The sequence below is a fragment of the Enterobacter cloacae complex sp. OE43NF genome, from assembly GCF_023544405.1.
GTDB lineage: Bacteria > Pseudomonadota > Gammaproteobacteria > Enterobacterales > Enterobacteriaceae > Enterobacter > Enterobacter cloacae.
Genome location: NZ_JAMJFW010000026.1, coordinates 1 through 56,392, shown reverse-complemented (window position 1 = coordinate 56,392; position 56,392 = coordinate 1). Strand labels below are relative to the sequence as shown.

The following is a 56,392-nucleotide window of genomic DNA, read 5'->3' as shown; positions in this document are numbered from 1 at the left end:
AAAGCGGTGGTCGTGCTCTGCGTGCTGATCGTCCAGTCACCGCGCTTTGTCAGCATCATTAAGGGGATCCGTGGCCATGATAAAACGTAATTTACCGTTAATGATCACGCTGGGCGTGTTTGTGCTGGGCTATCTCTACTGCCTGACCCAGTTCCCGGGGTTCGCCTCGATGCGTGTGATTTGTAACATACTGACGGACAACGCCTTTTTAGGCATCATCGCGGTCGGCATGACCTTTGTGATCCTCTCCGGGGGGATTGATCTCTCCGTCGGATCGGTGATCGCCTTTACCGGTGTGTTCCTTGCCAAAGCGATCGGTTTCTGGGGCATCTCGCCGCTGGTGGCGTTTCCGCTGGTGCTGGTGATGGGCTGTGCGTTTGGTGCCTTTATGGGGCTTCTGATTGACGCGCTCAAGATCCCGGCCTTTATCATTACGCTTGCCGGAATGTTCTTCCTGCGCGGCGTGAGTTATCTGGTGTCTGAGGAGTCGATCCCGATTAACCATCCGGTGTACGACACGCTCTCCAGCCTGGCGTGGAAAATCCCCGGCGGGGGCCGCCTGAGCGCGATGGGGCTGCTGATGCTGGGCGTGGTGGTCATTGGTATCTTCCTTGCCCATCGCACCCGGTTTGGTAATCAGGTCTACGCTATTGGCGGCAACGCGACCTCGGCCAACCTGATGGGGATCTCCACCCGTAGCACCACCATCCGCATCTATATGCTCTCCACCGGGCTGGCGACGCTGGCGGGGATTGTCTTCTCCATTTACACCCAGGCGGGTTACGCGCTGGCCGGGGTTGGCGTTGAACTGGATGCGATTGCCTCTGTGGTGATTGGCGGCACGCTGCTCAGCGGCGGGGTGGGGACGGTGCTGGGAACACTGTTTGGCGTGGCAATCCAGGGGCTGATCCAGACCTATATCAACTTTGACGGCACGCTCAGCTCCTGGTGGACGAAAATCGCCATCGGCATTTTACTGTTTATTTTTATTGCCCTGCAGCGCGGTCTGACGGTGCTCTGGGAGAACCGCCAGAGCTCGCCTGTTACCCGCGTGAACACATCAGTAACAGAGCGATAACATGCTGAATTTGCTTAAAGTCTAAACATTTTCCGGTAGCGGCCGATACTCTTTTTTTATGCCCAGAAATATCTCGCTACCGGAAATAACATCATGCTTAAAACGCTATCGATTCGTACCGGCTTGCTCTCTTTACTGGCCGTTATGACCCTTCTGCTGCTGATTGTCAGCGGCATTGGCATTTATGCCCTCACACAGAGTTCTTCGTCACTTCAGCGCATCAACCACCTTCAGGGTGAGCAGATGGTGCAGCTCAATTCTGGCTATACGATGATCCTTCGTGCGCGCAACGAGGCGGGCCAGGCTGTCAGAATGATGGAAATTGGTCTGCTGGACGATGCCGCGAAATCGGTGAAAAGCATTAATCAGGAGATCGCCCTGGCGCAAAAAACGCTGAAAGGCGTGATCGACGCAGGCGTGGCCGATCCCCAGGGACAGCAGTTGCTGGATAAGGTGGCGGCCAGTCTGGCGGCCTATAACCAACAGGGGATCAACCCAATGCTGAAAGCGCTGAACGAACAGAGCGCAGACAGCTATTACGATCTGCTGGAGAGTAAGCTCATTCCGGTAGCAAAGCAGTTTGATAACGATATGCAGGCGTTCCAGATGTGGAGCGACGCGCGCGGGAAAGCGGAAGTCAGCGCCGTGCAGTCGAGCAAAACGCGGGTTCTGATCCTGATCGTTGTCGCGGCGCTGCTGACGGCAGGCATCATTGTGCTGGCCTGGCTGGTGCTGCGCCACATGCTGCTCAAGCCGCTCTCGGCGTCGATTGCGCAGCTGGAAAACGTCGCCGCGGGGGATTTAACCCACACGCTGAATGCCCCGGCGAGCCAGGAGTTCAACCGTCTGAACGCCGCCATCGAAGGCATGCGCCAGTCGCTGATGCACTCGGTGCTGCGGGTCCGCGATGCCAGCTCGCAAATTGATACCGGCAGCCGCGAGCTGACGGCGGGAAACAGGGATCTTGCCGAGCGCACGGAGTCCACCGCGACCTCGCTGGAGCAGACCGCCGCCAGCATGGAAGAGATCACCGCCACGGTGAAACTCAACGCGGATAACGCCGAGCAGGCGCACCAGCTGGCGAAATCTGTCTCGGATACTGCCGATCACGGCAGCGAAATGGTCTGCTATGTGATTGAGAAAATGCGCGATATCTCCGGCAGTTCGGCGCGGATTGCCGACATTCTGAGCGTTATTGACGGTATTGCCTTCCAGACCAACATTCTGGCGCTGAACGCCTCCGTGGAAGCGGCGCGTGCGGGCGAGCAGGGGCGCGGTTTTGCCGTCGTTGCGGGCGAGGTGCGCAATCTTGCCAGCCGCAGCGCCGATGCGGCAAAAGAGATCCGTTCACTTATCAGCGACTCGCAGACCCACGTTAATGAGGGCAGCGAGCTGGCGCAGCAGGCGGGCGAAACGATGGATGAGATCGCAACCGAAGTGCTGCGCATGACCAAACTGATGCGCGAAATTGCTACCGCGTCTCAGGAACAGAGCCGCGGCATTGAACAGGTGAATATTGCGGTAAATCAGATGGATGAAACCGCGCAGCAGAATGCGGCGCTGGTACAGCAATCCTCTGCCGCGACGCGCTCGCTGGAAGAGCAGTCGCGCCAGCTGATGGAAGCCATGTCATCATTTAAACTGACGACGCAGAGTGTCGCATAATATTCCCCGACCCTGGTACATTCTGTACCAGGGTATTATTCTCGGACGAATTAATCGCGCTAATATTATCGTGAATATTACCGAGTAATATTTCCAGCTGGTGGGTTAAGGTTAACGCTTTTTCCGTCGGTTCAAGATATAACCCTTTACGGATAAATAGCGGTTCAGCAAAAAGCTGGCTAAAGCGCTTCAACGCCAGGCTCACGGCCGGGCGTGACATCTCCAGCCGGACAGAGGCCTTCGCCATGCTGCCGCAGCGGACCACTTCAATAAAGACAGGAATAAGATTCAAATCGATGCCGGTATTGGCACGGGAATAATTTTTCGTCACGGGTACGCTCCAGGAAATATCTGTCAAACTGTTATGGAAATAATGCAGGAGCGAATCTGAATATTAAAGCGCGTTTTTTATAAACACTTATACAGTAAATTATATAAATGTATTGGGGAGCCAGAGCGGCTCCCCGGGAGAGGGATTACGCGTCCGGATACTCACGGATAAAACGTTCAACGTCTTCAACCATATGGTTGTTGCCGACGAAGAAGGAACGACGCTGGTGCAGACTTTCTGGCACGATGTCCAGAATGCGCTCTTTACCATCGCTCGCCTTGCCGCCCGCCTGTTCCGCCAGGAACGCCATCGGGTTGCATTCATACAGCAGACGCAGCTTCCCGTCCGGGTGGCTGGCGGTGCTTGGGTAGAGGTAAATGCCGCCTTTCAGCAGGTTACGGTGGAAATCCGCAACCAGGGAACCGATATAGCGGGAGGTGTAAGGGCGCTGCGTCGCTTTATCTTCTTCCTGGCAGAATTTAATGTACTTCTTCACGCCAGTCGGGAACTTGATGTAGTTACCTTCGTTGATGGAGTAGGTGTTTCCCTTCTCCGGGAAGCGCATACGTTCCTGACACAGGCAGAATACGCCCAGCGACGGATCGTAAGTAAAGGCATGAACGCCACAGCCGGTGGTGTAGACCAGCATGGTGGAGGAGCCATACACGACATAACCGGCAGCAACCTGCTGACTGCCAGGCTGCAGGAAATCTTCTTCTGTCACCGGCGTGCCAACAGGCGTGACGCGGCGGTAGATGGAGAAAATGGTACCGACAGAAACGTTAACGTCGATGTTGGAGGAGCCGTCCAGCGGATCCATCAGAACAACGTATTTCGCGTGTTCACACCCTTCGAATACGACAATTTCATCTTCTTCTTCAGAGGCGATACCCGCAACGATGTCGCGCGCGCGCAGTGCAGCTTTCAGTTTTTCATTTGCGAACAGATCGAGTTTCTGCTGAACCTCGCCCTGAACGTTCTCGGCACCGCTGGCACCCAGGATATCGACCAGACCGGCCTTGTTGATATCACGGTGGATGATCTTAGCGCCCAGCTTTATTGCCGACAGCAAAGCAGTGAGTTCACCGGTAGCATGAGAGAACTCGTGCTGCTTTTCGACAATAAATTCACCTAACGTTTTCATAACACTTTCCCTGCATCTTTGTGAGTAGAGCGATTGTATGTTCACTAAAACGACTAATGCCCAACAATCTTAACAAATATTCAAATAGTAGCGCAGAGGTGAATCGCGCCAGCAATATACGGATTTACCTGAAATGCGTTTCACACCCGCTAACATGTGAGTAAAATGTGCGCCACATTGAAGAAGGATAGTGACGTATGCGCATTCATATATTGGGGATTTGTGGCACTTTCATGGGCGGACTGGCAATGCTGGCGCGCTCGCTGGGCCATGAAGTGACAGGTTCGGACGCCAATGTGTATCCGCCGATGAGCACGCTCCTGGAAAAACAGGGCATCTCTCTGATTCAGGGTTATGATGCCAGCCAGCTGGATCCCGCGCCGGATCTGGTGATCATTGGCAACGCCATGACGCGAGGTAATCCGTGCGTTGAGGCGGTACTGGAACGCAATATTCCGTTCATGTCTGGCCCACAGTGGCTGCATGATTTCGTCCTGCGCGACCGTTGGGTTGTTGCCGTGGCCGGTACGCACGGCAAAACCACCACCGCCGGTATGGCGACCTGGATCCTTGAAGCCTGTGGTTACAAGCCGGGCTTTGTGATCGGTGGTGTTCCGGGCAATTTCGACGTGTCTGCGCGTCTGGGGGAGAGCCCGTTCTTTGTGATCGAAGCCGATGAGTACGACTGTGCGTTCTTCGACAAGCGCTCCAAGTTTGTACACTACTGCCCGCGCACGCTGATCCTCAACAACCTTGAGTTCGATCATGCGGATATCTTTGACGATCTGAAAGCCATTCAGAAACAGTTCCACCACCTGGTGCGCATCGTTCCGGGTCAGGGCCGTATCATCCTGCCGGAGAACGACATCAATCTTAAGCAGACCATGGCGATGGGCTGCTGGAGCGAGCAAGAGCTGGTGGGTGAGCAGGGCCACTGGCAGGCGAAAAAACTCAACGTGGATGCCTCGGAGTGGGAAGTGTGGCTCGACGGCGAGAAAGTGGGTGAGGTGAAGTGGGGCCTGGTTGGCGAACACAACATGCACAACGGCCTGATGGCAATCGCTGCCGCACGCCATGTGGGTGTTCAGCCTGCGGATGCGGCGAATGCACTGGGTTCGTTTATCAATGCCCGTCGCCGTCTGGAGCTGCGCGGTGAAGCCCACGGCGTGACGGTGTATGACGATTTCGCGCACCACCCAACTGCTATTCTGGCGACGCTTGCAGCGTTACGCGGCAAGGTCGGCGGTACCGCGCGCATTCTGGCGGTGCTGGAGCCACGCTCTAACACCATGAAAATGGGCATCTGCAAAGACGATCTCGCGCCATCCTTAGGACGTGCCGACGAAGTCTTCCTGCTGCAGCCGCAGCATATTCCGTGGCAGGTAGCTGAAGTGGCCGATGCCTGCATTCAGCCTGCGCACTGGAGTGCGGATGTTGATGCTCTGGCGGATATGGTGGTGAAAGCCGCTCAGCCGGGTGACCATATTCTGGTGATGAGTAACGGCGGTTTTGGTGGGATCCATCAGAAGCTGCTGGACGGTCTGGCGAAAAAGGCTGAGGCCGCAGAGTAAAAAAAAGCCCGGTGGCGCTAGCGCTTACCGGGCCTACATTACTCTTCTCCCTCTCCCCTATGGGGAGAGGGCTGGGGTGAGGGGGGAACAGGCGGTTCGATATTACTCTTCGTTCTCAGACAGCTCGCGCAGATACTGGAAAATCAGACGCGCGGACTTCGGCGGCTTATTCCCTTCTTTCTCTTTCTTCGCGTTGCGGATCAATGAACGCAGCTGCTGGCGGTCGGCATCCGGCCACAGGTTCAATACTTCCGGTACCGCATCATCACCCTGTTCAATCAGACGGTCGCGGATCTGCTCCAGCTTGTGGAACAGCGCAACCTGCTGGTTGTGGCGGTTTTTCAGTTTATCCAGCGCCTGGCGGATCGGATCGACGTCGCGCTGACGCAGCATTTTACCGATAAGCTGAAGCTGGCGACGACGGCCTTCTTTTTTGATTTTCTGTGCCAGTTCAATGGCATCACGCAGATCCTGGTCGAGCGGGATCTTATCCAGCGCGTTTTTACCCAGTTCCACCATTTCTGCGCCAAGCTGTTTTAACTCTTCGGCGTCGCGTTTAATTTCACTTTTACTGACCCAGATGATCTCATCATCTTCGTCTTCGATGTCATCACCGGGAACGTCGTCGAGCCAGTCTTCGGGCTGCTTAGTCATGTCAGGCTCCTTAAAAAAAGAGGCTAATGTTACCAGTTAAGACGCGCACTGAAAAACGGTTCTCTGTTAGACTTCAGTTAACTCTCTCTTACAGTATGGCATTTGCGATGAAAGTAACCTCACAAGTTGAAGCGCAGCGTAAGATTCTGGAAGAAGCTGTCTCCACCGCGCTGACGCTCGCTTCAGGTAAATCAGATGGCGCCGAAGTGGCGGTCAGCAAAACCACCGGCATTAGCGTGAGCACCCGCTATGGCGAAGTGGAGAATGTAGAATTTAACAGCGATGGCGCACTGGGGATCACGGTGTATCACCAGAACCGCAAAGGCAGCGCGTCGTCTACCGATCTCAGCCCCGATGCCATTGCCCGTACCGTGCAGGCGGCGCTGGATATTGCGCGTTACACCTCACCGGATCCTTATGCAGGCGTTGCGGATAAAGATCTGCTGGCCTTTGATGCCCCGGATCTCGATCTTTTCCACCCGGCGGAAGTTACCCCGGACGAAGCCATTGAGCTGGCCGCACGTGCCGAACAGGCGTCTTTGCAGGCGGATAAACGCATCACCAATACCGAAGGCGGCAGCTTCAACAGCCACTACGGCATCAAAGTCTTCGGCAACTCGCATGGCATGCTGCAGGGCTACTGCTCAACCCGTCACTCGCTCTCAAGCTGCGTGATCGCCGAAGAAAACGGCGATATGGAGCGGGATTATGCTTACACCATCGGCCGCGCGCTGGGGGATTTACAGTCCCCTGAGTGGGTGGGCAAAGCGTGTGCTGAACGCACGCTGTCTCGCCTGTCACCGCGTAAGCTCTCCACCATGAAAGCCCCGGTCATTTTTGCCAATGAAGTAGCGACCGGCCTGTTTGGCCATCTGGTGGGCGCTATCGCGGGCGGCTCAGTTTACCGTAAATCGACCTTCCTGCTCGACTCGCTGGGCAAACAGATCCTGCCGGAATGGCTGACCATTGAAGAGCACCCGCACCTGCTTAAAGGGCTGGCCTCCACGCCGTTCGACAGCGAAGGCGTGCGCACGGAACGCCGCGATATCGTTAAAGACGGTATTCTGACCCAGTGGCTGCTGACCAACTACTCCGCGCGCAAGCTGGGGCTGAAAAGCACCGGACATGCGGGGGGCATCCATAACTGGCGCATTGCCGGACAGGGCCTGAACTTCGAGCAGATGCTGAAAGAGATGGGCACCGGCCTGGTGGTGACAGAACTGATGGGCCAGGGCGTGAGCGGCATTACCGGAGACTACTCTCGCGGTGCGGCAGGCTTCTGGGTCGAAAACGGCGAGATTCAGTATCCGGTGAGCGAAATTACCATCGCCGGCAACCTGAAGGACATGTGGCGCAATATCGTTACGGTCGGTAACGATATTGAAACACGTAGCAATATACAGTGTGGTTCTGTATTACTGCCGGAAATGAAAATTGCCGGCCAGTAATACCCGAAAAGCGTTTTAATAATAAAAAAGGAAGTGAGCAATGCGTAAACACCTGTTAGCGATCGTCGCGGCTTCAACGCTGGTTCTTGGCTCTTCTGCGTTTGCTGCCGATCTCGAAGACAACATGGACATCCTCAGTCAAAACCTGAAGGTCGTTCAGAAAACGGACAATGCGGCAGAAATGAAAAGCGCATTGACCAAAATGCGTGAAGCGGCGCTGGACGCGCAAAAAGCGACGCCGCCAAAGCTGGAAAGCAAAGCGGCAGACAGCGCAGAGATGAAGGACTATCGCCACGGCTTTGACGTGCTGGTCGGTCAGATTGACGGCGCGCTGAAACTCGCTAACGAAGGCAAAGTGAAGGAAGCCCAGGCGGCAGCCGACCAGTTTGTCGCGACGCGTAACACGTATCACAAAAAGTATCGTTAATTGGGTGCCTGAGCTGTACGTCCTTTCCCGTATGCGGGGGCGCAGTTAGCGCCCCCGCATCTTTGCTCCCTACTGGCCGGAGCGACACTCCATCCGCGCTGTCACTTCAAGCGAGCCGTTTCGAAAACGGATCTCGCACAGTGTTTTCCTCGTCACCAGCGTTAAGATGATTATTGTCAAAGCAATAATCATCAAAACCCGGATAATTGGGGATTGGCGTTTCATGGATGCCTCCTTGCTTTAAAGCGGGCGAGGTAGCGAACTCCACGGTCCGACGTGTCGTTTCGAGCCCCCGCCCTGATTTTTTATCAGGCGGGGCTTTCCACTTTCCGTCCCATGCCTGAGACGGTCAGTCTCAAGCACCCGCCGCCACTCTAGCGAATCCCCATAAGAAAACCTTATCCACGTCACATTTCTACGAGTCGGCTCGTAATCTTTTCCGCTTCGCTCTTCCCATATTTGCCGTCAGATAACGTGATATTCATCACGCAAATACAGCGATTTATCCAGATTCAGCCTATTTATGTGGCACAGATCACTGCTGCGGCTCGCCTTTCCACTTCGAAGTGGAAAACAACTCGCTACAAACCCGCCATCGCCAACGTTAGTTTTATTCCAGAGCCATTAACGGGGTAAGACCAGTGAGTAACGGAGCGGTAATGAACGACGTTGGGGATCAGGCGGAGCAAACAGAAAAGCTCGCGAACACCATGCTACAGCAGGTTTATGCCCTGCTGGCCCGGCACAACATCATCCCCAATGCAGTACAGGAACAGATGCTCACCTCCCATGTCCGCGCGATGGCGCACCGGTCCGTGACCGGCGAGCCGCTGCCGGAAGTGGAGGCAGAGCTGTTCGACGAAATTTCACCGGATTCAATGCGGCTCGCCCGTGAAGTGGTAGCGCAGTTTGGCAACCTTCCTGATGAAGAAGCCTGGCTGCTCTCCGTTCACTTTGAAGTCGCGAAAGACAACCTTTAAGGAGCAACACATGGAACAGATTACAGTCGTGATTGGCGATCGCCTGGGTAAAGGCCAGAAAGTGGCTGCCGGTGTGGAAAAAGCGGGTGGACGTGCGGTTGTCGTGCCGGGTATGGCGGCAGATATGAAACTCGGCGACGTCATGAAAGCGGAAAACGCCACCTTCGGCATCTCCTTCTGCGGCAGCGGCGGCGCGGGTGCCATCACGGCGCAAACCAAATATGGCTACAAAGCGAAATACGGCATGCGCTCCGTGGATGAGGGGGTGACCGCCATCAACGAAGGCTGCAACGTGCTGGGCTTTGGCTTTATGGATAAAGAAGAGCTGGGCGAGCGTCTGGTGCAGGCGTGGCAGAAGAAGCACGGCGCATAAGCATGAAAGAACAGTTCACAACCACGGTGAGAGTGAAGGGGAAGGGCGACGCCAAAGCGCGCGCCTTTGCCGACGCACTCAACCACGTTCAGGCCGCGGTGATGAAAGCCTCACCGCATATCTTACTGCGTATTGAGCCACAGGATGTGCAGGTCGTTCAGGCGCAAGAAGCGGTGCGTAAAGAAGCGTTTCTGTTCTTCTTTTTGCGCCGGGAAAGACGCACCTACAGCGTGGAGCTGGATGTGACCGTCAACGTGACCGCCATCAATCTCGACCAGGTGGATTTCGTCACGCAACGCTGATTATTCATAAAAGGGCAGACTGATGTTCTTAATTATATTAATAAAATCGCTCATCATTGGCGGCCTGGTAGGCGTCGGTGTTGGAGCCGGGGCTGCACGCATGTTTCATGCGCCTACCACTCAGGGTATGGGCGCGTTTCGTACGTTGGGGGAACTGAACTCCTGCGAAGGGGATCCGGCTTCTCACTTCTCCTTTGGGTTAGGCTTCTTCTTTAACGCCTGGGCCTCTTCCGTGGCCGCAGGTGCCTTCACACAGGACGTAGACCACCGCATCATCCCAAACTGGGGTGCTGCAGCCTTGATGATCAAAAACCGTAACGTCGGCGAAACGCTGCACGATCCCCGCAAGATGGCGATTGCCTGCGGCATCATCGGCATGATTGTTGTCACCTTCCTTAACCTCACTGCCTCGTCTGTTCCGGCCGCACTGCAGGTCACCGCCGTGAAGGTGCTGGTACCGGCGGCAAACCTGCTGGTGAACACCGTGATGCCGGTGATCTTCTGGCTGGCGGCCATCGACGCGGGTAAAAAATCCGGCTTCTGGGCCACCATCTTCGGCGGCGCGGCGCAGCTGATTATGGGTAACGCCGTACCGGGCCTGGTACTGGGGATCCTGATCGGTAAAGGCGTGGAAGAGAGCGGCTGGAACCACGTCACCAAAGTGATGATGGCGGCCATCGTTCTGCTCTTCGTGCTGAGCGGCTTCTTCCGCGGCTTCGACATGAAGATGATTGAATCCTTCCATCTGACCGTGCCGAACTGGCTCGACATGATCCACAACTCGCTCAGCGGTAAATAACAGGAGCCTCTACATGGAACAGAATAAAGGTTTTTGGTATGCCGACTGGTCGTTCCCGATCTTCGTTGGCCTGCTCTCCTCCGGCGTGTTTGCCGGGACGCACATGTACTACCTCTACGGCATCGGCGCGTTTAACGAAGTGGCCTTCGTGGCGATGCTGAAGGCGGGAATTGATACCGGTGTATACGGCGCAGTGGCGGCGTTCGGCGCAAGCTTCCTGTTCGCCCGTATTATCGAAGGATCGCTGGTAGGGATCCTCGACATCGGCGGGGCTATCCAGACCGGCGTGGGTCTGGGTGTGCCAGCACTGCTGCTGGGCGCGGGGATCATGTTCCCGGTGACCAACTTCATTGCCTCGCTGATTACCGGCCTGGTGATTGGTCTGGCGATCGGCTACGTCATCATCCTGGCGCGTAAGTTCACCATCAACCAGAGCAACTCCACCTACGGGGCGGACGTGATGATGGGCGCGGGCAATGCCTCCGGTCGTTTTCTGGGGCCGTTGATTATCCTCAGCGCCATGACCGCTTCTATTCCGATTGGCGTCGGTTCGCTGCTGGGCGCGCTGCTGTTCTACATCTGGCAGAAGCCGATCACCGGCGGTGCCATCCTTGGCGCCATGATTTTAGGCTGGTTGTTCCCGGTCGCCCTTTAATACCTGCGGGCGCGCTGGCGCCCGCCTTATCAGGAGAACCCCATGTTTGATTTACTCCTGCGCCGTGCGCGCCTTAGCGACGATACCCTGACCGATATCGCCATTCTGGACGGGAAAATTGCCGCAACAGGCGACATAGACGCTCCCGCCCGCAAAACGGTGGAGCTGAACGGTGACGTATTCGTCAGCGCAGGCTGGATCGACTCCCACGTCCACTGCTACCCGAATTCCCCTATTTACCACGACGAACCGGACAGCGTGGGTATTGCCACTGGCGTCACCACCGTGGTGGATGCGGGCAGTACCGGTGCCGACGACGTGGACGATTTCTACGAAATCACCCGCAAAGCCTCAACCGAGGTCTTTGCCCTGCTGAATATCTCCCGCGTGGGGCTGATTGCCCAGAACGAGCTGGCCAATATGGCGAATATTGATGCCGATGCCGTGAAGCAGGCGGTGAAACGGCATCCTGATTTTATCGTCGGGCTGAAAGCGCGCATGAGCAGCAGCGTGGTGGGTGAAAACGGTATTACGCCGCTGGAGCGCGCGAAAGCCATTCAGAAAGAGAACGGCGACCTGCCGCTGATGGTACACATCGGCAATAACCCGCCGAATCTGGATGAAATTGCCGAGCTGCTGAGCTCGGGCGACATCATTACCCACTGCTACAACGGCAAGCCAAACCGCATTCTGACGCCCTCCGGCGAGCTGCGCGCCTCCATTACCTCTGCCCTGAAACGCGGTGTGCGGCTGGACGTAGGCCACGGTACGGCGAGCTTCAGCTTTGAAGTGGCGAAACGCGCTATCGCGATGGGCATTCTGCCGCACACCATCAGCTCGGATATCTACTGCCGCAACCGCATCAACGGCCCGGTGGGCTCGCTTTCGAGCGTGATGTCGAAATTCCTCGCCATCGGCATGTCATTGCTGCAGGTGATTGACTGCGTCACCGCCAACGCCGCCGACGGCCTGCGCCTGACGCGCAAAGGGCGTATCGAACCCGGCCTCGACGCCGACCTGACGCTGTTCACCCTTAAACGTCAGCCGACGGTGCTGACGGATGCTGAAAACGACAGCCTGCAGGCTGAACACATTCTGGTGCCGCTTGCCGCGATCCGCGCGGGCAAGGGCTACATGACCGAACAAGGGAGCACGGAACATGCCTTCGATTTATGAGAAGTACCACTTAAAACAGGTTATCAACACCTCCGGCCGCATGACGGCGCTGGGTGTCTCCACGCCACGCCCGGAAGTGGTGCAGGCGGCGATGGACGGCATGAATCACTATTTCGAGATGAAAGATCTGGTCAATAAAACCGGGGAATACATCGCGAAGCTGCTGGACGTGGAAGGCGCGACGGTGGTCTCCTGCGCATCCGCGGGCATCGCCCAGTCCGTGGCGGCGGTGCTGGTGAAAGACAGCAACTGGCTGCTGGAAAACCTGCACGTTACCCAAATTGAGAACAACGAAATCGTGCTGCCGAAAGGCCACAATGTTAACTTTGGCGCGCCGGTGGGCACCATGGTGGCGCTGGGCGGCGGCAAGCTGGTGGAAGCGGGCTACGCTAATGAATGCTCAGCCGATCAGCTGGCGGCGGCCATCACCCCGCGCACCGCGGCAATCCTTTACATCAAATCGCACCACTGCGTGCAGAAAAGCATGCTCAGCGTTGAGCAGGCAGCGGTCGTGGCGCGCAAACACGATCTGCCCCTGATCGTCGATGCCGCAGCGGAAGAAGATCTGCATACCTATTACCGCTCCGGCGCCGATCTGGTGATCTACAGCGGCGCGAAAGCGATCGAAGGGCCCACCAGCGGCCTGGTGATCGGCAAGACCCAGTACGTTGAGTGGGTGAAGCGCCAGACGGCGGGCATTGGCCGCGCCATGAAGGTGGGTAAAGAGGGGATCCTCGGCCTGACCTGCGCCATCGAACACTACCTGACGGCGACTAAAGAGAGCGGGGCGGAGATGGTGGCGAAGATGACGCCGTTTATCGACGCGCTCAACACCCTGAATGGCGTTACCGCGCGCGTGGTCTGGGACAGCGCCGGTCGCGATATCGCGCGTACCGAGATTAAGTTTGACGAAGCCGTAACCGGCATCGGCACCGGCGAGCTGGTGAATGCCCTGAAGCAGGGGGAATACGCCATTTATTTCCGCGGCTACAAGGCCAACGAAGGGATTATCGAAGCGGACGTGCGCAGCGTGAACGCTGACCAGCTGAACATTGTGTACCGCCGCATAAGCGAAGTGTTAGGACAGGAGAAAAAGGCATGAAACTGACCCCCAATTTTTACCGTGACCGCGTCTGCCTGAACGTGCTGGCAGGCTCAAAAGCGAACGCCAGCGCCATTTACGAGGCGGCGGAAGGTCATGTGCTGGTGGGCGTGCTCTCCAAAAATTACCCGGACGTGGCCAGTGCGGTTGCTGATATGCGCGAGTACGCGGCGCTGATTGATAACGCGCTCTCGGTAGGCCTGGGGGCGGGTGACCCGAACCAGTCGGCGATGGTGAGCGAAATCTCCCGTCAGGTGCAGCCGCAGCACGTTAACCAGGTTTTCACCGGTGTAGCCACCAGCCGTGCGCTGCTGGGGCAGAATGAATCGGTGGTCAACGGTCTGGTCTCCCCGACCGGTACCGTCGGGATGGTAAAAATCTCCACCGGCCCGCTGAGCAGCGCGGCACCGGACGGCATTGTGCCGGTTGAAACGGCGATCGCCCTGCTGAAAGACTTTGGCGGCAGTTCAGTCAAATACTTCCCGATGGGCGGCCTGAAGTGCCGTGACGAATACCAGGCCGTGGCGGAAGCCTGCGCCCGTCACGACTTCTGGCTGGAGCCGACCGGGGGTATCGATCTGGAAAACTACGAGGCGATCCTGCAGATCGCCCTGGACGCGGGCGTGAGCAAAATCATTCCGCATATTTATAGTTCGATTATCGACAAAGCCAGCGGCGATACGCGTCCGGAAGATGTGCGTACGCTGCTTGCGATGACGAAGAAGCTGGTGAAGTAAAACAAAACCTTACCCCTCACCCCAGCCCTCTCCCCAAAGGGGAGAGGGTGTAATCGTCCCCTCTCCCCTTTGGGGAGAGGGTTAGGGTGAGGGGGGAACACACCGCATAACCCCAAAGGAGCCATCATGCACACCCGTACCCTGCTTGTCGCTTCACTCTCTTTACTGGCTAACGCCGCTATCGCCCAGCCGCAGTACGCCTGGGTGGGCACCTATAACCCCAACGGGGAAGGGCTGTACCGCTTTACCGTCGACCCGAACACCGGTGCGCTCGGCGATAAAACGCTGGTGAGTCAGCTGCCGAACGCCGCGCAGCTGGCCGTCTCGCACGATGGCAAAACGCTGTATCTGGCAAGCGAAGTGGAGCAGGGCGTGGTGCAGGCGCTGCGGATAGATGATAACGGCGAGCTGAGCGAGCTGAATCAGGTCTCCTCCGGCGGTGCGGGGCCGGTGTATCTTTCGCTCACGCCGAACGGTCAGCATCTGCTGGTGGCGAACTACGTAAGCGGATCGATCGCAGTGCTGCCGATCAAAGCCGATGGCAGCCTGGGTGACGCCACGGATCGGCACCAGGATCAGGGTGAGCCAGGCGCTGCGAAACCGGAGGCGGCAGCAGAAGGCAGTTTTGCCATCAGCGATCATAATGGCCCCCATGCGCACATGATCGCCGCCGATCCGAGCGGGAAATATGTGTTTTCCACCGATCTGGGGCTGGATCGCATCTATCAGTACCGCTTTGACGATCGAGCCGGCAAGCTGACGCCGAACGATCCGCCGTTTATCAGCGCCTCCTCAAAAGGGGCCGGGCCGCGGCACTTTGTCTTTACGCCGAAGGGGGATGCGCTGTGGCTGATTAACGAAGAGGCGTCTACGCTCACCCATTATACGCTGGACAGCAACGGCAGGCTGAAAGAGGGCAAAACGCTCTCCGCGCTGCCAGAAGGTTACAAAGGCACCAGTTTTGCGGCCGGACTGGCGCTGAGTGCAGATGGTAAACAGCTGTACGTGGCTAACCGTTTGCATAACAGCATCGGGCACTTTACCGTAACAGCGGAGGGCACGCTGACGCATCAGGACGATGTCTGGACGCGTGGCGACTACCCGCGCACCCTGACGCTCGATAAACAGGGGCGCTGGCTTTACGTCATGAACCAGCGCAGCGACAACATTACCCGTTTCCGCGTCGGTCAGGACGGCAAGCTAAGCTTTGAGTCAGACTACACCCCGGTCGGCAGCCCATCCCAGATGGTCATTTCACCCTGAGCAGTAAGAGGACAACGACGTGCGATTTCCGAACCAACGTTTAGCGCAACTTTTCGATCTGTTGCAAAACGAGACGCTGCCGCAGGACGAGCTGGCGCAGCGGCTGTCGGTCTCCACGCGAACCGTCCGGGCGGATATTTCCGCCCTGAACGCGCTGCTGGCAAGCCACGGCGCGCAGTTTATTCTCAGTCGCGGCAATGGCTACCAGCTCAAAATTGACGATGCGGTACGTTATCAGCAGCTACAGGCTTCCCATCCGCGCGCGCTGCGCATTCCCCGTACCGGGCCGGAGCGCGTGCATTATCTGGTGGTGCGTTTTCTCACCTCGGCGTTTTCACTCAAGCTGGAAGACCTGGCCGACGAGTGGTTCGTCAGCCGCGCCACGCTGCAGAGCGATATGGCGGAGGTGCGGGAGTGGTTCCACCGCTACAACCTGACGCTGGAAACGCGTCCACGCCATGGCATGAAGCTGTTTGGCAGTGAGATGGCGACCCGCGCCTGTCTGACCGATCTGCTCTGGGAACTGGCCCAGCAGGACAGCCTGAACCCGCTGGTGACCGACGTGGCGCTCAATGCCGGAGTAGCAGAGCAGATGGTGCCCGTACTGCACGAGGCGCTGACGCGGCATCACATCCGCCTGACCGACGAAGGCGAGCTGTTCCTGCGACTCTACTGCGCGGTGTCGGTGCGCCGCATCAGCGAGGGGTACCCGCTGCCGGAATTCCATGCCGAAGATGTGGAAGAGAACGTGCGTGACGCGGCGAAAGATATCGCGGTGACCATCCAGCAACTGGCGGGCAAAGCGCTTTCCCCTTCGGAAGAGAGCTGGCTGTGCGTGCATATCGCCGCGCGGCAGATCCAGGATATCGCGCCGAGTGCCATCAATGCGGATGACGACGAAGCGCTGGTCAACTACATCCTGCGCTATATCAACACCCACTATAACTACAACCTGCTCAGCGACGAGCAGCTGCATGCGGATCTGCTTACCCATATCAAAACCATGATCACCCGCGTGCGGTATCAAATCATGATCCCGAATCCGCTGCTGGATAACATCAAGCAGCACTATCCGATGGCGTGGGATATGACGCTGGCGGCAGTCTCAAGCTGGGGCAAATACACGCCGTATGTGATCAGCGAAAACGAGATTGGCTTCCTGGTGCTGCATATTGGCGTCGGGCTGGAGCGCCACTATAACATTGGCTACCAGCGCCAGCCGCGCGTGCTGCTGGTGTGCGATGCCGGTAATGCCATGGTACGCATGATTGAGGCGGTGCTGCAGCGCAAATACCCGCAGATTGAGGTCACACGCACGCTTACGCTTCGCGAGTACGAGCAGACGGAATCCATTAGCGAAGACTTTGTGATCTCGACTGCCCGCGTCAGTGAAAAGTCTAAGCCGGTGGTGATGATCGCCCCGTTCCCGACGGACTACCAGCTGGAGCAGATCGGCAAGCTGGTGCTGGTGGACAGAACCCGTCCGTGGATGCTGGATAAATACTTCGACGCTGCGCATTTCCGTATTCTCAACGCCCCAGTGGACCAGCAAACGCTGTTCCGCGAGCTCTGCGTCCAGCTTGAAGAAGAGGGCTTTGTGGGGGCTGAGTTCCTCGACTCGGTCGTTGAACGTGAAGCCATCGTCAGCACCATGCTCGGCGACGGCATCGCGCTGCCGCACTCCCTTGGCCTGCTGGCGCAGAAAACGGTGGTCTATACCGTGCTCGCCCCGCACGGCGTCCAGTGGGGCGACGAAACCGCCCACGTCATCTTCCTGCTCGCCATCAGCAAAAGCGAATACGAAGAGGCGATGGCGATCTACGATATTTTCGTCACCTTCCTGCGCGAACGTGCGATGTCACAGCTGTGTAGCTGCGGAGATTTTGCCGAGTTTAAGGCGGTGGCGATGGAGAGTTTGAGCCGGTTTTGAGAGGCGTTATCCAGAATTCGATGTAATGCGAATATAATGCTAAACTGCATTACACATTCGATTCTCCTGGAGGCATAATGGCTACGCTTAACGTCCGTCTGGATGACAAACTCAAAAACGAGGCTTATGCCGTGCTGGAAAAACTCAATATCACCCCAACAGAAGCCGTGCGACTCCTTTTTCAGTACGTTGCGGAGACGGGGCGCATGCCGGTGAAAACGGTCACGATTAGCGACAGCGAAGATGCGCTGATACAGACAGTCCGGGAGCGACTGGCTAATCCGCAAAAGGGAATTAAGGTTAGTCTGGATGACTTATGAACTGGAATTTGACCCGAGGGCGTTAAAAGAGTGGAGCAAGCTGGGGGAGACTGTAAAAAAGCAGTTCAGGAAGAAACTTGCCGGGGTGTTGGTAAACCCCCGGATCGAATCGGCCCGTCTGCATACCCTGCCTGATTGCTACAAAATAAAACTCAGATCCCAGGGTTACCGTTTGGTCTATCAGGTTCAGGACAACGTGGTAACGGTAGTTGTCATCGCCATTGGGAAAAGAGAGAAATTAACCGTGTATCACGATGCTAACAAACGGCTATAGCGTTCAGCGCAAATGATGCACAACCTGGTTACTGCTGCCGCGCCAGATAAGCGCCGGGTCTTTTAAATCCTGTACAAATTTGCCGTCGACCAGCACGTTAATCAGATCCACCACTTCCCTTTGCTGCGCGTTCAGCTCGTTCAGCTTATAGCCCGTCCAGACCCAGATATCTTTTCCTGCGCACTCGCGGCGAATGCGTTTCACCAGCTTCAGGATCTCCGGCACGTTTTGCGGGTGCAGCGGATCGCCGCCGGAGAGCGAAATCCCCTGGCGTTTGATGCGAGTGTCGTTGAGGTCGTTAATGATCCGGTCTTCCATCTCGGCAGTAAACGGCATGCCAGAATTGAGCCGCCAGGTGCTTTTGTTGTAGCAGCCAGGGCATTCGTGCACGCAGCCTGAGACAAAAAGAGTGCAGCGGGTGCCGGGGCCGTTAACGATGTCGACGGGGTAGTACTGGTGATATCGCATAGAAATGTCCAGAGAATGTATGCGCGCTGATGCCCTCACCCCGGCCCTCTCCCACGGGGAGAGGGGGAAGAGTTCCCTCTCCCTTGAGGGAGAGGGCTAGGGTGAGGGGGAGAACACGGAACTTACCCGATCTGCCCATTCCCTAAATGCTTCACGCGGCGTTTCACCTCTTCCTGCTTACCGGCGTTGAACGGACGCGCATCCGGGCTGCCAAGATAGCCGCACACGCGGCGGGTTACCGATACGCGGGCCGCATCGTGGTTGCCGCATTTCGGGCAGGTAAAGCCTTTACTGGTACACTCAAACTCGCCGGTAAAGCCGCACTCGTAGCACTCATCGATAGGCGTGTTGGTGCCGTAATACGGCACGTGCTGATAGCTGTAATCCCACACGTCTTCCAGCGCTTTAAGGTTGTGCTGGATGTTCGGGTATTCGCCGTAGCAGATAAAGCCGCCGCTGGCGATAGGGGGATAGGCCGCTTCAAAGTCAATTTTGTCGTACGGGTTAACCTTTTTCTCCACGTCCAGGTGGAAGCTGTTGGTGTAGTAACCTTTATCAGTCACCCCTTCCACAATACCGAACTCGGCGGTGTCCAGACGGCAGAAACGGTCACACAGGTTTTCGCTCGGCGTGCTGTACAGGCTAAAGCCGTAGCCGGTCTCTTCTTTCCACTGGTCAACGGCATCGCGCAGGCGCTGAACAATGGCGATGCCTTTCTCGCGCAGCGCGTCGCTGTCATACATATGCGTGTTGCCAAACAGGGCGTTGATGGTTTCGTGAATGCCGATATAGCCCAGCGAGATCGACGCACGACCGTTTTTGAAGATCTCAGACACATCGTCGTCCGCTTTCAGACGCACGCCGCAGGCCCCTTCCATATAGAGGATTGGCGCGACACGGGCTTTCACCCCTTCCAGACGGGCGATGCGGGTCATCAGCGCTTTACGCGCCAGCTGTAAACGCTCATCCAGCAGCGCCCAGAAGGTGTCTTCATTACCTTTGGCTTCCAGCGCGATGCGCGGCAGGTTCAGGCTGATCACGCCCAGGTTGTTGCGGCCGTCATGCACCTGCTCACCATTTTCGTCCTCATACACGCCGAGGAAGCTGCGACAGCCCATCGGGGTTTTAAACGAACCGGTGACTTTCACCACCTGGTCGTAGTTCAGAATGTCCGGATACATGCGCTTGCTCGCGCACTCCAGCGCCAGCTGTTTAATGTCGTAGTTCGGGTCACCAAACTTATGGTTCAGGCCGTCGCGGATGGCGAACACCAGTTTCGGGAACACCGCCGTTTTGCGGTTTTTGCCAAGACCGGAGATACGGTTACGCAGAATGGACTGCTGAATCAGGCGCGATTCCCAGCTGGTACCCAGACCAAAGCCGAACGTGACAAACGGCGTCTGACCATTCGCGGTATGCAGCGTGTTCACCTCGTACTCCAGCGACTGGAACGCGTCATAGCACTCTTTCTCGGTGCGGGAATGGGCGTAGCCGTCAGCATCGGGGATCTGCCACTCTTCCGCCGTTTTACGGTGCTTCTTAAAGCTTGCAGTAACAAACGGGGCCAGCACTTCATCAATGCGGTTAATGGTGGTGCCGCCGTAAATGTGGCTCGCGACCTGGGCGATAATCTGCGCCGTGACGGCCGTCGCCGTGGAGATAGACTTCGGCGGTTCAATCTCGGCGTTGCCCATTTTAAAACCGTGGGTCAGCATGCCTTTGAGGTCGATCAGCATGCAGTTAAACATCGGGAAGAACGGCGAGTAGTCGAGATCGTGGTAGTGGATCTCACCGCGCTCGTGCGCCGACACCACGTCACGCGGCAGCAGATGCTGACGGGCGTAGTGTTTAGCCACGATACCGGCCAGCAGGTCGCGCTGGGTCGGGATCACCTTGCTGTCTTTATTGGCGTTTTCATTGAGCAGGGCAGAGTTGGTCTGCTCGACCAGACCCCGGATTTCCTGATTCAGGCGGCCGCGCTTTTCACGCTGGACGTCGCGGTCGTGGCGGTACTCAATATAAGCGCGCGCTAACTGCTTGTAAGGACCAGACATCAGCTGGTTCTCAACCGCAGTCTGGATCTCGCTGATATCCACCTGGCTGCGTTCGTTCATCTGGCAGCTAACGACGTCTGCGACGGTGGCGCAGTAATCTGCGTCATCGACTCCCGCTGCTTTAGCTGCACGCAGAATGGCTTCCTGAATGCGCTCTGATTTAAACGGCACTTTACAGCCATCACGTTTCATCACATGCGGTGTCATGATCACTCCATTTTAAAAACAGGTTATCCACAGAGGTGGGGAAGCATGCACCGGGTGGATTATCAGCCAGCCCAATGACTTCCCGCGTTCCCGACCCTTGTTATCCACAATCCCGGAGAGCGGAGTCGCCGTGTTGTTGTTGGAATAGTAGACGATAAATACAAGATGTTGGGTCGGCCAGCATTTTAAGTGCTACATATAGTGATTTGCATCAAACATGTTTGCGATTTTTTTGATTCAGAACAAAGTAAAAAGACGAGAGTACAAACGGCGGGCGCTGGAGCGAATGTAAATCCGCAAAGGAAAAATCTGATTAATTATTCAACAAAAACAGTAAAGTAAGCCGGGCGCTGCTGTTACGCCCGGCGGGAGATTACGCCTGTAGCCACCAGACGGCTTCAAACGGACGTAGCGTGGCGGTATGTGGGGCCGGGTAGTTACGCATGACGGCCTGCCACTCACCGCTGAGAACGCCTGATTCCCATTCATGAGACTGATGGCTAAGGTTAGCCACCACCACCAGGGTTTGCCCCTGCCACTGGCGGCGATAACACCACAGGAACGGATGTTCCGGCAGCAGATCCTGATAATCGCCCCACGTCAGCACCGGCAGGGTTTTGCGCAGGCGAATCAGCGACTGGTAGGCATAAAACACCGAATCGGGATCGTCCAGCGCCGCGCGGGCGTTCACCGTCTCGTAGTTGTCGCAGACGCCAATCCACGGCTCACCTTCGGTAAAGCCCGCATTGTGCGAGGCATCCCACTGCATCGGCGTGCGTCCGTTATCGCGCGACTTACTCGCCAGAATCGCCAGGAGTTCGTTCGGATCGCGGCCGTTAGCTCGCAGTTCGGCGAACATGTTCAGGCTTTCCACGTCGCGGTAATCGGTGATGCGGCTGAAGTGCGGGTTGGTCATGCCAAGCTCTTCACCCTGATAGATATACGGCGTGCCCTGCATCCCGTGCAGCACCATGCCCAGCATCTTCGCCGCCGGTACGCGGTATTCGCCTTCATCGCCAAAGCGCGACACAATGCGCGGCTGATCGTGGTTACACCAGAACAGCGCGTTCCACGCTTTGTTATGCATCCCCTGCTGCCAGTGGTTGAAGAGGGTTTTCAGCGCCACGAAATCCGGTTTTGCCAGCGTCCATTTTTCGCCGCCGGGGTAATCCACCTTCAGATGATGGAAGTTAAAGGTCATCGACAGCTCGCGCCCGTCGAGAGACGCATACTGCTGGCAGTTCTCCAGCGAGGTGGAGGACATCTCGCCCACCGTCATCAGATTACGCGGCGTAAAGACGTCGCGGCTCATCTCCTGGAGATATTCATGAATGCGCGGCCCATCGGTGTAGAAGCGGCGACCGTCGCCAATATCGTCATTCGGGAAAGCCTGATCTTTCGAAATCAGATTAATCACATCCAGACGCAGGCCGTCCACGCCGCGATCGGCCCAGAACTCGCACACCTTTTTCAGTTCGGCGCGCACGGCCGGATTCTCCCAGTTGAGATCCGCCTGCTCCGGGGCGAAGAGGTGCAGATAATACTGCTCGCTCTCGGCGTGCCAGCGCCAGGCGTTGCCGCCGAATTTGGAGCGCCAGTTGTTGGGAAGCTGCTCCGGCGTGCCGTCGCGCCAGATATAAAACTGGCGGTACGGGCTGGCTTTATTCAGTGATTCACGGAACCAGGCGTGCTGGGTTGACGTGTGGTTAAACACCATATCCAGCACGATGCGAATGCCGCGTTCATGCGCCCGGGCGACCAGCTCGTCAAAGTCATCCAGCGTGCCGTACGCCGGGTCGATGGCGGTGTAATTCGCCACGTCGTAGCCGTTATCCACCTGCGGGGAGATGTAAAACGGCGTCAGCCAGATGGCGTCAATACCGAGGGTTTTCAGGTAGTCCAGCCGCTGCGTCACGCCGCGCAAATCGCCGGTGCCGCTGCCGGTCGTGTCCTGAAAACTTTTTGGGTAAATCTGATAGATGACTCCGTTCTGCCACCAGTGAGGAAGGGTATTCATAATGCGTTCCTGCAAATGCGAAGGGGCGCAACTGCGCCCCGAAAGATGAAGTTAAACAATCTGCAGCGCGCCCTGACGGAACTTACGCTGGTAAACCACGGTGGTGAGCGCCATAGGGACGATGATCGCGATGGCCATCGCCAGGGCAAACACCTGCCAGAAGGCGGGCTGAATGGAGAGAATACCCGGCAGGCCACCAACGCCGATGCCGTTTGCCATCACGCCGTTGAGACCACACACCAGACCCGCCAGACCCGAGCCGATCATGGCGCAGAGCATCGGGAAGCGGTATTTCAGGTTGATACCGTACATCGCCGGTTCGGTGACCCCGAGATACGCGGAGATGGCGGCCGGAACGGAAATTTCACGCTCGTTATGCTTACGGCTGACCAGAATAATGCCCGTTACGGCAGATGCCTGAGCGATGTTAGACAGCGCGATAATCGGCCAGACCGGCGTGCCGCCAAGGCTCTGGATCATCTGCATATCAATCGCCAGCGTGGTCTGGTGTACGCCGGTGATCACCAGCGGGGCGTACAGGAAGCCGAACAGCGCGGCACCAATCGGCGCGAAGCTGCCGGTCATCAGGTGACGGACGGCAAAGGCCACGCCGTCGCCGATCATGCGGCCAAACGGACCGATAAAGGCGTGCGCCAGGAACACCGCCAGGATCAGCGAGCAGACCGGCACCACCACCAGATAGAGGTAATCTGGCACGATGCGTTTCAGGCGCGTTTCAATAAAGCCCAGCGCCAGACCCGCCAGCAATGCCGGGATAACCTGCGCCTGATAACCCACTTTGGCGATGGTGAACAGGCCAAAGTTCCACACTTCCGGCGCCTGCTGACCAAGTAAGTAAGCGTTCATTAACTGCGGAGAGACCAGCGTTACGCCGAGCACGATACCCAGAATCGGGGTACCGCCCATTTTACGCACGGCGGACCAGCAAATCCCCACCGGCAGATAGAAGAAGATCGCTTCGCCAATCAGCCACAGGAAGTCGTAAATGGTTTTCAGCGCCGGGTACATCTGCGCCAGGGTTTTGCCGTCGCTCATCGGCACATCACCGATGACGTTACGGAAGCCTAAAATTAAGCCCCCGCTGATCAGCGCTGGCAGCAGCGGGAAGAAGATCTCTGCGAAGTGGGAGATAAGCTGCTCGTGCCATTTCATATTCTGGCGCGCGGCCTTTTTGGCCTGCTCTTTATCTGCCGCGTTGTGCCCGGTAGTGGCGAGCAGAGCCTGATAGTAATCGCCCACTTCGGTACCAATAACCACCTGGAACTGCCCGGCGTTGGTGAAGCAGCCTTTCACCATCGAAAGCGCTTCAATCGCTTTCGGATTGGCTTTGGCCGGATCGTTCAGCACGAAGCGCAGGCGGGTAATACAATGGCTGACCGTCGCGATGTTTTCGCGACCGCCCACCAGGACGATCAGCTGATCGATATCTGCTTGTTTGACTTTACTCATCATGAAACCTCATGACAGATGGGAGGGGTGTAATGACCTGAGCGCAAGCCTACTCCTTCAGCGGGACGGCGAAAATGGGAACGTTCCCGAAATCGGGCGAAGATCACAATAAACCGATTTATGGCGGTTATGAAAGATGGACGGGAATGACGATTTGGCGGGGTTCTGCGCGCCCGTTGATCTGCTCAATCAGCTGTGCGGCGGCCTGACGGCCGGACTCGGCGTAGCCCGGATCGACGGTGATGATCTCCGGGTGCAGGAACTTCATCAGCGGGGTACTGCCTACGCTGGCGACCTGCAGCTCGTCGATGCGCTGTTCCTGTAAATATTTGCTCGCACCCAGCGCCAGGGTGTCGGTCGCGCACACCAGCGCGGTGGTCTGCGGGGTCAGCACGCTGGCGACCTGTTCATAGCCCTGCTTCATGCCAAGCCCGGGCAGGGAAGCCACGGCAGAGAGGTTGTGCTTTTTGCAAAACGCCAGATAGGCTTCATGACGGCGTTTGCCGGTGGTGACGTCCGCGTGCGGTACACCAAGATAGCTGATATGGCGATGGCCTTTTTCGTACAGGCGCTGCATCAGGGTAATAATCGCCCCTTCATCGTCATAGCAGACGGACGCAAATCCGTGGGCATCGCGTGCCAGCAAGACCAGCGAGGGTTGCCAGGGTTTGAGCATCTCCTCTTTAATGCCGGTAAAGCCAAACAGGACCACCCCGTCGATGTTGCGTCGCGCCAGCATCCCCAGATGCTCTTCCACCAGCTGTGGCGAGAACTGGCTCTCCATCATGATTGGATCGTAACCCTGCTCATAGAAGGCGGGCAGCATGGTCTGTACGGCGAGGTTTTCAGAGAGGGAATCCAGACGCGAGACAATAATGGCGACCACTTTATCGCTCTGTCCGCGCATGGCGCGTGCGGAACGGGAAGGGGAAAACCCGTGCTGATTCATCACCGCCTCGACGCGCTCGCGCGTGCGTTCGCTGACACCGCTCTCGTTGTTCAGCACGCGCGACACGGTGGATTTCCCCACGCCGCTTAAACGCGCAATGTCTTTAATCGTAAGGCGGTTTTGCATGCTGTATTCCCTGTAACAACGATAACGGTGTCAAATGAGCCTAATGCTATAGCGCTAATTCGCTATGGGCAAAGTCTGGTTTACGTTCGGTTTATTTGAGGGTGGGTATAATACCGCCCGACGCGCCGCTTAGGGTACGGTTAAATCCTTATACTGCGCGGCGTACCCCTTATTTTTACTTACCGGAGGCGACATGGATCCCGATCCCACACCTCTCCTGACCAGGAGAACCCCTTCTTTCCGGTAAGCCAGCCTTGTGCTGTCTCACCGGTGATGTGAGGCAGCAACGTTCTGAACGTTCCTGCTTGAAAATTTAAGTGCCTGTCAGGTACGGCTTTGCCACGCCTGCAGGAATGACTGCGTCCGCCCAGGCGGATGCGGGGGAATGACTATGTTTAAAAATATCACCCGGCAGCTGCAGGCGCTGCTGAGCCGCCACCTGCCACACCGTCTGGTTCAGCGCGATCCACTGCCAAACGGCAAAAATTTCTCCGGCGCCACTATTCCCGCCAGCCTGACCGAGCGTTGCCTCAACGTGGCGGCGATGGATGAGAACGAAGTCTGGCGTGCCTTTAACGGACACCCGGAAGGGCTGAATGCGGCTGAAGTGCAAAAAATCCGGGCCGTGCATGGTGATAACCTTATCCCGGCGCAAAAACCGGCGCCGTGGTGGGTGCATCTGTGGATCTGCTACCGCAACCCCTTCAATCTGCTGCTGACGGTGCTGGGCATTATCTCTTATGCCACTGAAGATCTGTTTGCCGCGGGCGTTATCGCCCTGATGGTGGGGATCTCCACGCTGCTGAACTTTATCCAGGAAGCGCGCTCCACCAAAGCGGCGGATGCCCTGAAGGCGATGGTCAGCAACACCGCGACCGTGTCGCGAGTCATTAACGATCTGGGTGAAAACGCCTGGGTCGAACTGCCCATCGACCAACTGGTGCCGGGCGATCTGGTGAAGCTCGCCGCCGGGGATATGATCCCGGCGGATTTACGCATCATCCAGGCGCGCGATCTGTTCGTGGCCCAGGCCTCGCTCACCGGGGAGTCCCTGCCGGTGGAAAAGGTGGCGCGGAGCCGCGATCCGCAGCAGATGAACCCGCTTGAGTGCGACACCCTGTGCTTTATGGGCACCACGGTGGTCAGCGGCACGGCGCAGGCGATTGTCACCGCCACCGGCGGCAATACCTGGTTTGGTCAGCTTGCCGGACGTGTGACAGAGCAGGAGAGCGAGCCGAACGCGTTCCAGAAAGGGATTGGCCGCGTCAGCATGCTGCTGATCCGCTTTATGATGGTGATGACGCCGATTGTGCTGCTGATCAACGGCTACACCAAAGGCGACTGGTGGGAAGCCGCGCTGTTTGCGCTCTCCGTGGCGGTTGGCTTAACGCCGGAAATGCTGCCGATGATTGTCACCTCCACCCTGGCGCGCGGGGCGGTGAAGCTGTCAAAACAGAAGGTAATCGTCAAACACCTCGACGTCATTCAGAACTTTGGCGCGATGGACATTCTCTGCACCGACAAAACCGGCACGCTGACGCAGGATAAAATCGTGCTGGAGAACCACACCGATATCGCCGGTAAAACCAGCGAACGCGTGCTGCACAGCGCCTGGCTGAACAGCCACTACCAGACCGGGCTGAAAAATCTGCTCGATGTTGCGGTGCTGGAAGGGGTGGATGAAGAGTCTGCCCGCTCACTCTCTGGCCGCTGGCAGAAGGTGGATGAGATCCCGTTCGATTTTGAGCGCCGCCGGATGTCGGTGGTGGTCAGCGAGCAGCCGGATGTGCACCAGCTGATCTGCAAAGGCGCGTTGCAGGAGATCCTCAATGTTTCCACCCAGGTGCATTACAACGGCGACATCGTGCCGCTGGACGACACCATGCTGCGCCGCATCAAACGCGTCACGGATAACCTGAACCGTCAGGGGCTGCGGGTGGTGGCGGTGGCGAGCAAATTCCTGCCTGCGCGCGAGGGGGACTATCAGCGTATCGACGAATCCGATCTGATCCTCGAGGGTTATATCGCATTCCTCGATCCGCCGAAAGAGACCACCGCTCCGGCGCTGAAAGCGCTGAAGGCCAGCGGGATCACCGTGAAAATTCTTACCGGCGACAGCGAGCTGGTGGCCGCCAAAGTATGCCACGAAGTGGGGCTGGACGCGGGTGACGTGGTGGTAGGCAGCGATATCGAACACCTCAGTGACGACGAGCTGGCTCAGCTTGCCCGGCACACCACGCTGTTTGCCCGCCTGACGCCGATGCACAAAGAGCGCATCGTCACCCTGCTGCGTCGCGAAGGGCACGTGGTGGGCTTTATGGGCGACGGCATCAACGACGCGCCCGCGCTGCGTGCGGCGGATATTGGCATCTCCGTGGACGGGGCGGTGGACATCGCCCGCGAAGCGGCAGACATCATCCTGCTGGAAAAGAGCCTGATGGTGCTGGAAGAGGGCGTGATCGAAGGGCGTCGGACTTTTGCCAACATGCTGAAATACATCAAAATGACCGCCAGCTCCAACTTCGGTAACGTCTTCAGCGTGCTGGTGGCGAGCGCGTTTCTGCCGTTCCTGCCGATGCTGCCGCTGCATCTGCTGATCCAGAACCTGATGTACGATGTCTCTCAGGTCGCCATCCCGTTTGATAACGTCGATGACGAGCAGATCCAGAAGCCGCAGCGCTGGAACCCGGCGGATCTGGGGCGTTTTATGCTCTTCTTTGGCCCGATCAGCTCCATCTTTGACATCCTGACCTTCTGCCTGATGTGGTTTGTGTTCCACGCCAATACGCCGGAACATCAGACCCTGTTCCAGTCCGGCTGGTTCGTGGTGGGGCTGCTGTCGCAAACGCTGATTGTGCATATGATCCGCACCCGTCGTATTCCGTTCATCCAGAGCCGTGCCGCCTGGCCGCTGATTGTGATGACGGGGATTGTGATGGCGCTCGGCATTGCGCTGCCGTTCTCACCGTTGGCCAGCTACCTGCAGCTGCAGGCCTTACCGCTGAGCTACTTCCCGTGGCTGGTGGCGATCCTCGCGGGCTATATGGTGCTGACGCAGATGGTGAAAGGGTTTTATGCGCGTCGGTATGGGTGGCAGTAAAAACATACCCTCACCCTAACCCTCTCCCCTTTGGGGAGAGGGCCGGGGTGAGGGGACTGGCTTTCCTCTCAAATTCAACAACCTGTGATCTCCGTCGGCGCATTCGCTTGACGACAAATTGAGCGCATGTTACCAGAATGTTTTGCCTTTATACCCTAAATAATTCGAGTTGCATGAAGGCGGCAAGGGAGTGAATCCCCGGGAGCTTACATAAGTAAGTGACCGGGGTGAACGAGTGCAGCCAACGCACAGGCAACTTGAAGTATGACGGGGATATTTGGCCCGTCAGATAAGGAACATTCATGTTACGGTACAGCCTCTTAACCGCCGGGCTGCTGCTCGGCGCGTCTGCGTTTGCCGCCCCGGCAGGCGATCTTCCCCTGATGCCCTGGCCTGCGAAGGTTGAACGCCCGACCACTCAGGGCGCGCTGGTGCTTAATAATCAACTCTCCGTAAGCGTCAGCGGAGACGATCTCGGTGACGCCGTTAACCGCCTGCGCCAGCGCATTGCCCTGCAAACCGGCTGGACGCTGCAGCCGCAGGCCGACAAACCCGAAAAACCGACCATCCGCATTGCCATCGCCAAAAAAGTGAAGCCGCAGCCGCTGCCGGACAGCGACGAAAGCTACAGGCTGACGGTGGATGCCAACGGGGTGGATATCTCCGCCAACACCCGCTTCGGCGCGCTGCGCGCCATGGAAACGCTGCTCCAGCTGGTGCAAAACGGCGCGGAAAACACCTCTGTACCGTGGGTGACCATTGAAGATTCCCCGCGCTTCCCGTGGCGCGGGCTGCTGCTGGACTCGGCGCGCCACTTTATCCCGCTGGCGGATATCAAACGCCAGATCGACGGTATGGCCGCGGCAAAACTCAACGTGCTGCACTGGCATTTAACCGACGATCAGGGCTGGCGCTTCAGCTCAAAGCGCTATCCTAAGCTGACCCAGCTTGCCAGCGACGGGCTGTTCTACACGCCAGAGCAGATGCGCGAGATTGTCCGCTATGCTGCCGATCGCGGTGTCCGCGTGGTGCCGGAGATCGATATGCCAGGCCACGCCTCGGCCATTGCCGTGGCCTACCCGGCGCTGATGAGCGCGCCGGGGCCGTACGAAATGGAGCGCCACTGGGGAGTCTTAAAGCCGGTGCTGGATCCGACCAAAGAGGCCACTTACGCGTTTGTTGACGCGATGGTCAGCGAGCTGGCGGCGATCTTCCCCGATCCTTATCTGCACATCGGTGGCGATGAGGTGGACGACAGCCAGTGGAAAGCGAATCCGGCCATTCAGCAGTTTATGCGCGACCACAAGCTGGCGGACAGCCACGCGCTGCAGGCGTATTTCAACCGCAAGCTGGAAACGATCCTTGAAAAACACCACCGGCAGATGGTGGGCTGGGATGAGATCTACCATCCCGATCTGCCCAAAAGCATTCTGATCCAGTCCTGGCAGGGGCAGGATGCGCTGGGACAGGTGGCGCAGAACGGCTACAAAGGGATCCTCTCGACGGGCTTCTATCTCGATCAGCCGCAGTCCACCGCTTACCACTACCGCAATGAGATCGTGCCGCAGGCTTTAAACGGCGTGGACGTGATTGCCGACACCGACAGCGCCCAGAGCTGGGCCTTCTCCATGCCGCGTCTGAAAGGCAAGCCGGTCGAAGGCAGCTTTACGCTGGTGAAAGGGGAGTCCGGCTGGCGCGGATTTATTGATTTTGCCGGCAAGTCCCGCCGCGAGGTGGATAACATTGCGTGGCGCGATGACAATCAGGTGACGTTTACCGTTGATACCTGGATGGGCGAAACGCGCCCGGTGGTGTCGGTTGATAACGATAAGCTCACGGGTTATTTCCTGGTGGGGAATGTCCGCTACCCGATCAGCGGCACGCGTCTGGATGAGGTCCCTAAAGGCACTCCGCCGGTGGTACCAGATATCGCGCATCAGGTTAATCTGCTTGGCGGAGAAGCCGCGCTGTGGGCGGAAAACGTGGTGGCACCGGTGCTGGATATCCGTCTGTGGCCGCGTACCTTTGCGGTGGCGGAGCGGTTATGGTCCGCGCAGGATGTTACCGATGTCGACAACATGTACACCCGCCTGCAGGCGATGGACAGCTGGTCGACGGTCTCGGTCGGGCTGCAGCAGCACACCCAGCAGCAGGTGCAGTTCACGCGCCTTGCCGGGAATGCCGATACGCTGCCGCTGCAAATCCTCGCCCAGGCGGTGGAGCCTGCGCAGTATTACACCCGTCAGCATCTCAAATTCCAGGCCGGAAACTACCATCAGTTTGAGCCGCTTAACCGCTTCGCGGATGCGCTGAATGCCGAAAGCGCCACCGTGCGCCAGATGAACAAATGGGCCGACCGTCTGGTGAGCGACGCCGAGGATACCGAAAGTGCCGACGCGCTGCGCCATGTGTTTAACCGCTGGCAGAGCAATACCAGCGACGCGCTGGCACTGAGTGAAAACAGCTATCAGCTGAAGGCGATCAAGCCGGTGATTCAGGAGGTGGATAAGCTGGCCTCGATTGGCCTGAGGCTCACCGATCTGGTGGCGCGTCAGGGCACGCTGGACGATAAAGAGATCGCCTCAATTCAGAGCGAGCTGGATAACACGGCGAAGGTTCAGGACGAAGTGGTGATTGCGGCGGTGTACCCGCTGGAGACGCTGCTGCGCGCGACGCGGAATCAGTAGACCCCCTCACCCTAACCCTCTCCCAGGGGGAGAGGGAATTAATACACCCTCTCCCTTTGGGAGAGGGCAGGGGTGAGGGAATCAGACGACTCAGTGCTTAAGCACCCACGCCTCTTTCCAGTGTGAACCGGTGCCCGGCTCAAACTGGGTCGCATACTTGCTCCACTGCACGCAGTAGCCGCTGTACGGGAAAGGCTTACACTGGTAGGTCTTACCGTCTTTTGGCTGCAGCACCACGGTGCCTGCTTTGTACGACGCGATGTTATCCGGGAAGATGTAATCATGCTGACTGGTGCTGTTGTCCGCCGCGGCTTCCTCTTCCAGCATCAGGTTCAGCACATCCTGCGCAAACAGCGTGCCGTCTTTATTGGTGGCGTAGTACTTCAGCATGTGGTGACCCGCCTCAACGCCGGTCAGCGTCAGGGTGACGTCCTGATTCACGTTATTCATCTCCTGCTTCAGATACCCTTTTTCCGCCCCGTGATGGTTCATGACGTGGGCTTCGAAATCGACGTAACCGTGGGTATTCACATGGAAGGTGACGGTCGCATTGCCGTTCTCGATTTTGCTGTAGTGCAAATTGCTGACGGCGATGGTTTCATTGACCTCTGCCTTCTGCTCTTCGTACGAAATCGCAACGGATTGCAGGGCGCTGCCCTCTTTGACGAATACGCTGTTCGCTCCATGGACCGGGCTAATCTCGCCGCCCTCATCCTTCACGCCGACGCGAATGTCCTGGTGCGCGGTGTTAATTTTCTGCGCCAGATCGTACGACCACTGGTTGGCATCCCCCTGCGCGGCCGTGGCGATCGTCATTTCCGTGCGCATGGACGTCACTTCACCGTGCGCGTCGAAGAAGCGGGCAATGACCTTATCGCCGACGTTCAGGTTATTTCCCGCAATCTGGCCGCTGAGGGCTTTGCTCCACTCTGATTCGATGCTGGCACCGTCATCCGGGGTAACATTGCCGCCGTTACCAAAATCAACGTCAATGGCCTGGTAGAAACTGTTTGAGGTATCCGCTATTTCCCAGACGCCATAAATCACCTGGTAACCCGTTCGCGCAGGTACATTACAGGTCATGGCTTTGCGCATCGCGGGGGCCTGGCCATTTCCATTCACGGTACAGAACGGGGTTAATTCAAACTGATCGCGGGTCAGGGGTTTATTCGGATCCCAGTTTTGTTTGGTGATGTAGTAACGCCAGTTAGTGGTTTTGTGCGGCGCGGTGTGATACCAGACAAACTCATGCGGGCCGGCGGTCATGGGGCTTTTCGTCCACGTGTTCAGGCTCTGTTTATCCAGCTGGGAGTAATTCGCAATCCCCGCGCTGGCAAGCTGGCCGTCTGGCGGCATCGCACCGCCCGGGAAGCCGGAGGTTTTCTCCACGCTCTGCGGTTCATACTGAACGGAGCCACAGTCAATGTTTTGACCGAGCTTGCACATATAAGCGCGGCTGGCAGGAGACTCAATATATCCGTGCGCTAAAGCGGATGAGGCAACGGTCAGGGTCGCCATCGCAAGGGCAATTTTTGATAATTTCATTGTTAGTCCATTAATAATAAATACGCAGGGTGATGTTATTAATGGCGGGTGGGGAAGGTCATGCTGTGGTGAGAGGAAAAATATCCAAAAAAAATGGACAGCCGAAACCGCCCATTCTCTGCTGCTATCAATCAGCGACGTACGGCAATCGCTTCGATTTCAATTTTCACGTCTTTTGGCAGACGAGCCACTTCCACGCAGGAGCGCGCCGGGAAAGAGGCGTTATGCTCGGTGAAGAATGCTTCATAAGTGGCGTTAACGGTGGCGAAATCGTTCAGATCTTTCACGAAAACGGTGGTTTTCACGATGTCGCCCACTTTCAGGCCTGCGGATTCCACGATCGCCTGCACGTTTTCCAGCGACTGACGCGCCTGCGCCGCTACGTCGGCTGGCACTTCACCGGTCTTCGGGTTCACCGGGATCTGGCCAGAGGTAATAATCATGCTACCCAGATCAACGCCCTGAACGTATGGGCCGATAGCCGCTGGTGCATTTTCCGTCGCGAGTACTTTGGTCATGATTTCTCCAGAATAACAGCTGATTTAAGAGTACCGGCCATTATAGGGAGGCCGGGATCCTTTACCAACCTCAATTAGTTGGCCAGCACCACATAATGAGAAAACTCTTTTTCGCAGTATTTGCATTTGAGTGCGATGTCATCGGCGCGTTTTTTCACTGCGAAGCTGGAGGAGACCGGCTCCGCGTGGCTGATGCAGTTGCTGTTCGGGCAAACCAGCACGCTCTCAATCCGCTCCGGCAGGCTTGGGCGTGATTTGCCCACCACGTCGTAATTGTCGATGCGGTTAACGGTGGCGTCCGGCGCGTACAGCGACAGCTGGTTAACCTGCTCGTCGGTCAGGAAGGTATTCTCGATCTTGATCAGGTCCTTGCGGCCCATTTCGCCTGACGGCAGATTCAGGCCGATGGTGATGCGCTGGTCGGTTTCGGTCAGTTTAAACAGCGTCAGCAGCTTAAAACCGACCTGCGCAGGGATGTGGTCAATCACGGTGCCACGTTTGATGGCTTCAACCTGGAGTTTGTTATCGTGTGTCATTGTCGTTTCCCCTTACAGAGCCAATTCGCGATTCAGAACCAGTGCCAGTAACGCCTGGCGGGCGAAGATGCCGTTTCCGGCCTGCTGGAAGTACCAGGCGTGCGGCGTTTTATCCACGTCTGTGGTGATCTCATCGATGCGCGGCAGCGGGTGCAGCACCTTCATGTTGTCGCGCGCACCCTCGAGGTCGCTGGCGCGCAGCACAAACTGCGCCTTCACGTTGGCGTACTCGGACGGATCCAGACGCTCTTTCTGCACGCGGGTCATATACAGAATATCCACGTTGCCCATCACCTCTTCGATGCTGGCGTGCAGGCTCCACGGAATGCCTTTTTCATCCAGCATGTCGAGAATGTACTGCGGCATCGCCAGCGCGTCCGGGGCGATGAAGAAGAAGCGGTTGCCGTTGAATTTCGCCAGCGCCTGGGTCAGGGAGTGAACCGTGCGGCCATATTTCAGGTCACCCACCATGGCGATGTTCAGGTTTTCCAGACGGCCCTGGGTCTCCTGAATGGTGAACAGATCCAGCAGGGTCTGCGTCGGATGCTGGTTGGCACCGTCACCGGCGTTCAGCACCGGAATACCGCCGGAGAACTCTGTCGCCAGACGGGCCGCGCCCTCCTGCGGGTGGCGCATTACAATCGCGTCAACGTAGGTGCTGATCACTGAAATGGTATCCGCCAGGGTTTCGCCTTTTTTACCCAGCGACGTGTTACTGCTGTCTGAGAAGCCCACCACGCTCGCGCCCAGGCGGTGCATGGAGGTTTCAAAGGAGAGGCGCGTGCGGGTCGAGGCTTCAAAGAAGCAGCTCGCAATCACCTTGTGCTTCAGCAGCTCCGGTTGCGGATTGGCCTTCAGTTTTGCCGCGGTTTCCAGAACCAGTTCCAGCTCTTCGCGGCTGAGGTCGTTTATGGAAAAGATGTGTTTTTGATAAAGCGGATTCATGTTTATCTCCTGACGCCGGGCAAAAAAAAGCCCCTCAAATGAGGGGCTCTGGGAATAGGTTTAGCAACGGGAAGAAAAACGGCAGGCCAGCGTCTGATTTCAGACGCGGTAAGACGTTATGTCGAACACGCTTGACCATGCTTCCTCCCGGCAAATTGTCGGGCATTATACGCACCCCGATGTCCGGATCAAGCAATTTAATGCACGCTTTACTCAATGCAAACGGTTCTTTATGAATATTAATGCGTTCTGAGTAAATAATTAATTTGCTTATGCACCAGCGCGGTACGCTTCACCACCCGGGGGGCGACCCAGACAATACTGCTTCCGGCAACCACGCCTAAAATTTCCGGTAACTGGTGATAATCCAGAATGCGCGCCACCGCGCGGCCATATCCGGCCACGGTATGAATAAGGATAAATTCGCTATTATGCTCCACGCTGACCACCATTTCGGAAACGGTACGTGCGGCGTCGGGGGCAGGGCGCAGAAGAGGATTCAACGAATAAATCTTTAGCCCTTTGGCATTTCGAATTTTTATGACACCAAGCAACTTGAGCAGACGTGAAACGGTGGACTGGCTGATGGTCTCAAAACCACGCTCCTGCAAATCGCGGCGAATCTCTTCCTGGGAGAGATAGCTCTTTTCTGCGATCAGGCGCTGACAGACCGTCAGCTGTAGCTGTTCTTTTGGAGAGTAATCACCATATTCCGTCATAACTATTTCCCATGTAAGTGGCTGAAACAAAACGCCCGGTGGCGCTACGCTTACCGGGCCTACAACGTCAAAACATCACAACACTGCCCCCAGGCTTAACGCCACCATGATCACCACCGTGAGTATCCCCAGCAGCGGCGCCACCCATTTCAGGTAGCGCACATAGGGCACGCGGGCGATAGCCAGCCCGCCCATAACCACCGCGGAGGTGGGCGTCACCAGGTTAACGATACCGGAGGCTGACTGGTAAGCCGTGACTACCAGGTCGCGGTTGACGTTAGCGAAATCGGCAAGCGGTGCCATGATCGGCATCGTCAGAACGGCCAGGCCGGATGAAGAAGGCACAAGAAACGACAGCACCACCTCCAGCCAGTACATCACGTTGATAAACGCCACCGTGGATAACCCGCTGACCAGCCCTTCCGCGCTGTGCAAAATGGTGTGGGTAATCATGCCCTTATCCATGATGACTACGATACCGCGGGCGATGCCGATAATCAGCGCGACGCCCAGCAAATCTCGTGCGCCGTTAATAAACGTTGAGGTCAGCTCCTCTTCGCTCAGGCGGGCGATAAGCCCCACGATAATAGCGCTGGCGAGAAACACCGCCGAGATCTCCGCCATCCACCAGCCCAGCACCGCCACGCCGTAAATCATCACCGCGAAGGCGAGGGCGAAAATGACCAGGATGATTTTGCGCACCGGGGTAAATTCCAGCGTCTGTGCGTCCTTGTTACCGAGGAAATGGGCGCGGTTCTCTTCCTGTTTGTCTGCAACGATGGAAAGAGACGGATCCTGGCGCACCTTACGGGCGTAACGCATTACCCATGCCACGCAGATGATCCAGCCGATGACCAGCAGCGCCACGCGCAGGGCGATCCCGTTGGTGAAGGGGATCCCGGCGGCGTTGGCGGCGATCACCGTGGCGAAGGGGTTGATGGTAGAGCCGAGCGTGCCGATCCCCGCGCCGAGCAACACGGTGGAGGCCGCAACAACCGGATCAAAACGGGCGGCCAGCATCACCGGCACCAGCAGGGTGTAGAACGGCAGTGACTCTTCGGCCATGCCGTAGATGGTGCCGCCTGCGGCGAACAGCGCCATCAGGATCGGGATCATCCACTCTTCACGCCCGCGTAATCGCGTGGTGACGCGCTCGATCCCGGCGTCGATCGCCCCGGTTTTGGTGACGATCCCGAGAAATCCCCCGATGATCAGGATAAACAGCGCTACGTCGATCGCCCCGGCCTGGCCGGACTCCGGATCGTACAGCCCGGCAATGGGAGCCATCAGTACGGAAACCAGCCCCTGCGGGTGGGCCGCCACGTGCGCGTAGGTCCCGGCAACCGGCACGTCCTTGCCGAGCGCCTCGTTCATTGCCATATGGTACTGTCCGGCCGGAATAATCCACGTCAGCACGGCCACGACGGCAATCAGAAAAAAGAGAATGGTGTAAGCGGAGGGAAACTTAAACTTGCCCATGATGTTCTCCTGAACCCCGGCGCACCCCGTGGCGCGCCGGGCGGTGATTAGTCGCCGAGTGTCGCCACCATGACGGCTTTTATGGTGTGCATACGGTTTTCTGCTTCGTCGAAGACAATAGAGTTTGGTGATTCAAAGACCTCTTCCGTCACCTCCAGCCCTTTCAGGCCGTAAGCCATCTCAATTTCGCGGCCCACTTTGGTGTGTTCGTTGTGGAACGCCGGCAGGCAGTGCATAAACTTGACGTTCGGGTTGCCGGTGGCCTTCATCACCTGCGCATTGATTTGATACGGCTTCATCAGGCTGACGCGCTCGGCCCAGGCTTCCTTCGGCTCGCCCATGGAGACCCACACGTCGGTGTAGAGGAAATCGGCTCCCTGCACACCTTCTTCTACGTCGTCGGTAAGGGTGATGCGTGCGCCCGTTTCTTTGGCGATGGCGCGGCACTGCTCAACCAGCCCCGCTTCCGGCCAGAAGGACTTTGGTGCCACCAGGCGGATATCCATCCCCATTTTGGCCGCGCCGACCATCAGCGAGTTGCCCATGTTGTTGCGCGCGTCGCCCAGATAGGCAAAGCTCAGCTCCGGCAGGGTTTTGCCCGGCGAGTGCTCCAGCATGGTCATCAGATCGGCGAGGATTTGGGTGGGGTGGAACTCGTCAGTCAGGCCGTTCCATACCGGCACACCCGCGTACTCGCCCAGCTCTTCGACGATGGCCTGGCCGTAGCCGCGATACTCGATGCCGTCATACATGCGGCCCAGCACGCGGGCGGTGTCTTTCATCGACTCTTTATGGCCAATCTGCGAGCCGCTTGGGCCGAGGTAGGTGACCTGCGCGCCCTGGTCAAATGCGCCCACTTCAAAGGCGCAGCGGGTACGGGTGGAGGTTTTTTCAAAAATCAGGGCGATGTTTTTCCCGACCAGCGTTTGCTTTTCGCGCCCGGCTTTTTTGGCCGCCTTCAGCTCGATGGCGAGGTCGATCAGGTACTGGATCTCCGCCGGGGTATAGTCCAGCAGTTTGAGGAAGTTGCGGTTTTTCAGGTTGATGGTCATGTGGGAAATCCTTTTTAAAATTTTGCTGTCTGGTGCCCTCACCCCGGCCCTCTCCCACGGGGAGAGGGAGAGTCGGGTGAGGGGGAAGTTATTCAGTTACGAATCAACGTGCCTTTCTCGCCCGCGAGGATCTCCGCGCCGTCGGCCAGCGCGCCGATCCCGGCAATCCCGTTGCAGGCCTCAACAAACTCGCGGCAGGCGGCCACTTTCGGCCCCATTGAACCGGCGTCGAACGCCATGCCCTTGAGCAGTTCCGGCGTCACCTGCGCCAGCGGACGCTGGGTTGGTTTGCCCCAGTCGAGGTACACCGCGTCGGCATCGGTGAGGATCAGCAGGGCATCCGCCTCAATCTGGCGTGCCAGCAGGGCGGCGGAGAGGTCTTTGTCGATCACCGCCTCAATGCCGTGATAGCCATTGGCGTTTTCCACCACCGGCACGCCGCCACCGCCGTTGCAAATCACCAGGTGGTCGCGCTGGATCAGCGCCGCGATGGCATCGCTCTCAACGATGCGTTTCGGCTGCGGAGAGGGCACCACGCGGCGGAAGTAGCTGCCGTCGGCCTTGAACACCCAGCCTTTCTCTGCCTGTAACGTTTTTGCCTGGGCTTCGCTGTAGACCGGGCCGATGTACTTGGTCGGGTTGCTGAAGGCCGGGTCGGCGGCGTCCACCTCCACCTGGGTGAGCAGGACGCTCACCTCGCGCTGGGGCAGGCTGTTTTTCAGCGCCTGCTGGAGCATGTAGCCGATCATCCCCTGGCTTTCGGCGCCGAGAACGTCCAGCGGGTAGGGGGCGACTTTGTCGTAGGCGCTGTTCTGCAGCGCCAGCAGCCCGACCTGCGGCCCGTTGCCGTGCACTAGCACCACGCGCCACTGCTCCGTCAGCCCGGCGATGGTACGGGCCGCGAGATCGATGTTTTTACGCTGGATCTCGGCTTCTAGCGGTTCGCCGCGTTTGAGCAATGCGTTGCCGCCCAGGGCCACAACCAGAGTGGGTTTTCGTTCCATAGTGGCTCCTTAAATTCCGTCGCGTTCCAGTGGGCAGCTCATGCAGCGCGCGCCGCCGCGACCGCGTCCCAGTTCGTCGCCCGGGATAGGCAGCACGGTGATCCCCGCTTTGTCGTATTTCTCGTTGGTCCAGACGTTGCGCTCGTAGCCGATCACCACGCCCGGGCGGATGGTGAGCACGTTGTTGGCGTCGTTCCACTGCTCGCGCTCGGCTTCAAAGGCGTCGCCGCCAGTGGTGATCAGGCGTACCTGATTAATGCCGAGCGCTTTCTCGATGGCGTGCAGCAGGTCGGTTTCCTGGGTGCGCAGCAGGCCACCGCGTCCGTCCGGGGTGAGCGTCCAGCACTGGGCGTCTTTACGCACCACTTCCGGGTAGACGGAGAAGGTGTCCACGTCGATGTGGGTCATGACGGTGTCGAGGTGCATGCAGGAGCGGTGTTTTGGCAGCTCAACGGCAATCACGCGCTCGGCCTGGCGATGTTTAAACAGGCTGTTAGCGAGGAACTCCACGCCCTGCGGGGTGGTGCGTTCAGACATGCCAATTAATACCGCGCCGCGGCCAATCACTAATACGTCGCCGCCCTCCAGGGTGGCGTGGTCATAATTAATATTCTCGTCGCCGAAATACTTAATAAATTCGCCATCGGCGAATGCCGGGTGCCAGCGATATATGGCTCGCAGGTTATTGGTTTCACGCTGGCGGGCCGGTTTGGCCATCGGGTTAATGGAGACGCCGTTATAAATCCAGCACGAGGTATCGCGGGTAAATAAATGGTTTGGCAGCGGCTTCATAATAAAATCATTCGCCGTGTGGGTATCCACCACCATATTTTTAATCGCCGCCGGAATTTCACCGTAGGTTAATCCGCCGCTCAGTCTGCGCGCCAGTTCCCGGTGCGGCATATCTGCCAGCCAGCCGCGCACGTCGCTGGCAAAGGTTGGCCCGAGACGGTAGTCGGAGATTTGCGTCTCCAGCAGCCAGGCTTTCGCCTCTGTAATATCAAGCGTTTGAGTGAGAAGGTCGGTCAACAGCAGGACTTCCACACCCTGCTCGCGCAGCGTGTTTGCGAAAATGTCATGCTCCTCACCCGCCCGCTCAACCGAGAGCACATCATCAAATAACAGCTCCTGACAGTTTGATGGCGTTAAGCGCTTAAGACTTAAATTTGGGCGGTGCAGCATCACGCTACGCAATTGACCAATTTCAGAACCGACATAATGCTTTTCCATAATTATTCCTTTAACTGTTTTTCAGAATAAAAAGGGCATGCGCCATATTCGTGTAATGATATGGCGGCTAAGCTCAATTGATTTCGTGGTCAATAGTAGGCGCTTAAATAAACCGTATTGTGATGTTGCTCACGTGAAATTAGGTATTGAGTAGTTTGTTTTCATTTGCATGATTCGCATCAGATAATGATTAATTTGATATTATTAGCCGGTGAATAGCTAAGCAGGATCCGTTGGCATTATTTGAGGTTGTTATTATTTTGTAGAATTTAATGTTTTGACATATTTGATTATGCTATTGATTTTAAATGATTTTATTTGATGTGCGGAATGACTATGCACAATAGCCAATTAACTATTTTTGACTTAAGAAAAATCAATAAATAATTATGGAATTTAATAGCAAATAATCAAAATGATAAAGTGTGAAGCTGGCGCGAGTTTTATGATGAAGGCAGTACAATCAGTGAGTTAGCGTCACGGCATCGTCACGACGCGCTGAGGTTATGCATAACAACTGCATAAATGCCTGTGAGGGATTAACAGCAGATTAACACCTTTCCCGATAAACATGCGTTCGCGCAACTCTCCGCGAAAAAGGGCTGGTATGGCAGTTTGAATTCTCGTATAAAAGATGAAAATGAAACAGTGTTTTATTATGAGGGTTTAATTATGATTATCGGCAACATCCACCATCTGCAAGCCTGGCTACCGGAACCCCTGCGTCTGGCCATCGAGCACGTTAAGGCCCACGTCACCGACGCCACCCCGCCGGGCAAGCATGACATCAACGGCAGCAACCTGTTTTATCTGGTCTCCGAAGACATGACCCAGCCGTTTGCCGAGCGCCGCGCGGAGTACCATGCGCGCTATCTGGACATTCAGATTGTGCTCAAAGGGCAGGAAGGGATGACGTTCAGTACCTTGCCACACGGCACGCCGGACACCGACTGGCTGGCGGATAAAGACATCGCGTTCCTGCCGGAAGGCGAGCAGGAGAAAACCGTGGTGCTGAGCGAAGGGGATTTCGTGGTGTTCTGGCCGGGTGAAGTGCATAAGCCGCTGTGCGCGGTGGGGGGGCCTGCTAAGGTCAGGAAAGTGGTTGTTAAGATGTTGGTGGAGTAATTTTCCCTCACCCCGGCCCTCTCCCAAGGGGAGAGGGTGTAAAAGTTCCCTCTCCCTGTGGGAGAGGGTTAGGGTGAGGGCACCAGACCGCACCCACGCATAATGTGATCCAGCTTAAATTTCCCGCACTCCCTCTTCCCTTCTCATTTACCTGCGCTTTTTCTGCGTCATAGTATGATCGTTAAATTAATGAACGCCGTTCTATAATATAGAACAAAATGATTCAGCAAGGAGATCTCATGCCGCAGTCCGCGTTGTTCACGGGAATCATTCCCCCTGTCTCCACCATTTTTACCGCCGATGGCCAGCTTGATAAGCCGGGCACCGCTGCGCTGATCGACGATCTGATCTCGGCAGGCGTTGACGGCCTGTTCTTCCTGGGCAGCGGCGGTGAGTTTTCCCAGCTCAGCGCCGAAGAGCGTAAAACCATTGCCCGCTTTGCTATCGATCACGTCGATCGTCGTGTGCCGGTGCTGATCGGCACCGGCGGCACCAACGCCCGGGAAACCATTGAACTGAGCCAGCACGCCCAGCAGGCGGGGGCGGACGGCATCGTGGTGATCAACCCCTACTACTGGAAGGTGTCTGAAGCGAACCTGATCCGCTATTTCGAGCAGGTGGCCGACAGCGTCACGCTGCCGGTGATCCTCTATAACTTCCCGGCGCTGACCGGGCAGGATCTGACGCCGGCGCTGGTGAAAACCCTGGCTGACTCGCGCAGCAACATCGCCGGCATTAAAGATACCATCGACTCCGTGGCCCATCTGCGCAGCATGATCCACACCGTCAAAGCCGCCCATCCGCACTTCACCGTGCTATGCGGCTACGACGATCATCTGTTTAATACCCTGCTGCTCGGCGGCGATGGGGCGATCTCGGCCAGCGGCAACTTTGCTCCGCAGGTGTCGGTGAATCTTCTGAAAGCCTGGCGGGATAAAGACGTGGCGAAAGCGGCTGAGTATCATCAGACCTTACTGCAAATACCGCAGATGTATCAGCTGGATACGCCGTTTGTGAACGTCATTAAAGAGGCGATTGTGCTCTGCGGCCGCCCGATTTCTACCCACGTGCTGCCGCCCGCCTCTGCGCTGGACGAGCCGCGTAAGGCGCAGCTGAAAACCCTGCTGCAACAGCTCAAGCTCTGCTGAGCCGGACGATAACCATGACCATCGAGAAAATTTACACCCCGCAGGATGATGCGTTTTATGCCGTCATCACCCATGCGGCGGGGCCGCAGGGCGCGCTGCCGCTGACTCCGCAGATGCTGATGGAATCCCCCAGCGGCACCTGTTCGGCATGACCCAGAACGCCGGGATGGGCTGGGACGCCAACAAGCTGACCGGCAAAGAGGTGCTGATTATTGGCACCCAGGGCGGCATCCGCGCCGGGGACGGACGACCGGTTGCGCTGGGCTACCACACCGGGCACTGGGAGATCGGCATGCAGATGCAGGCCGCGGCGAAGGAGATCACCCGCAACGGCGGGATCCCGTTTGCGGCCTTCGTCAGCGATCCGTGCGACGGTCGCTCGCAGGGCACGCACGGGATGTTCGACTCCCTGCCGTACCGCAACGATGCGGCGATTGTGTTTCGTCGTCTGATTCGCTCCCTGCCGACGCGCCGGGCGGTCATTGGCGTGGCGACCTGCGATAAAGGGCTGCCCGCCACCATGATTGCGCTGGCCTCGATGCACAATCTGCCGACCATTCTGGTGCCGGGCGGGGCGACACTGCCGCCGACCGTGGGGGAAGACGCGGGCAAGGTGCAGACCATCGGCGCGCGCTTCGCCAACCATGAACTCTCCCTGCAGGAGGCCGCCGAGCTGGGCTGTCGCGCCTGTGCGTCGCCGGGCGGCGGGTGCCAGTTCCTCGGCACGGCGGGCACCTCGCAGGTGGTGGCCGAAGCGCTGGGTCTGGCGCTGCCGCACTCCGCGCTGGCGCCGTCCGGACAGGCGGTGTGGCTGGAAATTGCCCGCCAGTCGGCGCGGGCGGTGAGCGAGCTGGATAACCGCGGCATCACCACGCGCGATATCCTCACCGATAAAGCCATCGAAAACGCCATGGTGATCCACGCGGCGTTCGGCGGCTCCACCAATTTACTGCTGCACATCCCGGCCATCGCCCACGCGGCGGGCTGCACGATCCCGGACGTAGAACACTGGACACGCGTCAACCGCAGGGTGCCGCGCCTGGTCAGCGTGCTGCCCAACGGCCCGGACTATCACCCAACCGTGCGCGCCTTCCTTGCGGGCGGTGTGCCGGAGGTGATGCTTCACCTGCGCGATCTCGGTTTGCTGCATCTGGATGCCATGACCGTCACCGGCCAGACGGTGGGCGAGAACCTCGACTGGTGGCAGGCGTCCGAGCGCCGTAAGCGCTTCCGCCAGTGCCTGCGCGAGCAGGACGGCGTGGATCCGGATGACGTGATCCTGCCGCCCGAGAAGGCAAAAGCGAGAGGGCTGACCTCAACGGTCTGCTTCCCGACGGGCAACATCGCGCCGGAAGGCTCGGTGATCAAGGCCACGGCCATTGACCCGTCGGTGGTGGGTGACGATGGCGTTTACCGTCATACGGGCCGGGCAAGGGTGTTTGTCTCGGAAGCACAGGCGATTAAAGCCATCAAGCAGGAAGAGATTAAACAGGGCGATATCATGGTGGTGATCGGCGGTGGGCCGTCCGGTACCGGCATGGAAGAGACCTACCAGCTCACCTCTGCGCTGAAGCATATCTCATGGGGCAAGACGGTGTCGTTAATCACCGATGCGCGCTTCTCGGGGGTATCGACGGGCGCCTGCTTCGGCCACGTGTCGCCGGAAGCGCTGGCGGGCGGGCCGATTGGCAAGCTGCGCGACAACGACATCATCGAGATTGCCGTGGATCGCCTGACCCTGACGGGCAGCGTCAACTTTATCGGTACCGCAGAAAACCCGCTGACGCCGGAAGAGGGCGCGCGCGAGCTGGCAGTAAGACAGACGCACCCGGACCTGCACCCTCATGACTTTTTGCCGGACGATACCCGCCTGTGGGCGGCATTACAGTCGGTGAGCGGCGGCACCTGGAAAGGCTGTATTTATGACACCGATAAAATTATCGAGGTAATTAACGCCGGTAAAAAAGCACTCGGACTTTAATTATTTTCTGAGCGATACCGTCTACGGGAAATATCCCGTGGACGGTTTTCGCGCATCTTAAATTTATCAATTTAAACAATGCGTTGCGATATATCGGTGGCGTCACAAAAGCAAAATATCGTAATTCGGAAATAAGATATGACCATTGCTGGTTAATTGAACAGCTCATTACACTCCATTAACACGATGTTGTGAAATCAGCATACGAAAATAAAGGTGCGATGATGATGCAATTAACCATGAAAGATAAAATTGGCTACGGGCTGGGTGACACCGCCTGCGGCTTTGTCTGGCAGGCCACCATGTTCCTGCTGGCCTACTTTTATACCGACGTGTTTGGCCTGTCGGCGGGCATTATGGGCACGCTGTTTTTGGTCTCCCGCGTGCTCGACGCCGTGACCGACCCGCTGATGGGGCTGCTGGTGGACCGCACCCGCACGCGCTACGGCCAGTTCCGCCCGTTCCTGCTGTGGGGGGCGATCCCGTTTGGCATCGTCTGCATGCTGACCTTCTACACGCCGGATTTCTCTGCGCAGGGCAAAATCATCTACGCCTGCGTAACCTACATTCTGCTGACCCTGGTCTACACCTTCGTTAACGTGCCGTACTGCGCCATGCCGGGCGTGATTACCGCCGACCCGAAAGAGCGTCACGCCCTGCAGTCGTGGCGTTTCTTCCTGGCGGCGGCGGGCTCGCTTGCCATTAGCGGCATCGCGCTGCCGCTGGTGAGCATCATCGGCAAAGGGGACGAGCAGGTGGGCTATTTCGGCGCCATGTGCGTGCTGGGGTTGACCGGCGTGGTGCTGCTCTACGTCTGCTTCTTTACCACCAAAGAGCGTTACACCTTTGAGGTTCAGCCGGGCTCGTCGGTGGCGAAAGACCTTAAGCTGCTGCTGGGCAACGGCCAGTGGCGGATCATGTGCGCGTTCAAGATGATGGCGACCTGCTCCAACGTGGTACGCGGCGGGGCCACGCTCTACTTCGTCAAATACGTGATGGATCACCCGGAGATGGCGACCCAGTTTTTACTCTACGGCAGCCTCGCCACCATGTTTGGCTCGCTCTGCTCCTCCCGTCTGCTGGGCCGCTTTGACCGGGTAAAAGCCTTCAAGTGGATCATCGTCGCCTACTCGCTGATCAGCCTGCTGATTTTCGTCACCCCGGCGGAGCATATTGCCCTGATTTTCGCCCTCAACATCCTGTTCCTGTTCGTCTTCAACACCACCACGCCGCTGCAGTGGCTGATGGCCTCTGACGTGGTGGATTACGAGGAGAGCCGCAGCGGGCGACGCCTCGACGGACTGGTGTTCTCCACCTATCTGTTCAGCCTGAAGATTGGCCTGGCGATTGGCGGGGCGGTGGTGGGTTGGATCCTGGCGTACGTCAACTACTCCGCCAGCAGCAGCGTGCAGCCGGTTGAGGTGCTGACCACCATCAAAATTCTGTTCTGCGTGGTGCCGGTGGTGCTCTACGTGGGCATGTTCATCATGCTGTCGTTCTATAAGCTCACCGATGCCCGCGTGGAGGCCATCAGCCAGCAGCTGATCAAGCACCGCGCGGCGCAGGGCGAGGCCGTTCCCGACGCAGCGACAGCCGCATCCCATTAACCGGAGGCAATATGGAAATCACCAACCCAATACTCACCGGCTTCAACCCGGACCCGTCTTTATGCCGTCAGGGCGAGGACTACTACATCGCCACCTCGACCTTCGAGTGGTTCCCGGGCGTGCGCATCTATCACTCCCGTGACCTGAAAAACTGGTCGCTGGTCAGCACGCCGCTGGACCGCGTGTCGATGCTGGACATGAAGGGCAACCCGGACTCCGGCGGCATCTGGGCGCCGTGCCTGAGCTACGCTGACGGCAAATTCTGGCTGCTCTACACCGACGTAAAGATTGTCGACTCGCCGTGGAAAAACGGCCGCAACTTCCTCGTCACTGCGCCGTCCATCGAGGGGCCGTGGAGCGATCCGATCCCGATGGGCAACGGCGGGTTTGACCCATCCCTGTTCCACGACGACGATGGCCGTAAATACTACCTCTACCGTCCGTGGGGGCCGCGCCACCACAGCAACCCGCACAACACCATTGTGATGCAGGAGTTTGACCCGCAGACCGGCACCCTCTCGCGCGAGCGCAAAACCCTGTTTACCGGCACGCCGCTCTGCTACACCGAAGGCGCTCACCTGTATCGCCACGCGGGATGGTACTACCTGATGGTCGCCGAAGGCGGCACCAGCTACGAGCACGCGGTTGTGGTGCTGCGTTCAAAAACCATCGACGGGCCGTACGAGCTGCACCCGGAGGTGACGATGATGACCAGCTGGCACCTGCCGGAGAACCCGCTGCAGAAGAGCGGCCACGGCTCGCTGCTGCAGACCCACACCGGGGAGTGGTACATGGCCTACCTCACCAGCCGCCCGCTGCGCCTGCCCGGCGTGCCGCTGCTGGCCTCCGGCGGACGCGGCTACTGTCCGCTGGGGCGCGAGACCGGCATCGCCCGCATTGAATGGCGCGACGGCTGGCCGTACGTGGAAGGCGGCAAGCACGCGCAGTTGACCGTGAAAGGCCCACAGGTGGCGGAACAGCCTGCATCCATTCAGGGCAACTGGCGGGAGGACTTCGACGGCAGCACGCTTGACCCGGAACTGCAGACCCTGCGCATCCCGTTCGACGACACCCTCGGCTCGCTCACCGCGCGCCCGGGCTATTTACGGCTCTACGGCAACGACTCGCTCAACTCGACCTTTACCCAGTCGACCGTGGCGCGCCGCTGGCAGCACTTCACCTTCCGCTCCGAAACGCGGATGCAGTTCTCGCCGGTTCACTTCCAGCAAAGCGCCGGACTGACCTGCTACTACAACAGTAAAAACTGGAGCTACTGCTTTGTGGACTACGAGGAGGGGAAGGGGAGAACCATCAAGGTTATTCAACTCGACCACAATGTGCCGTCATGGCCGCTGCATGAGCAGCCGATTCCGGTGCCGGAGAGTGCGGAGAGCGTCTGGCTGCGGGTGGATGTGGATACGCTGGTCTACCGCTACAGCTACTCGTTCGATGGCGAGACGTGGCACACCGTGCCGGTAACATATGAGGCGTGGAAGCTGTCGGACGACTACATCGGCGGGCGCGGTTTCTTCACCGGCGCGTTTGTGGGGCTGCACTGCGAGGACATCAGCGGCGACGGCTGCCACGCGGACTTCGACTACTTCACCTACGAGCCGGCATAACGGCTCAGGCCGGGTAGCCCAGCGCGCGTGAGAGCTGGAGCCCGGCCTGCTGAAGCTGCTCGCGGAAATTAGCCAGCCCGGCATCGTCCACGCGCGAGGTCAGCGTCGACAGGCTCAGAGCGGCAATCACGCGGGATTCATGGTTCCACACCGGCACCGCCACGCAGCGCACGCCCTGCTCGTTCTCTTCGCTATCCAGGGCATAGCCCTGCTCGCGGGTCTGCGCCAGAGCGGCCATTAATGCTTCACGAGAGGCGAGGGTGGAAGGGGTATGGGTGGTGTACTGATAGCCCTCAAGCAGGGCGTTCAGCTCGGTCTCGCCCAGCCAGGCAATCAACACCTTGCCGATGGCGGTGGCGTGAACCGGCAGGCGGCGGCCAATGCGCGAATAGGCGATGGCGGCCAGCTTGCCTTCAATCTTCTCGATATAAACCCCTTCACGCCCGTCCAGGATCCCCAGATGGGTGGTCTGCCCGGTCCGTTGGGACAGCTCCGTCAGCCAGCCTTTCGCCTTCTGACGAATATCGATGGAGCCCACAACGAAATGACCGCGCTCGACCAGCTTCATGCCGAGGCGATATTTGCCGTTCTCCGGGTTCTGATCGATATAGCCATGAAGCTGCAGGGTTTTCAGCAGGGAGTGGAGGGTACTCTTGCTCAGCCCCATCAGTTTGCTGATGTCGGTGATCTTAAGCTCGGTGGCCTGCTCGTTGAACAGGTCGAGGATCTGCAACGCACGTTCAACAGACTGAATAATCGGCATAATGCTGGTATGTCCACGCTGGAATTAAGGCGAAAACGTACCTTTTTCGGGGTGAAAAATCAATGAAGCAGAGCCGGTTTGCTCCCTCTCCCCGTGCAAGGTAAAAGCAAAAACGACAACCCTGTTGTCGTTTTTTAGTGTTTTCCCCCTCTCCCCGTGGGAGAGGGCCGGGGTGAGGGCATCAGACCGCAGAGGATCCAATCAACCCCCAAGCGTCGCCACCATCACCGCCTTAATCGTATGCATCCGGTTTTCCGCCTGGTCAAACACGATGCTCGCCGCCGACTCAAACACCTCGTCCGTCACTTCCATCCCGCCGTGCAGGTCGAACTCTTTCGCCATCTGCTTGCCGAGCGTGGTCTGGTCGTCATGGAACGCCGGCAGACAGTGCAGGAATTTCACGTTCGGGTTACCGGTGAGCGCCATCATCTGCGCGTTCACCTGATACCCGCGCAGCAGCGCAATCCGCTCCGCCCACTTCTCTTTGGCTTCGCCCATCGACACCCACACGTCGGTATAGATAAAGTCCGCACCCTTCACGCCCACCGCCACGTCTTCCGTCAGGGTGATCTTCCCGCCGTGCTTCTCCGCCAGCGCGCTGCACTCCGCCACCAGGCTCTCTTCCGGCCAGCAGGCCTTCGGAGCCACCAGACGTAGATCCAGCCCGGTCAGCGCTGCCGCTTCCAGCATTGAGTTGCCCATGTTGTTGCGCGCGTCGCCCGCGTAGACCAGCGTCATCTCGTTAAACGCCTTGCCCGGCAGGTGCTCCTGCATGGTCAGCAGGTCCGCCAGCAGCTGCGTCGGGTGGAACTCGTTAGTCAACCCGTTCCACACCGGCACGCCCGCATACTGCGCCAGCGTCTCGACCACTTCCTGGCCGTGACCGCGATATTGAATGCCATCGTACATCCGCCCCAGCACGCGCGCGGTGTCCTTAATTGACTCTTTATGCCCAATCTGGCTGCCGCTCGGCCCTAAATAGGTGACGCGCGCGCCCTGGTCAAATGCGGCAACTTCGAAAGAGCATCGTGTACGGGTTGAGTCTTTTTCGAAGATGAGCGCGATGTTTTTGCCAGTAAGCTTTTGTACTTCCTTGCCATTTTTTTTATCGGCTTTGAGCTGTGCGGCAAGAGTCAGCAGAGAAGTGAGCTGTGCAGGGGTAAAGTCGAGCAATTTCAGAAAGTGTTTCTTGTACAGATCAGACATTTTATCCTCACATGGCAAACGCCACTTATTGAATTAAAATTCACTTTATATGTGTAATTATTCATTTGCAACCCCGTTTAACAAATCTTTCTTACAAAGGTGGAGGCAAACACGTCCGTGTGTGAAAATAGAAGTATCTGCCGCACTTTAAAGAGGAATGAGCCATGGCAAACCCGGAACACCTGGAAGAACAACGCGAAGAGACGCGTCTGATTATTGAAGAGCTGCTGGAAGACGGTAGCGATCCGGACGCGCTGTACACCATCGAGCACCATTTCTCTGCGGATGATTTCGACGCGCTGGAAAAAATGGCGGTGGAAGCTTTTAAACTGGGTTACGAAGTGACCGAGCCGGAAGAGCTGGAAGTGGAAGAGGGCGATACCGTCATCTGCTGCGACATCCTGAGCGAAGGCGCGCTGAAGGCGGAGCTGATCGACGCGCAGGTAGAACAGCTGATGAACCTGGCCGAGAAGTTTGACGTGGAGTACGACGGCTGGGGAACCTACTTCGAAGATCCGAACGGTGAAGACGGCGAAGAGGGCGACGACGAAGATTACGTCGATGAAGACGACGACGGCGTGCGTCACTAAGCGTTTCAGGCGGTGGCGCGCGCCACCGCTTTTTCAAGGCAGAACCATGGATTACCCGCAGATACTTGCCCCCGTACTCAACTTCCTCCAGTGCCCGACCCCGCAAGCATGGATTGATAAAGCCCGCGACCCGGCGAACCTGCCGCTGCTGCTCACCGACCACATGGTGTGCGAGCTCAAGGCCGCCCAGACCGCGCTGCTGCTGGTGCGTAAATACGTCGCCGACGAAAGCGGTGCCGACGCGCTGCTCGACTGGCTCAAACCCTATGAACTGTTCACCTTCCGCGACGGCCCGGAGCCGGACTTCATCGCCCTGCACAGGCAGATTGGCAAAAGCGTGATGCCCAAAACCGACGACCCGTGGGGCCAGGCGCTTATCGACAGCATGGTGCTGCTGATTAAAGAGGAGCTGCACCACTTCTGGCAGGTGCGCGAGGCGATGCTGGCCCGCGACATTCCGTACGTCAAAATCACCGCCAGCCGCTACGCCAAAGGGATGCTGAAGGAAGTGCGCACCCACGAGCCGCTGACGCTGATCGATAAGCTCATCTGCGGCGCCTACATCGAAGCCCGCTCCTGCGAACGCTTCGCCGCGCTGGCCCCGTTCCTCGACGACGACCTGCAGAAGTTCTATCTCTCGCTGCTGCGCTCGGAAGCGCGCCATTATCAGGACTACCTGACGCTGGCCCGGCAGGTGAGCGACGACGATATCTCACCGCGCATAAAGCTTTTTGGCGAAATTGAAGCCACACTTATCTCGACACCGGACAACGAGTTTCGCTTCCACAGCGGCGTGCCGGTGTAAACCGGCATAACTCAAGGATAAGGATGCGAGATGAATAAAACGTGGACCCGTATTGTGATTGTCGTCATTGCGGCTGCCGCCGTGGCGTTCTGGGTGTTTTTCGACAGGCAGCGCGCCCCGGAACGGCAGATGGATAACGCCCTCAACGCGATGCCCGCCTGGCAGGTGATTAAGGAGCAGGAGCCCGCGCTGCATCAGCGCATCCTCGACCAGATGGCCGCCCTGCAAAAAGCGGGCGAGCCGGAGCAGCAGATTATCGACACCATCCAGCCGCAGATCCTGCATTTGCAGATGTCGCGCCTGCAAAACGCCCCGGACGCCAACGTGGTGAACTACATGACCATCAATATGGAGCAGACCGCCGCCATCCAGAAGGTGAGCGACGACGCCTGCTTCCGCTTCCTCTACCCGATGGTAAAGGGCGGTATCAACCCGATGCGCATGCTGGATAAAGACCTGATGGCGCGTCGCATGCAGGCCGACGCCGACATGATGCGCGCAGCCTACGGCAAAAACCGCCACATCGTGACCCAGGCCGAGCGCGAGGCGGCTGTCGAGGATGTGAGACCGATTATGAAGGCGCTTGCCGATAAGTACGGCGAGGACATCCAGTTGCTGCAGATGCCCGAGAAGGCGGTGGGCAAAGAGAAGCTCTCCTGTGATATGGTGCAGGAGATGTGGGCCAAGGTGCTTGCGCTGCCGGAGCAGAAGGCGGCGAGGGTGATTCGGCTGGCGGTGTCTGAGCTGGACTGACGAAGGGCGCTTGTTTTTTGGGCACTTAGCGCGGGTTTCGCGCGTCGTCGCTTGCATGGCGGCGCGCGACAGGTATAATCCACAACGTTTCCGCATCCCCTTCAGTGCCGAAGTGGCGAAATCGGTAGACGCAGTTGATTCAAAATCAACCGTAGAAATACGTGCCGGTTCGAGTCCGGCCTTCGGCATTCAGTACCTTATTTTCTTTTAAATCAATGAGTTAGTGTGAAAATTCCGTCTCATTGACCAGTTGAAAATGTCTATTCTTCATCACGTACAAAAGCCACTGTGTTTGTTAATGGCTTTGGTATGTTAGCACATAGTGGCGAGTAGTTCCCAAGCTCAACCTCGTATCGCTTTTCCCTTTGAAGCTGGAAGACGTGCCGCCGTCTCTAAACCTATACCAAAACAGACTGATCACACGCATTTAAGCCCGATGTGCAGCCTTGTGGCTGCGTAAACAGGTGAATAGTGGTAAACGTACCTGCACACGACATGCAGGCTCTGCCAGCGCTTCGCTCACGCTCCTAACGGTACACGAGCACCCTGATAAGGTGTGATCCCTCTGACTATCTGATGAAGTCGCTACGCTCCGCTTGTTGCTTGTACCACTAACGGGGCTTTATGGCTTGTATTGTCCAAATTTTGCGCTACGCTACCTTTGATTACTCACAGCAAAGGATAAATAAGATGGAAAAAGAACACTTTAAAGCGCACGTTCAGTATGACGACTGGAAGGGAAGCGTTGCAGCAGACAGTGCTGATCAGGAAGACTTTAGCGACTTTCTGAGAGACAAAGGGGTATTGAAAGAAGGTGAGATTGTGAAAGGTATTTCCTTCTACTCAGCAGAGCGTTTCTTTGATGTTGAAGCATTTGTTTCAGACGATGAACATGGGTTAAGAAGGGAAAAAGTCACAATGACGCTTGAGGAGTTTTTCAAAACCTTCAAACGTTTTTCAGTCAAGATTTCTCGCAAAGGGGAATTTGACGATCAAGAAATCGAGTTCAAAGAGTAAGGAATCATCATGAGCATTTACTTTAATGAACATGGCAGCGCGATTGGATACCAGGTAGATGGACGCTGGACAATCAAGGGGGATTATTTGCAGGTTGAGCATGGCGCTAACATTCCAGGCGGCCTATACAAGATTGATGATAACAAAGTGAAATTTCCATTCGACTACAAGGAGGTTGAGGGGGAGATTGATACAGAGAAACTCACCTTCACCGTGAATGGTCAAGAGTACCCAATGAGGAAAATGAAAACTTATCCGTGGGAGGTACAGCTGTAAAGGGGGCATTGCGCCCCTCGTATCATCCCTGTAAAGCCCGTAGCCATATCATAAGCAAATGAAGCTGGCTTCCTGTCATAGCTGGCACTCGGAGAGGTTTTATCTCTCCATCACCCTGTCTTCCGGCTTTGACGTTGCACAGCGCGAGCGCTAAAGCCATAATGCTGCTGTTCTCCATTTCCTTCTCTCCGTTGGGAATGTTGAATACGGCGGGGGCTGGCTTCTTGGTGGTTGGCGGCCCCTGCCACTTGCTGATCAACTGCTCTTCTGAGGTTTGTTGGTAACAGGTGACGCTGTATCGTCGTCCCTGCAAACTTTACTACCTGCGTATAAACGCACACCGTAGCACCACACCAGATAAAGCTGGTGATCGGCTCTTCTTCCTTCTTCAATTTTCTGAATCCTCTGTATCGAATGTTTTTGCATACAGGCAACTCTGAGCGCTCGTAACGTATGTGAACAGGTAATTGGTGTTCTCATACACGCATAGCGTTTTTCCGTTCTCCGTCTGTTCTTCCTGTGGGTTGGTCATCGTAATTTGTCCGGCATTAGCCACGGCTGGTAATAATGTCAGCGTCAGCACAAGATATTTAGATTTCAAGGCTAAACTCCTCTGTCAATTCGTCGCCTACTTCGAGCGTGTAACCAATATAAAAGAGCGTTGACCGTGGATCAGCATGGCCCAGGAGAAGGGCGATCTGTTCAATCGGCACACCTGCACTGAATAAAATTCGCCCTTTTGATTTTCGTGGGGTATGACACCCTACGTTAGAGAACCCCACTCTACGCCCGATCTTGCTGAACTCAGTGAACACAGTGTTACGGGTTACGGCGTTGCCTTTGCTACGGAGATCGCCTTTGCTAAAGATGAAATCCGTCTTCACAGGCATAGTGGATTGTTCCTCTCTCCGCATCTCTACGATTTTCCGCATGGTGTCAGTAATCTTGATACGGAGCGGTTTCACCTTCTTATTAGGATCTGCCTTTCGTTTAGATTTCTGCTGTTTCACCTCGATATGCGTTTTCCCTGCACTGAATTGTGACCAGGTGAGGGTTAACAGGTCAGAGATACGTAATGCGCTCTCATACTGCATCACCCATGCACAGTAGAACAGGTTTGTTCTGGTATTGCGTCGTAGCTCTGCCGCCACTGCTTTCACGTCCTCCGCGCTTCTAAGCGCAACTGCGATACCTTCCATTCTTTATCCCTCCTCTTGTTCGTTTCGTTGAAAACATCATTGATCAGAAATTGATCATTTTCAATATGTTGCACGATACGTTTGTTTATGAAGAGCACGAAATGATCAAAAGGTGTGCGCGGTTGCCTGACCTATCGAACAGCGCCCGAGGCACTTCCCCAATTCCAGGCGCAGATTTTGGCAAATATCAGTAAGTGATTGAAAAATAGATGAAAATACATTTAACAACATGATTCATGAAACGGTAGTTCTGTCAAGAAATTTATTTTCGATGACGGGGAGTTACCCCTGTTTGCACGGTGAAGTGATGGAAAAGTGTACTGATTGAATAGAATCAATGAGTTAGAGAATACACTTTACTAATGTGTATCGAAGTAGGGCGTAATTGCACTGTAGATGATAGTAATTCTCATTCGAATTGATTGTGATAAGAAATGATTAGAATGCTAACTAATTGGCGGTTTTCGGCATGAAAAAAGAAACATCGTTTCAATTTAGTAAGCTCGTTCAGCACATTGCACCTGTCATGAAAGTGTACATTGTGGACAATGATCGCTGTGAGCCGCACGGCGCAAGGCTTTCGTATAAGTGATGAAAGATACTTTGAAAGTGAGAAAGGCGCTCAGAGAGCGTTACAGGCTGGTTATTTAGGATGGAATAAGCATCGCTATACCTGGTATTTAGAATGTATTTAGCGTGGGGTTTTTCCGGCGCTATGGAGGCGAGTATTCGCGATTAACACGCAATCATGAGTGAAACGAGGGATGTAGGGTTAATTCTCCATAAAGTGGACTGTACAATTTGGTATGCGCTGATCACGCGCATGAAAGTAACCTCTACTGAAAGTTATTGTTGAGAAGAGATTTTTCCTGTATAGAAACTTGTCATGTTCGCTTCACTCACTGACACAAACCAACTACTAACTACCCTTAATTAAATTAAGGTTATTAATTATCTCTCTTATGTTCTCGTATTCCTCGAACATACATCATTGTGCAGATACTTTTTCATGCGACATTCACCCGCTGATCGCTGGTCCATTGTGAGCCTACGATCTCAACACATCAAAATTATGTAAAAGGGCTTATCATTAAAATGATGTGTTAACAGGTTCATTGTGCGATGTAGCGTAGCTACAAGATCGGCTCACTCGCATGAAGAGCCGGAAATGATGCCAATCGTAGAAGCGTCATCTTCGGTTGGCAAAACTACCATAAAAACTTGTTGACTTCCACTAACTAATGTTGCTATAAAGCACATTATGGCATTGACATTTAGCAAGGTATTGAAATAGATCAATAAATGTCTTGACAAAACGTTCGTTTGTATGTTATAGTTAGGTATGTTCTGAAGAAACAGAACAACAATTCACTCTACAGATTTCCTTTTAAGCCTCCTCCTGGGCATTCGGTGAGGGGGCTTTTCTGCGTCTGTAGCTCACCGACAAGGTGAGTCCCCACAATGAATAAGGAGACAAACTTCTATGAAGTATTTCAGCAGTGACCAGGTGTTTTATGAACTGGTGAGTGGTAAAGCCACAAGAGATTTAATCTACGCATCTATGTACGTAGCCAGAAAACGAAAGTATTTCGAACGTGAACAGATGTTTAAAGAAGCACTATCCCGTTTTGATGAATTTAAGAAGGATTCCAAAGAATGAAGATTAACTTCACCCCTGAAACTTACGAGGCTTTGATCAATCGGGCTAATCGTGAAAATAAAGCCGCCGCCGCACTGGTGAGCGAATTAATAACAACAGTCCTTAACAAAGAGGAAACCAATGAACCAAAGAAGAAAAGTAATAACCTACGTTGATGCAATTTGCGGATCTGGAAAGTCCACCACGTTACAGCACTACATCAAGTCAAGTTTATTAACAAATTCCGAAGCAATTCCCCCCCGTTATCTTCTCGTGATGCCAACACATGATTTATGTAATCAAGTGAAGGAAGAACTTGAAAGCCG

The 56,392-nt window shown here is 56.7% G+C and carries 56 protein-coding genes, 1 tRNA gene and 1 pseudogene (1 of these 58 cut by a window edge); 34 read left to right on the top strand and 24 right to left on the bottom strand.

Annotated features, from left to right (window positions below):
• The 3 genes from ytfT to M8370_RS13785 all read left to right on the top strand — a co-directional run.
• Positions 1-90 carry the 3' portion of a galactofuranose ABC transporter, ATP-binding protein YtfT gene (gene ytfT / locus M8370_RS13795; protein WP_161799150.1) on the top strand. 936 nt of this gene lie to the left of the window's left edge, so only the last 90 of its 1,026 coding nucleotides appear in the window; its start codon lies beyond the left edge, outside the window; it ends in the stop codon at positions 88-90.
• Positions 77-1,078, top strand: a complete 1,002-nt coding sequence (yjfF, locus tag M8370_RS13790; RefSeq protein ID WP_250021199.1) for a galactofuranose ABC transporter, permease protein YjfF — start codon at positions 77-79, stop codon at positions 1,076-1,078. The genes ytfT and yjfF overlap by 14 nt, the downstream gene beginning before the upstream one ends.
• Positions 1,079-1,171: 93 nt before the next feature.
• Complete coding sequence (locus tag M8370_RS13785; RefSeq protein WP_040020468.1) at positions 1,172-2,743, top strand: methyl-accepting chemotaxis protein; 1,572 nt, start codon at positions 1,172-1,174, stop codon at positions 2,741-2,743.
• Here the strand turns inward: M8370_RS13785 and M8370_RS13780 are convergent.
• Positions 2,715-3,074: a LysR family transcriptional regulator gene (locus M8370_RS13780; protein WP_038418557.1), complete on the bottom strand. Its 360-nt coding sequence runs from the start codon at positions 3,072-3,074 to the stop codon at positions 2,715-2,717. The genes M8370_RS13785 and M8370_RS13780 overlap by 29 nt on opposite strands.
• A gap of 145 nt (positions 3,075-3,219) precedes the next feature.
• Complete coding sequence (gene fbp, locus M8370_RS13775) at positions 3,220-4,218, bottom strand: class 1 fructose-bisphosphatase (RefSeq protein WP_013095345.1); 999 nt, start codon at positions 4,216-4,218, stop codon at positions 3,220-3,222.
• A 197-nt stretch (positions 4,219-4,415) separates the two neighbouring features.
• Here fbp and mpl point away from each other — a divergent pair, with 197 nt between their 5' ends.
• Positions 4,416-5,789, top strand: coding sequence for a UDP-N-acetylmuramate:L-alanyl-gamma-D-glutamyl-meso-diaminopimelate ligase (gene mpl / locus M8370_RS13770; protein WP_013095346.1), 1,374 nt, complete (start codon positions 4,416-4,418; stop codon positions 5,787-5,789).
• A 102-nt stretch (positions 5,790-5,891) separates the two neighbouring features.
• Here the strand turns inward: mpl and yjgA are convergent, their stop codons facing one another.
• Positions 5,892-6,443 (bottom strand): ribosome biogenesis factor YjgA, encoded by a 552-nt coding sequence (gene yjgA, locus M8370_RS13765; protein ID WP_008501414.1) that lies wholly within the window; start codon positions 6,441-6,443, stop codon positions 5,892-5,894.
• A gap of 95 nt (positions 6,444-6,538) precedes the next feature.
• Here yjgA and pmbA point away from each other — a divergent pair, with 95 nt between their 5' ends.
• Together pmbA and cybC are read left to right on the top strand one after the other, a co-directional pair.
• Complete coding sequence (gene pmbA, locus M8370_RS13760; protein WP_032618803.1) at positions 6,539-7,891, top strand: metalloprotease PmbA; 1,353 nt, start codon at positions 6,539-6,541, stop codon at positions 7,889-7,891.
• Between the two features lie 40 nt (positions 7,892-7,931).
• Positions 7,932-8,318: a cytochrome b562 gene (gene cybC, locus M8370_RS13755; protein ID WP_013095348.1), complete on the top strand. Its 387-nt coding sequence runs from the start codon at positions 7,932-7,934 to the stop codon at positions 8,316-8,318.
• A gap of 69 nt (positions 8,319-8,387) precedes the next feature.
• On the opposite strand, the gene M8370_RS13750 is transcribed toward cybC, so the two are convergent.
• Positions 8,388-8,510, bottom strand: a complete 123-nt coding sequence (locus M8370_RS13750; protein WP_128569378.1) for a Hok/Gef family protein — start codon at positions 8,508-8,510, stop codon at positions 8,388-8,390.
• A 449-nt stretch (positions 8,511-8,959) separates the two neighbouring features.
• On the opposite strand from M8370_RS13750, the gene M8370_RS13745 reads away from it, so the two are divergent.
• The 12 genes from M8370_RS13745 (at position 8,960) to M8370_RS13690 (ending at position 18,229) form a co-directional block, all read left to right on the top strand.
• A complete protein-coding gene (locus M8370_RS13745) occupies positions 8,960-9,298 on the top strand; it encodes a glycine dehydrogenase (protein ID WP_028027887.1) in 339 nt (112 codons plus the stop codon).
• 10 nt (positions 9,299-9,308) lie between these two features.
• Positions 9,309-9,671 (top strand): SFCGS family glycine-rich protein, encoded by a 363-nt coding sequence (locus tag M8370_RS13740; RefSeq protein ID WP_006179053.1) that lies wholly within the window; start codon positions 9,309-9,311, stop codon positions 9,669-9,671.
• 2 nt (positions 9,672-9,673) lie between these two features.
• The gene (locus M8370_RS13735) at positions 9,674-9,973 is read left to right on the top strand and encodes a DUF4312 family protein (protein WP_006810338.1); all 300 of its coding nucleotides are present in this window, start codon (positions 9,674-9,676) and stop codon (positions 9,971-9,973) included.
• 22 nt (positions 9,974-9,995) lie between these two features.
• On the top strand, positions 9,996-10,772 hold the full coding sequence (locus tag M8370_RS13730) for a DUF4311 domain-containing protein (protein ID WP_006810337.1): 777 nt from the start codon (positions 9,996-9,998) through the stop codon (positions 10,770-10,772).
• 13 nt (positions 10,773-10,785) lie between these two features.
• Positions 10,786-11,427: a DUF4310 family protein gene (locus M8370_RS13725; protein WP_013095350.1), complete on the top strand. Its 642-nt coding sequence runs from the start codon at positions 10,786-10,788 to the stop codon at positions 11,425-11,427.
• A gap of 42 nt (positions 11,428-11,469) precedes the next feature.
• Positions 11,470-12,603, top strand: coding sequence for an amidohydrolase/deacetylase family metallohydrolase (locus M8370_RS13720; RefSeq protein ID WP_250021198.1), 1,134 nt, complete (start codon positions 11,470-11,472; stop codon positions 12,601-12,603).
• Complete coding sequence (locus M8370_RS13715) at positions 12,587-13,705, top strand: DgaE family pyridoxal phosphate-dependent ammonia lyase (protein ID WP_038418559.1); 1,119 nt, start codon at positions 12,587-12,589, stop codon at positions 13,703-13,705. Before M8370_RS13720 ends, M8370_RS13715 begins: the two co-directional genes overlap by 17 nt.
• Complete coding sequence (gene dagF, locus M8370_RS13710) at positions 13,702-14,442, top strand: 2-dehydro-3-deoxy-phosphogluconate aldolase (RefSeq protein ID WP_038418560.1); 741 nt, start codon at positions 13,702-13,704, stop codon at positions 14,440-14,442. Before M8370_RS13715 ends, dagF begins: the two co-directional genes overlap by 4 nt.
• A gap of 126 nt (positions 14,443-14,568) precedes the next feature.
• Positions 14,569-15,705: a lactonase family protein gene (locus tag M8370_RS13705; protein WP_013095354.1), complete on the top strand. Its 1,137-nt coding sequence runs from the start codon at positions 14,569-14,571 to the stop codon at positions 15,703-15,705.
• Positions 15,706-15,724: 19 nt separating this feature from the next.
• Positions 15,725-17,635, top strand: a complete 1,911-nt coding sequence (locus M8370_RS13700; protein WP_250021197.1) for a BglG family transcription antiterminator — start codon at positions 15,725-15,727, stop codon at positions 17,633-17,635.
• Between the two features lie 77 nt (positions 17,636-17,712).
• Complete coding sequence (locus M8370_RS13695) at positions 17,713-17,955, top strand: type II toxin-antitoxin system RelB/DinJ family antitoxin (protein WP_008501400.1); 243 nt, start codon at positions 17,713-17,715, stop codon at positions 17,953-17,955.
• Positions 17,945-18,229, top strand: coding sequence for a type II toxin-antitoxin system RelE family toxin (locus M8370_RS13690; protein WP_095427819.1), 285 nt, complete (start codon positions 17,945-17,947; stop codon positions 18,227-18,229). Before M8370_RS13695 ends, M8370_RS13690 begins: the two co-directional genes overlap by 11 nt.
• A gap of 3 nt (positions 18,230-18,232) precedes the next feature.
• Here M8370_RS13690 and nrdG read toward each other — a convergent pair whose 3' ends face one another.
• The 5 genes from nrdG to treR form a co-directional block, all read right to left on the bottom strand.
• Positions 18,233-18,697 (bottom strand): anaerobic ribonucleoside-triphosphate reductase-activating protein, encoded by a 465-nt coding sequence (gene nrdG, locus M8370_RS13685; protein ID WP_226835575.1) that lies wholly within the window; start codon positions 18,695-18,697, stop codon positions 18,233-18,235.
• A gap of 122 nt (positions 18,698-18,819) precedes the next feature.
• Positions 18,820-20,958 carry an anaerobic ribonucleoside-triphosphate reductase gene (gene nrdD, locus M8370_RS13680; RefSeq protein ID WP_250021196.1) on the bottom strand — a complete coding sequence of 713 codons (2,139 nt, stop codon included), beginning with the start codon at positions 20,956-20,958 and terminating at the stop codon, positions 18,820-18,822.
• Between the two features lie 373 nt (positions 20,959-21,331).
• Positions 21,332-22,975, bottom strand: coding sequence for an alpha,alpha-phosphotrehalase (gene treC / locus M8370_RS13675; RefSeq protein WP_250021195.1), 1,644 nt, complete (start codon positions 22,973-22,975; stop codon positions 21,332-21,334).
• A gap of 51 nt (positions 22,976-23,026) precedes the next feature.
• Positions 23,027-24,445 carry a PTS trehalose transporter subunit IIBC gene (gene treB, locus M8370_RS13670; protein WP_038420863.1) on the bottom strand — a complete coding sequence of 473 codons (1,419 nt, stop codon included), beginning with the start codon at positions 24,443-24,445 and terminating at the stop codon, positions 23,027-23,029.
• Positions 24,446-24,572: 127 nt separating this feature from the next.
• On the bottom strand, positions 24,573-25,520 hold the full coding sequence (gene treR / locus M8370_RS13665) for a trehalose operon repressor TreR (protein WP_020688716.1): 948 nt from the start codon (positions 25,518-25,520) through the stop codon (positions 24,573-24,575).
• Positions 25,521-25,911: 391 nt separating this feature from the next.
• On the opposite strand from treR, the gene mgtA reads away from it, so the two are divergent.
• A complete protein-coding gene (mgtA, locus tag M8370_RS13660; RefSeq protein ID WP_250021194.1) occupies positions 25,912-28,620 on the top strand; it encodes a magnesium-translocating P-type ATPase in 2,709 nt (902 codons plus the stop codon).
• 302 nt (positions 28,621-28,922) lie between these two features.
• Positions 28,923-31,307 (top strand): beta-N-acetylhexosaminidase, encoded by a 2,385-nt coding sequence (locus tag M8370_RS13655; RefSeq protein ID WP_250021193.1) that lies wholly within the window; start codon positions 28,923-28,925, stop codon positions 31,305-31,307.
• A 90-nt stretch (positions 31,308-31,397) separates the two neighbouring features.
• Here M8370_RS13655 and gbpA read toward each other — a convergent pair whose 3' ends face one another.
• From gbpA to arcA, 10 genes are all read right to left on the bottom strand, one after another.
• Positions 31,398-32,852 (bottom strand): N-acetylglucosamine-binding protein GbpA, encoded by a 1,455-nt coding sequence (gene gbpA, locus M8370_RS13650; RefSeq protein WP_250021192.1) that lies wholly within the window; start codon positions 32,850-32,852, stop codon positions 31,398-31,400.
• A gap of 131 nt (positions 32,853-32,983) precedes the next feature.
• Positions 32,984-33,370, bottom strand: coding sequence for a 2-iminobutanoate/2-iminopropanoate deaminase (ridA, locus tag M8370_RS13645; protein ID WP_006810315.1), 387 nt, complete (start codon positions 33,368-33,370; stop codon positions 32,984-32,986).
• 74 nt (positions 33,371-33,444) lie between these two features.
• On the bottom strand, positions 33,445-33,906 hold the full coding sequence (gene pyrI, locus M8370_RS13640) for an aspartate carbamoyltransferase regulatory subunit (RefSeq protein WP_013095364.1): 462 nt from the start codon (positions 33,904-33,906) through the stop codon (positions 33,445-33,447).
• A gap of 12 nt (positions 33,907-33,918) precedes the next feature.
• Positions 33,919-34,851 (bottom strand): aspartate carbamoyltransferase, encoded by a 933-nt coding sequence (gene pyrB / locus M8370_RS13635; protein WP_250021191.1) that lies wholly within the window; start codon positions 34,849-34,851, stop codon positions 33,919-33,921.
• 34 nt (positions 34,852-34,885) lie between these two features.
• Positions 34,886-34,990: a pyrBI operon leader peptide gene (locus M8370_RS13630; RefSeq protein WP_022646880.1), complete on the bottom strand. Its 105-nt coding sequence runs from the start codon at positions 34,988-34,990 to the stop codon at positions 34,886-34,888.
• 100 nt (positions 34,991-35,090) lie between these two features.
• Positions 35,091-35,570, bottom strand: coding sequence for an arginine repressor (locus tag M8370_RS13625; RefSeq protein ID WP_013095367.1), 480 nt, complete (start codon positions 35,568-35,570; stop codon positions 35,091-35,093).
• Positions 35,571-35,645: 75 nt separating this feature from the next.
• On the bottom strand, positions 35,646-37,049 hold the full coding sequence (locus M8370_RS13620) for a YfcC family protein (protein ID WP_095440210.1): 1,404 nt from the start codon (positions 37,047-37,049) through the stop codon (positions 35,646-35,648).
• Positions 37,050-37,096: 47 nt separating this feature from the next.
• Complete coding sequence (gene argF / locus M8370_RS13615) at positions 37,097-38,101, bottom strand: ornithine carbamoyltransferase (RefSeq protein ID WP_013095369.1); 1,005 nt, start codon at positions 38,099-38,101, stop codon at positions 37,097-37,099.
• A 92-nt stretch (positions 38,102-38,193) separates the two neighbouring features.
• Positions 38,194-39,105, bottom strand: coding sequence for a carbamate kinase (locus tag M8370_RS13610; RefSeq protein ID WP_013095370.1), 912 nt, complete (start codon positions 39,103-39,105; stop codon positions 38,194-38,196).
• A 9-nt stretch (positions 39,106-39,114) separates the two neighbouring features.
• The gene (gene arcA, locus M8370_RS13605; RefSeq protein ID WP_038985625.1) at positions 39,115-40,335 is read right to left on the bottom strand and encodes an arginine deiminase; all 1,221 of its coding nucleotides are present in this window, start codon (positions 40,333-40,335) and stop codon (positions 39,115-39,117) included.
• A gap of 672 nt (positions 40,336-41,007) precedes the next feature.
• Here arcA and M8370_RS13600 point away from each other — a divergent pair.
• From M8370_RS13600 to M8370_RS13580, 5 genes and pseudogenes are all read left to right on the top strand, one after another.
• A complete protein-coding gene (locus tag M8370_RS13600) occupies positions 41,008-41,460 on the top strand; it encodes a YhcH/YjgK/YiaL family protein (RefSeq protein ID WP_129253148.1) in 453 nt (150 codons plus the stop codon).
• A gap of 239 nt (positions 41,461-41,699) precedes the next feature.
• Positions 41,700-42,608 (top strand): 2-keto-3-deoxygluconate aldolase, encoded by a 909-nt coding sequence (gene yagE / locus M8370_RS13595; protein ID WP_224085222.1) that lies wholly within the window; start codon positions 41,700-41,702, stop codon positions 42,606-42,608.
• A gap of 14 nt (positions 42,609-42,622) precedes the next feature.
• Positions 42,623-44,589, top strand: a pseudogene (yagF, locus tag M8370_RS13590) (xylonate dehydratase YagF).
• Between the two features lie 224 nt (positions 44,590-44,813).
• Complete coding sequence (locus M8370_RS13585) at positions 44,814-46,196, top strand: MFS transporter (RefSeq protein ID WP_013095375.1); 1,383 nt, start codon at positions 44,814-44,816, stop codon at positions 46,194-46,196.
• Positions 46,197-46,207: 11 nt separating this feature from the next.
• Positions 46,208-47,818 carry a glycoside hydrolase family 43 protein gene (locus M8370_RS13580; RefSeq protein WP_250021190.1) on the top strand — a complete coding sequence of 537 codons (1,611 nt, stop codon included), beginning with the start codon at positions 46,208-46,210 and terminating at the stop codon, positions 47,816-47,818.
• 4 nt (positions 47,819-47,822) lie between these two features.
• Here M8370_RS13580 and xynR read toward each other — a convergent pair whose 3' ends face one another.
• The 3 genes from xynR to argL form a co-directional block, all read right to left on the bottom strand.
• On the bottom strand, positions 47,823-48,581 hold the full coding sequence (xynR, locus tag M8370_RS13575; protein ID WP_250021189.1) for a DNA-binding transcriptional repressor XynR: 759 nt from the start codon (positions 48,579-48,581) through the stop codon (positions 47,823-47,825).
• A gap of 201 nt (positions 48,582-48,782) precedes the next feature.
• A complete protein-coding gene (argF, locus tag M8370_RS13570; protein ID WP_250021188.1) occupies positions 48,783-49,787 on the bottom strand; it encodes an ornithine carbamoyltransferase in 1,005 nt (334 codons plus the stop codon).
• A complete protein-coding gene (gene argL, locus M8370_RS13565) occupies positions 49,757-49,852 on the bottom strand; it encodes a putative translational regulatory protein ArgL (RefSeq protein WP_215723726.1) in 96 nt (31 codons plus the stop codon). The genes argF (M8370_RS13570) and argL overlap by 31 nt, the downstream gene beginning before the upstream one ends.
• A 99-nt stretch (positions 49,853-49,951) precedes the next feature.
• Between argL and rraB the strand changes: the two genes are divergently transcribed.
• From rraB to M8370_RS13535, 6 genes are all read left to right on the top strand, one after another.
• Positions 49,952-50,377, top strand: coding sequence for a ribonuclease E inhibitor RraB (rraB, locus tag M8370_RS13560; RefSeq protein ID WP_006810300.1), 426 nt, complete (start codon positions 49,952-49,954; stop codon positions 50,375-50,377).
• Positions 50,378-50,423: 46 nt separating this feature from the next.
• A complete protein-coding gene (gene miaE, locus M8370_RS13555; protein ID WP_050859692.1) occupies positions 50,424-51,182 on the top strand; it encodes a tRNA isopentenyl-2-thiomethyl-A-37 hydroxylase MiaE in 759 nt (252 codons plus the stop codon).
• A gap of 30 nt (positions 51,183-51,212) precedes the next feature.
• Entirely contained in the window at positions 51,213-51,935 is a 723-nt protein-coding gene (locus tag M8370_RS13550) for a topoisomerase II (protein ID WP_250021187.1), read from the top strand.
• 106 nt (positions 51,936-52,041) lie between these two features.
• Positions 52,042-52,123: transfer RNA gene (locus tag M8370_RS13545), tRNA-Leu, on the top strand.
• Positions 52,124-52,625: 502 nt separating this feature from the next.
• Entirely contained in the window at positions 52,626-52,952 is a 327-nt protein-coding gene (locus M8370_RS13540; RefSeq protein WP_039271889.1) for a hypothetical protein, read from the top strand.
• A gap of 9 nt (positions 52,953-52,961) precedes the next feature.
• Positions 52,962-53,228: a hypothetical protein gene (locus M8370_RS13535; RefSeq protein ID WP_039271888.1), complete on the top strand. Its 267-nt coding sequence runs from the start codon at positions 52,962-52,964 to the stop codon at positions 53,226-53,228.
• A 388-nt stretch (positions 53,229-53,616) separates the two neighbouring features.
• Here M8370_RS13535 and M8370_RS13530 read toward each other — a convergent pair whose 3' ends face one another.
• Entirely contained in the window at positions 53,617-53,829 is a 213-nt protein-coding gene (locus M8370_RS13530; protein WP_039271884.1) for a hypothetical protein, read from the bottom strand.
• On the bottom strand, positions 53,819-54,427 hold the full coding sequence (locus M8370_RS13525; RefSeq protein ID WP_250021186.1) for a tyrosine-type recombinase/integrase: 609 nt from the start codon (positions 54,425-54,427) through the stop codon (positions 53,819-53,821). The genes M8370_RS13530 and M8370_RS13525 overlap by 11 nt, the downstream gene beginning before the upstream one ends.
• 1,483 nt (positions 54,428-55,910) lie before the next feature.
• On the opposite strand from M8370_RS13525, the gene M8370_RS13520 reads away from it, so the two are divergent.
• The 3 genes from M8370_RS13520 to M8370_RS13510 form a co-directional block, all read left to right on the top strand.
• A complete protein-coding gene (locus M8370_RS13520; protein WP_013098603.1) occupies positions 55,911-56,087 on the top strand; it encodes a hypothetical protein in 177 nt (58 codons plus the stop codon).
• Positions 56,084-56,242 carry a hypothetical protein gene (locus M8370_RS13515; protein WP_045898209.1) on the top strand — a complete coding sequence of 53 codons (159 nt, stop codon included), beginning with the start codon at positions 56,084-56,086 and terminating at the stop codon, positions 56,240-56,242. Before M8370_RS13520 ends, M8370_RS13515 begins: the two co-directional genes overlap by 4 nt.
• Positions 56,208-56,392 (top strand): DEAD/DEAH box helicase family protein (locus M8370_RS13510; protein WP_250021185.1); only part of this gene is annotated, 185 nt, incomplete at its 3' end. The genes M8370_RS13515 and M8370_RS13510, both read left to right, overlap by 35 nt.

Excerpts from the sequence above, each read along its gene's own strand:
- yjfF (WP_250021199.1), top strand. The coding sequence starts at position 77 with ATGATAAAACGTAATTTACCGTTAATGATCACGCTGGGCGTGTTTGTG.
- M8370_RS13785 (WP_040020468.1), top strand. The coding sequence starts at position 1,172 with ATGCTTAAAACGCTATCGATTCGTACCGGCTTGCTCTCTTTACTGGCC.
- fbp (WP_013095345.1), bottom strand. The coding sequence starts at position 4,218 with ATGAAAACGTTAGGTGAATTTATTGTCGAAAAGCAGCACGAGTTCTCT.
- mpl (WP_013095346.1), top strand. The coding sequence starts at position 4,416 with ATGCGCATTCATATATTGGGGATTTGTGGCACTTTCATGGGCGGACTG.
- yjgA (WP_008501414.1), bottom strand. The coding sequence starts at position 6,443 with ATGACTAAGCAGCCCGAAGACTGGCTCGACGACGTTCCCGGTGATGAC.
- pmbA (WP_032618803.1), top strand. The coding sequence starts at position 6,539 with ATGGCATTTGCGATGAAAGTAACCTCACAAGTTGAAGCGCAGCGTAAG.
- cybC (WP_013095348.1), top strand. The coding sequence starts at position 7,932 with ATGCGTAAACACCTGTTAGCGATCGTCGCGGCTTCAACGCTGGTTCTT.
- M8370_RS13750 (WP_128569378.1), bottom strand. The coding sequence starts at position 8,510 with ATGATTATTGCTTTGACAATAATCATCTTAACGCTGGTGACGAGGAAA.
- M8370_RS13740 (WP_006179053.1), top strand. The coding sequence starts at position 9,309 with ATGGAACAGATTACAGTCGTGATTGGCGATCGCCTGGGTAAAGGCCAG.
- M8370_RS13735 (WP_006810338.1), top strand. The coding sequence starts at position 9,674 with ATGAAAGAACAGTTCACAACCACGGTGAGAGTGAAGGGGAAGGGCGAC.
- M8370_RS13730 (WP_006810337.1), top strand. The coding sequence starts at position 9,996 with ATGTTCTTAATTATATTAATAAAATCGCTCATCATTGGCGGCCTGGTA.
- M8370_RS13725 (WP_013095350.1), top strand. The coding sequence starts at position 10,786 with ATGGAACAGAATAAAGGTTTTTGGTATGCCGACTGGTCGTTCCCGATC.
- M8370_RS13720 (WP_250021198.1), top strand. The coding sequence starts at position 11,470 with ATGTTTGATTTACTCCTGCGCCGTGCGCGCCTTAGCGACGATACCCTG.
- M8370_RS13715 (WP_038418559.1), top strand. The coding sequence starts at position 12,587 with ATGCCTTCGATTTATGAGAAGTACCACTTAAAACAGGTTATCAACACC.
- dagF (WP_038418560.1), top strand. The coding sequence starts at position 13,702 with ATGAAACTGACCCCCAATTTTTACCGTGACCGCGTCTGCCTGAACGTG.
- M8370_RS13705 (WP_013095354.1), top strand. The coding sequence starts at position 14,569 with ATGCACACCCGTACCCTGCTTGTCGCTTCACTCTCTTTACTGGCTAAC.
- M8370_RS13695 (WP_008501400.1), top strand. The coding sequence starts at position 17,713 with ATGGCTACGCTTAACGTCCGTCTGGATGACAAACTCAAAAACGAGGCT.
- M8370_RS13690 (WP_095427819.1), top strand. The coding sequence starts at position 17,945 with ATGACTTATGAACTGGAATTTGACCCGAGGGCGTTAAAAGAGTGGAGC.
- nrdG (WP_226835575.1), bottom strand. The coding sequence starts at position 18,697 with ATGCGATATCACCAGTACTACCCCGTCGACATCGTTAACGGCCCCGGC.
- nrdD (WP_250021196.1), bottom strand. The coding sequence starts at position 20,958 with ATGACACCGCATGTGATGAAACGTGATGGCTGTAAAGTGCCGTTTAAA.
- treC (WP_250021195.1), bottom strand. The coding sequence starts at position 22,975 with ATGAATACCCTTCCTCACTGGTGGCAGAACGGAGTCATCTATCAGATT.
- treB (WP_038420863.1), bottom strand. The coding sequence starts at position 24,445 with ATGAGTAAAGTCAAACAAGCAGATATCGATCAGCTGATCGTCCTGGTG.
- treR (WP_020688716.1), bottom strand. The coding sequence starts at position 25,520 with ATGCAAAACCGCCTTACGATTAAAGACATTGCGCGTTTAAGCGGCGTG.
- mgtA (WP_250021194.1), top strand. The coding sequence starts at position 25,912 with ATGTTTAAAAATATCACCCGGCAGCTGCAGGCGCTGCTGAGCCGCCAC.
- M8370_RS13655 (WP_250021193.1), top strand. The coding sequence starts at position 28,923 with ATGTTACGGTACAGCCTCTTAACCGCCGGGCTGCTGCTCGGCGCGTCT.
- gbpA (WP_250021192.1), bottom strand. The coding sequence starts at position 32,852 with ATGAAATTATCAAAAATTGCCCTTGCGATGGCGACCCTGACCGTTGCC.
- ridA (WP_006810315.1), bottom strand. The coding sequence starts at position 33,370 with ATGACCAAAGTACTCGCGACGGAAAATGCACCAGCGGCTATCGGCCCA.
- pyrI (WP_013095364.1), bottom strand. The coding sequence starts at position 33,906 with ATGACACACGATAACAAACTCCAGGTTGAAGCCATCAAACGTGGCACC.
- pyrB (WP_250021191.1), bottom strand. The coding sequence starts at position 34,851 with ATGAATCCGCTTTATCAAAAACACATCTTTTCCATAAACGACCTCAGC.
- M8370_RS13630 (WP_022646880.1), bottom strand. The coding sequence starts at position 34,990 with ATGGTCAAGCGTGTTCGACATAACGTCTTACCGCGTCTGAAATCAGAC.
- M8370_RS13625 (WP_013095367.1), bottom strand. The coding sequence starts at position 35,570 with ATGACGGAATATGGTGATTACTCTCCAAAAGAACAGCTACAGCTGACG.
- M8370_RS13620 (WP_095440210.1), bottom strand. The coding sequence starts at position 37,049 with ATGGGCAAGTTTAAGTTTCCCTCCGCTTACACCATTCTCTTTTTTCTG.
- argF (WP_013095369.1), bottom strand. The coding sequence starts at position 38,101 with ATGACCATCAACCTGAAAAACCGCAACTTCCTCAAACTGCTGGACTAT.
- M8370_RS13610 (WP_013095370.1), bottom strand. The coding sequence starts at position 39,105 with ATGGAACGAAAACCCACTCTGGTTGTGGCCCTGGGCGGCAACGCATTG.
- arcA (WP_038985625.1), bottom strand. The coding sequence starts at position 40,335 with ATGGAAAAGCATTATGTCGGTTCTGAAATTGGTCAATTGCGTAGCGTG.
- M8370_RS13600 (WP_129253148.1), top strand. The coding sequence starts at position 41,008 with ATGATTATCGGCAACATCCACCATCTGCAAGCCTGGCTACCGGAACCC.
- yagE (WP_224085222.1), top strand. The coding sequence starts at position 41,700 with ATGCCGCAGTCCGCGTTGTTCACGGGAATCATTCCCCCTGTCTCCACC.
- M8370_RS13585 (WP_013095375.1), top strand. The coding sequence starts at position 44,814 with ATGATGCAATTAACCATGAAAGATAAAATTGGCTACGGGCTGGGTGAC.
- M8370_RS13580 (WP_250021190.1), top strand. The coding sequence starts at position 46,208 with ATGGAAATCACCAACCCAATACTCACCGGCTTCAACCCGGACCCGTCT.
- xynR (WP_250021189.1), bottom strand. The coding sequence starts at position 48,581 with ATGCCGATTATTCAGTCTGTTGAACGTGCGTTGCAGATCCTCGACCTG.
- argF (WP_250021188.1), bottom strand. The coding sequence starts at position 49,787 with ATGTCTGATCTGTACAAGAAACACTTTCTGAAATTGCTCGACTTTACC.
- argL (WP_215723726.1), bottom strand. The coding sequence starts at position 49,852 with ATGAATAATTACACATATAAAGTGAATTTTAATTCAATAAGTGGCGTT.
- rraB (WP_006810300.1), top strand. The coding sequence starts at position 49,952 with ATGGCAAACCCGGAACACCTGGAAGAACAACGCGAAGAGACGCGTCTG.
- miaE (WP_050859692.1), top strand. The coding sequence starts at position 50,424 with ATGGATTACCCGCAGATACTTGCCCCCGTACTCAACTTCCTCCAGTGC.
- M8370_RS13550 (WP_250021187.1), top strand. The coding sequence starts at position 51,213 with ATGAATAAAACGTGGACCCGTATTGTGATTGTCGTCATTGCGGCTGCC.
- M8370_RS13540 (WP_039271889.1), top strand. The coding sequence starts at position 52,626 with ATGGAAAAAGAACACTTTAAAGCGCACGTTCAGTATGACGACTGGAAG.
- M8370_RS13535 (WP_039271888.1), top strand. The coding sequence starts at position 52,962 with ATGAGCATTTACTTTAATGAACATGGCAGCGCGATTGGATACCAGGTA.
- M8370_RS13525 (WP_250021186.1), bottom strand. The coding sequence starts at position 54,427 with ATGGAAGGTATCGCAGTTGCGCTTAGAAGCGCGGAGGACGTGAAAGCA.
- M8370_RS13520 (WP_013098603.1), top strand. The coding sequence starts at position 55,911 with ATGAAGTATTTCAGCAGTGACCAGGTGTTTTATGAACTGGTGAGTGGT.
- M8370_RS13515 (WP_045898209.1), top strand. The coding sequence starts at position 56,084 with ATGAAGATTAACTTCACCCCTGAAACTTACGAGGCTTTGATCAATCGG.